The following is a 57,671-nucleotide window of genomic DNA, read 5'->3' as shown; positions in this document are numbered from 1 at the left end:
TTTCGATGCTGCGGGATAATAGAATCCTGAGATTTTCATCTGATCAAAGCTTTTCCATTCGATCAGTTTAGGAACAGACATGTCAGCAGGCTGCATTTCTCCCTGTTCACTTTCCGTCCATCTTTCGATGGTCTGGCTGGCCATATCCATTTTATAGATATCGGATCCGGAATCTGCCGCAGATCTTGAGAAATAAAGTGATTTTCCGTCATTAGAAAATTTCACTCCCCCAATCAACCCAACCGGGATTTGGTTTACAGGAACATATTTTTTAGTAGCGGTATCGAGGATGTATAATTTATTGATTCCACTTTCATTGGTGACAAAAGCAATTTTAGACTGGTCTTTAGAAAGATCGTAATCTTCTACGTTCCAGGGGATCGACGAGGTAAGATATTCTGTCTTTTTGGTTTTTAAATTGAGGATAGCCAGTCTGCTGAATTCATTGTTCCGGTCTGTAACATAGAAAATTTCCTCCGGATTTTTACTGAAAGAAGCAGCACTCTGTACCACGCCTTTCTCTTTTCTATCGGTGATGGGTTCCAGTTTTTTGGATTCCAGGTCATACAGATACAGATAGGAATCGTTGGCAGATACATATTCTGTGATGAGAAGTTTTTTGCCGTCTTCAGACAAATCGGAAATTCCCCAGCCGCCGCCTTTTACTTCAAGAATCAGCTGTGTATCTTCCGGTTTTGAAGGATTCATATAATACACATCCCTGTCACCTCCGTTTCTTTTGGTGGAAGAAAAATAAAATCCTGAACCGTCTTTTTTCCACATCATTCCTCCGTTCTGGGATCTTCCGCCATCGGTAAGAAGTGTGGATTCCATCGTTTTCAGATCTAGCTTAAAAAGCTGCCCGAATTCATTTCCTCCGGTATCTTTGGCGTAGATCAGATACTCTCCTTTTACGGGCTCGTATGAGGCTGTATTGACCGGTTCATCAAAGAAGGTCAGTTGTTTTCTCGCTCCCATGGGTACAGAGATTTTATGTAGCTGATTGGTAGAAGCAAAACGGGTGACTGCAATGATTTCTTTACCATTGGGATGAACGCTTGCTACGCTTGCATTTCTGCTTTCAGAATATTTCTTGATCGCCTGATTCAGATTTTTGGGAATAGGCAGGATATTCTCGGCGATGAGATTTTCATTGGGACTTACCAAATCGTTTTTCGTCTGTGCAGACAGAATGCCGGCCAGCGAAAGAGCGAGAACAATATATTTGTTTTTCATTGTTAAAATTTTGCCTGAATTTACAAAAAAACCACAGACAATTTGTCTGTGGCTGGTATATAAAGACCAGTGGTCTTCTTAATTATTGATATACTTTTCAAAGATGGCCGAAAAGTCTTTCTGATTGTATTTCTCATAATTGCTCTTTGACCAGTTGAAAACATATTCATTCACATGTTGCAACTCCTGGCTTTTAGAAACATTTTCCTGCTTTCCTGCAGCGACTGTGGTAATCGCTTTCTGAAGACTGTCTACAGAGAAACCTAAAACAGACTGATTGTGGTGCACTTCCTGCTGAATCGCCAAAAGGGCTTTATACAGATCTTTTAACTGATCGATCTGTCCTTTACTCACACTGATCATCAAAGGAACATTTCCGATATGAAATGAAATTTCCACATCCAGGTCAATGGTTCCTGCTGTTTGCAGTGCAATATTTGAGAAAGGAAACTGATAATACTCGTATCTTCTCAAAATCCTCTTTTTGTCCAGAGCACTTGCTCCGTCGATATGAATCAAAGCTCTGTTTGTAAAGCAATATTCATCTCTTTTGGATTTGATGAGGAAGAAAATTTTCTCGTTATCTTCTGATAAAATATAGTCATCCGAATCTACTTTATCATAGTCCTGAGAAGGAATGATTTTTCCGATATCACCAAGACCTAATGCTTCTGCAGCAAGTTTTTTAAACATCTTTGAAATAGAGTTATTTATTAAATTTTAGATGTGGATCACTTCACCGTAAGCTGCTGCTGCTGCTTCCATGATCGCTTCAGACACGGTTGGGTGCGGGTGGATTGATTTAATGATCTCATGACCTGTAGTTTCCAGTTTTCTGGCCACTACAGCTTCTGCTACCATATCTGTAACGCCTTCCCCGATCATGTGGCATCCTAACCACTCACCGTATTTCGCATCAAAAATAACTTTGATGAAACCGTCTGTATTTCCGTTAGCAGTCGCTTTACCACTTGCAGAAAGAGGAAATTTACCTACTTTGATCTCGTATCCTTTTTCTTTAGCTTGTTTTTCTGTAAGACCTACAGAAGCTACTTCAGGGTGACAGTAAGTACATCCAGGAATATTGCCATAGTCGATTTTCTCCACGTGCATTCCTTTGATTTTCTCCACACAAGTAATCCCTTCAGCAGAAGCAACGTGTGCTAAAGCCTGAGTAGGAATAATATCACCGATTGCATAGTATCCAGGAACTGAAGTTTCATACCATTCGTTCACTAAAACTCTTCCTTTGTCGGTCTGGATTCCTACTTCTTCCAATCCGATATTTTCGATATTGGCAGCAATACCTACCGCAGAAAGTAAAATATCAGCTTCAATGGTAATCGTTCCGTTGGCTGTTTTTACGGTAGCTTTCACGCCTTCTCCGCTGGTATCAACGCTTTCTACTGATGCATTGGTCATGATCTCGATCCCTGTCTTTTTAAGAGATTTCTCTAAGTGTTTAGAGATTTCCTCGTCTTCTACAGGAACGATGTTTGGCATAAATTCTACAACGGTTACTTTAGTTCCCATTGTATTATAGAAATCAGCAAATTCTACTCCGATCGCTCCAGAACCTACAACGATCATAGATTTTGGCTGCTCAGGAAGAGATAATGCCTGTCTGTATCCGATTACTTTTTTACCATCCTGAGGAAGGTTGGGAAGTTCTCTTGAACGTGCTCCTGTTGCAATAATGATGTTGCTTCCTGCATATTCAGTTACTTTACCATCTTTGTCTGTAACAGAAACTTTTTTACCTTTCTGAACTGTAGCTGTCCCAAGAATCACATCGATCTTGTTCTTCTTCATCAGGAATTCAATTCCTTTGCTCATTTTGCTGGCTACGCCACGGCTTCTCTGGATCACGTTTGGAAATTCAAAGCTGGCTTCCACTTTATTCAGACCATAGTCTTCAGCATGGTTGATATAATGAAAAACCTGAGCAGACTTCAGTAAAGCTTTCGTAGGAATACATCCCCAGTTCAGGCAGATACCTCCTAAGTTTTCTTTCTCGATAATTGCAGTTTTGAAACCTAATTGTGCTGCTCTGATCGCAGTAACATAACCGCCAGGACCGCTTCCGATGACAATGATATCGTAGTTCATTATTTTAAAAATTTTTATGCGAATTTAAGGAAAAATATTGGATGTTCTCTATTCTGACATTTCATATTTCACTGAACACTAAGTTGATTTTACGTGTTCCGGGGAAAGCTAAGAGCCCTGAGCTTCTTTTTTTTATCAAATATTTTAAATCATATTAAAACTTAAACGCATTCTAAAAAATCCCAATAACGGGACTTAAGTGTTAAAAATTAAAATTAATCGATTGTAAATGAGTATTCTATAGGAAATTTTATACTTTTGCATAAATTTTAAAAAAATGAAAATGAAGAATTTTATTCCTGTATTTCTCTTATGCGGATTATCTTTAAGTGCACAAGTTGGCATCAGAACAACCACTCCAAACAGCACTCTGGCTGTGGCCGGTTCTCTGGGCGCTGACTATAAGCAAATCACGGCTACGGCTTATAACATAACAGCCACAGATCATTACATTACCTATGACGGAGCAGCTAATGCAACGTTTACCCTACCTGTTATCGGAACAGGTACTACAAGTTATACAGGAAGAATTTATAAAATAAAAAACATCTCTGCTTCCAGCATTACGCTTCAGGCCTCAAGTGGTAATACTTTAAGAATCGACAATACTCCGGTTTCGTCTTTTGTGATTCCAACAGGAGCCTATGCAGAAGTGGTGAACAACAGCAATACAACTGGTGGAACATGGGATCTGTCTTTTACGGTACTTCCTAAACCGAGCAACGTAGAAATTTATGGTGTACAGCTTTCGATTCCGCCTCATGGGAACGGTTCCCCGGGTGTCAATGACTGGACCGGTCACTCTGTAACTTCTTATGATACAGGAACAGGAACAGATGCCTGGTGGGTGATCAGTAAAGCCTCAACCACCTATGCCCATACAGCGGGCTATTCCAATGCGAGCCGTATGACGATCGTCTATGAATATCAGGGTACTCCATTCAATGTCAACAATATGTATCCTATTTTAACAGCTGGAAACAATTCCAGTTTTCCTGATGTTTTCACGGCTTCATTCGTAAGCCTTGCGAATAATGGAACCTCCGGGAAAACGAGACTTATAGTTTCGGTTTCCCGTATTGACTTTATCGGAACCAACGGATCCAATAATAGTAACTGGACAGGGACTTTTCTTCTGAATTTGTTGCTGGCAAGGAAATTATATTAAAAATATGAAACAGAGGTTGTCCAAATGGATAGCCTTTGTTTTTTCTTTATGATCTTTCAGTCTTCTTTTTTACATGAATTTACACAGCAGCATTTAACTATGGTTTATGGTAAATTTCTCTGTTTCCTGAAGTTCCTTGCCATTATATTTATTATTCTTATAGCTTCCCTGTGCAAAATAAGCATAACCTGTTTTCAGATGATTCATCCCAAAAGGATAGTAATCATTGGCATCCGTGATTTCGAGAGCACCTGCGCTGTTTCTGGCGAAACTTACCCTTACATAGCCTAAATAATCTAAATATTGATAGCAAAACAGCACTGTATTTGCTTCCAACAATATATCTAAAACATCATTCTATTTAAATTTATAGCTATCTGCATTTATTATCGTAAGAACTTATCTTAATATTTTTACAGTCAAAATAAAGACATTGATAATGTGGATCATAACGATTAAAAGTTAGCTTTGAACTCCTTAGAATTTTTATTTTTTTAACAAAATTGGTGTTTATAAAAATTATTTATCTTTCGAAAATTTTCATCACTAAATAAACAGTATGTTTTTCTATTTTAAACCATTTAGCATTCTAGCATTTTAAGATTTTGTTCATAATCTTCTATTTCAATAAAAATATTATAATTTTTTTTACAGATTTTATTCGATTCTTTATTAATTACTATATTCGGATAGAAATAGTCTGTAATTTTTTCTGTTTTATGTTCCTTACAACAAAACAAAATAAGGAAAAGAAAAATCAATTTATTTTTTTCTAAAAGATGTCGTATTATAATATAAAATGTGGTCTATTATCTTTATACCTATAAAAATCCAAGGATTTTATTTTATTGAGCACGTGCTAGCGCAGATAAGATATTTTTACTAAATTGTAATATTACAAGAGAAATTTATTCTAATAATTATTCATTATCTGGAATCTGCCCGTTGTAACAAACAATAGGTGAAACTTTATATTTTTCTAAAAACTTATCTGTAAAATATTTTTCATAATTTGGATCTACTCCTATTCCTAAATATGCTGAATGATCCTTGTTGATAAAAATCATTCCTTTAGGTCTTTTTATGTTACCATTATTTTCAAAATAAAATCTATAACCTCTACCGTTTTTTTCCAAAACAAAAGAGAGCATTTCAGTATAATCTTCTGTTTCATATTCAGTTTCTCCAAAATATGGGGGATACTCAAAACACTCATATTCTGGTTCAAAATCACTTAACCAATTTTTAATAAATTCAAATATATTTTCTTTATTAATTTTATCAAAGTGTATATATAAATCAACTAATTCCATAATTATTTTGTTTTTAACCCTGCACTAATAAATCTACCTCTTAATGTCTCATAATAATAGTAAGTCTTATTATCTTTGACAAATTCAAATGTTCGTGCTTTAACAAGTATATTTGATTTTCCTGAACCTCTTTCACCATATAAAACTTTTTCATAACCTGAAAAACTTCCTTCTTTTCTTATTGTGATGCTAAGTGAAAGTATTTCGTGTATTTGAATCAAACCAGCCTGATAATGGTTCTCTGATATTGTCCTGAACCCAATTAGTAGTTTTCTCTCTGAATCTACTTAAAGCATTACCAGGAGGATCGATTTCAAACTGATTGAAATCAATGCCTGAAAAATAAAGAGGAGTAATGATATTCCTAAGAGCATCTGCTATAGCATTCCCTTCATAAACAGTTCCCTCATCAGTCTGATAAATATTACCCCCACCACCAATCGATGTTTCTAATTGTCCATAGTTACCTCCGCTATTTCCCAAACCTAGCCAGTTTGAATTATTACCTTCTGAGTAGGCATCAGGGCGGGAATCACCAGGCATTGCAAATTGTCTTGGCGCCATCCCATCCGGATCAATAAAACTTACAGGATTATTAAATGCAAAATTATAAGGAGAATATCTTCTCATTTGCTCTGCCAATGGATCTATCACTCCCCATCTGCCCAAATCAGACAGATACATTCTGGCTCCGAAGTCATACATCCCGGTTTTCTGAAGTTCCTTGCCATTGAATTTATAGCTCAGCCAGCTTCCGAAACCTGAATTGTTGATCCCGTTGCCTCCGGTATGGTTTAAACCGAAAGGATAATAATTACTTTTCTCAAGAACTTCTGCGCTACTCTATAATTTTTTGAAATAAATAAGTAAGAGCAGGTTATTCTGCTCTTACTATTTAATTCTAATATTTCATTACATCTGATTTCCAATAAATTAATTATTTAATAACCAAATCATTAGTATATCTTATTTAGATTGTTTACTTCTAAAAATCTTAAAAAGTATTGGAGCTAAGCTAGTCAAAACTAACAAAAAAAATATCATGTTAGAAACTTTTAATTTCTCAGGATATATAATCATTACGGATATCCACAAAAGTAAAATAGAAGCAGTTATATAGCCATATAATTTTGCTTATTTTGTTTCATACCAATTTTGTTTAGCTATTTTATGAATACTTACTTTATTATTTGGGTAAACTTCCCTGTTTTGGTAAACTTCCCTGTTTTTCAGACCAATTAAAATTATTAAATTTAGTTTGTTAAACATTATGAAAAAGAGCAAATTTTCAGAACATCAGATTATCAATATTCTGAAAGAATATGAATCTGGGAAAGCGACAAAAGACATCTGTCGAGAACATGGGATTTCTGCACCTACTTTCTATCAATGGAAGCAAAAGTATGGAGGAATGGATGCGCAGCATCTTAAGGAGCTTAAAGCTCTACAGGAGGAAAACGTACGTCTTAAACGCATGTTTGCAGATCTGAGCCTGGATCATCGTATCTTAAAGGATATCATTGAAAAAAAGCTTTAAAGCTCTGTGAACGAAAAGAACTGGCAGAGGGGGTTATTAGCGAAACAGGAATCAGTGTTCATAGGGCTTGCAAGATCGTCTGCATGAGCCGCAGTATGTATTATTATGGGCATAAAAAAGACGACCAACCCGTTATCTCAAAATTACTGGATTTGGCAGCGAGGTATCCTACAAGGGGATTTGAAACCTATTATGGTAAGATACGTTTGGAAGGTCTGCTTTGGAACAGAAAAAGAGTCCTCCGTGTTTATCGAAATATTAATTTAAAACTAAGAGTTAAGCGCAAACGTCGTATTCCGTGTCGGATTAAAGAGAAGCTGATTGTCCCAGGTGCAGTCAATGAGACATGGTCAATTGACTTCATGAGCGATGCTTTGTCTAATGGACGAAGGTTTAGGGTTCTGAATGTCATTGATGATTATAATAGGGAGTCATTGGTTAATGAAGCATTTTATTCAATTCCAGGTGTCAGATTGGTACAAAGATTAAAAGAATTAATCACATACAGAACTAAGCCCAAGCGCATAAGATCCGACAACGGTCCTGAGTTTTTATCCAAGGTTTTTGTGGACTTCTGTAAAGATAATGACATTGAATTGCAATATATACAACCGGGGAAGCCCGCACAAAATGCATATATTGAACGCTTAAACCGCACATTCAGAGAAGATGTTTTAGATGCATATCTGTTCGGATCTTTAATAGAAGTAAATGCAATTGCTTATGAGTGGCAGATCGATTACAACAGTAATCATCCGCATAAATCGTTAAATGGACTTAGTCCTTGGCTGTATGCTAAAGAAGTTTTAGTGTATTAGAGTGTATTTTATATTTATTAACTGTTTGAAAAAGGGAAAGTCTTCAGGAACTGTTAAAGCTGGTGGATTATACAGCAGGACGGTCTCTTCAAGAATAGTTTGCCCAGCCATCTTCCTTATTTTATCCAGTTGCCGTCTTTTATGGGTAGCATCTCCGGGATTGGAAGGAAATGGGTAGGAGTAGTCAAAGGCATACTCTGCTACTTTACCGTAAAAATTATTCAGACTCACCTTTTTGATGCTGTAAGGGTCATTCATGGTTTTTTCCAGCGCCTGGTCATAGTCATAAGTAAATTCGATATTTCCGGATGCGGTATTGATCTTTTGAAGCTGGCAGCTTTTATAAAGCATAATGGTATTATCCGTATCGTACTTTGTACTTTTCTGATAGGTAAAATTAGCTGTTTCCACACCATCGGCTCCTGTGATACGGGTCAGAAAAAAAGCTGATTTGTATTCAAATCCCCAAAGTCCTTTATCCTCATAAAAGCTGTCGTAAACTGCTGCTGAAGAATAATCATTAAAGTAATAGATACTACCCTGATCATCGGTAATGGTAAAGGAGTCAATAACCAAAGTCGCGGTATTGCTTTGTCGGGTGTAGGCTATTTTAACGTGGTTCAGAGGAGAAAGATCCACAATGCGGAAGGTATTCTGTTCAATATTCCTTTCTATTTTAAATTTACCTGAAAAACCGGGGAGACTGTAATAATATTCATCATCAAATACATTTTTTTCATAGTGCGGGCTTGAAGCATTCTGAAGGGCTTCATCCACCATATTGCCGTTGATCTTTCTGGAAATAACCCCGCCCTTGAACATAGACCAGCCTGCTCCCACTTCGCCTGCCGCATCGTCCGGAGAAACCCCGGTTGGATTATAGCTCAGCTGCAATCCGAAACGTGAACCTCCATATCCTGAAAGGCTTAGTAACGGAACTGAAATTTCCGGAATCCCCAATGCCAATGATGGTGGATTATCTGTAAGGTCAGCAAGGGAAGAAAGCGAAGGAACCGGATTGGGGGTATCTCCAAAATTAACTCCCTGAAACTGGTGCTGTGCCTGCATAGTGTAGTGTAAACTTACCAGGCTTATAAGACCCATGTATATTTTTTTCATCTTTGATTATTTCTTTATGAGTTTAGCATTTGCGGTTTTATTCATATCGGTTTTTATCGTCACGAGATAAGCCCCCTGAATGAGATTCTGGGTATTGATCTTCGTTACTTTATTTTTTGTTTTCACGGTCTGAAGCTGTCTTCCGCCCATGTCATACAGCACTATATCAGCCTCTTTGAAATCGTAGCCTATTTCTACGTAAGCATAATCTGATACCGGATTCGGATAGATCTTAATGTTTTGTTTCTCGATTAACTGATCGATTTGTTTGTCGCCAAGTTTCACGATTTTCCAGTTCTCTTTTCCGAGTTCTTCCGCACTTGTTCCTGCTAAAATGATAGAACCATCCCGGTTGAGCTTTAAGTCTGAAAGTCTTTCTTCTCTCTGTCTCTTGTCTCCTTTCACGTGTTTTCTCCATTGTTCATTTCCGTCCTGATTCAAATACAGCATCCAGAACGTTTCGTCATCGGCTTCAATTCTTCCTTCAGCCTGCGTATAACCGCCTAACAAAATTCCTTTTGAAGATTTATCATCTGCTGAATGAAGTACGCTCATCCCCATAAGGATATCCCTATTTTTGAAATTGAAGGATTTCTGCCATAGCTCATCCCCTCTTTCATTTAAAGAGATCAACCATAGATCTGTTCCTTCTTCAATACCCACGGTTTTATTTCCTGATCTTTCAGATCTTGATTCACCACCGATGATGAAACCAGTCGAGGTTAAGGCCAGCGTTCTCAAATGATCATCTCCTTTGCCTCCAAAATTCTTTTCCCACTCAACCTTTCCTTCCTTGTTAAGTTTGATAATATAGTAATCTCCTTCGCCAAAGTTTTCAGTTTTCTTTGATCCGCCCAAGTTGCTTCTGGAATAGATTCCTAACAAGGCACCTCCATCTTTAGTAGGAATCAACTTCTCTACTTCATCAAGCCCCTTTCCTCCTAAAACAGACTGAGAGAGTTCTTTTCCGTCTTTGTCCAGTTTTACAATCAGAACATCTTTGGAACCGTAACCTTTAGCTGAATTCTGAACATTTCCAGCTACAAAAAAACCAAGGTCTGTTGTCTGAATAACAGATCTTGCTTCTTCATCAGAAGAAGTACCCAAGGTTTTCTGCCAAAGTTCATCTCCAAATTCGTTGATTCTGATCAGCCAGATATCCGATCCGCCTTTGGAATCCTCTTTTTTATCAAGACCTTTTCCGGAGTAGGTGGTGCCTGCAAGTAAATTCCCTCCGTCCTGCGTAGCAACGGTTGCAGAGAGATAATCATGATTTTGTCCTGAGAAATATTTTTCCCAGACCTGTTCGCCCTGCTGATTGAGTTTAATTAAGTGAAAATCATAACCATTATTTTGCTTATTGCCTCCAGCCTGAAGCTTAATGCTTTGAATACTGCTTCCCGTAATCAGATATTGCTGATCAATGGTTGTAGTCACCTGGCTTAGGAAATCCTGGGTAGAAGATTGGATATCTTTCTGCCACAATACTTCCTGGGCAGACAGCCCCAGAATAGTGCATAAGGTATACGCACCAGAGTAGAATTTCTTCATCTATTTGTGTATTTAAGTTAATGTTAGTTTTTATATAATTACAGAGCAAATTTAACAATTATTAACACATCTGCAAGTCGCGGATATAAGGTTTAATATTAATTTTATCACCTTATTGTGTATAAAGGTTTCCATTACTTTCTTACCGCAAATATAGATCCGCACAGCGACAGAAGATGTCGTATTATATTCCACCTGTAAATTTTTTATTGAGGTCAAAAATATAATGATTTACAATATTATCATTACGGAATACCATAACTGCTTTAAATACAAACTGAGGTAACAGAAACTGATCTAAAAATTCAAAAAAAATACCCCCAAATAATTGGAGGTAAGGTATTGAAACGATGCATCTTTTTTACATCACATTTTTTTAAGTAATCTTTTCTGGCTCTGGTATTTTTCATTCAGGGCCTTGAGCTGATCTCTCTTCATTTTTTTAGTGGCAAGCGGATGATTCATAATTAGTCTTTTTTCTGTGTTGTATCTTTTATCCAGCTCACGCGACTTCATGTTAATCATTTCAGTTTTAGACGGAGGTGCAGGCGGTCTTTTTTGCGCTTGAACACTCATTGATAAGCCTATTAGCAGTACTGTTGATATAAAAAAGGTTCTCATAACATTTACTTTTTTTGAATAATTATAAAAGATCAATATTGATCATCCAATTCATTCAGATTTAAAGTAAATATTACATATATCATACCATAATTTCAATTATCCTTTCATTTAATTGATATTGAAATCTTTAAATATTTCTTTTTATACGCTGGGGAAACATGACAACTGACTAATACGGTGATCCGTAAAAAATCATTCTACCTCAATATTCTGCTTTAACGTCAAATTTTTCGAAGAATTTCCAATCATAATCCTGTACGTTCCTTTTTCTACGGTCCACTTCATGTTCTCATCTAAAAACTGAAGCTCTCTTACCGGAACTTCAAGGGTAACATATTTTGATTCCCCGGGATTTACATCCACTTTTTTAAAACTTTTCAGTTCGATGATCGGTCTTGATACGGAGGCCAGAAGATCTTTTACATACAATTGCACAACCTCGCTTCCTGCTGTTGATCCTGTATTTCGGACAAGAACCTTCGCGGTGATTGTTTCATTTTCTGAATACTTTGTTTTATTTAACTGCAGATCTTCGATCTCAAAAGTAGTATAACTGAGTCCAAAACCAAAAGGATACAGAGGCTCTCCACTCAGATCATAGTAATCATTTCCTCTTCCTGTCGGATGATGGTTATAGGTTAAAGGCAACTGTCCTTCTTCAGCCGGAAAAGTGACGGGAAGTTTACCGGATGGATTTTCTGCACCAAACAGTACTTTTGCTACGGCATTTCCACCTTCTTCTCCAGGATACCAGATCTCTAAAATGGCACCTGCATGATCTTTCCAGGGAGTGGTTTTGATAGCAGATCCACCCACGAGTACTACGGTAACCGGCTTATTTAATTTTGAAACTTCCTGAATGAATTTCTCCTGATTACCGGGAAGACTCAGTGAAGAACGGTCCTGAAACTCTCCTTCATGGATTCCTGCCGCAATGATGATATGATCTGCCTTTTCTGCCATTTTCAGAGCATCGTCAAAATCTTTCTGGTGATGATCTATACCATAATTCCAGATCAGTTCGATATTGGCTTCTCCCCTGTTTTCACGGAACTCAATAGCAATATCATATTCCTGATCTTTCACAAAATCTACTGCTGTTATTTTTGTTGAATATCCCAGTTTTTCCCATTGATCTATCATCAGTTTTCCATTTAAGAATAGTCTGAAACCGTCATTTCCCCGCAGTCCCACCTGATATTTTCCATGATCCGGACCTTTCAGTTTTCCTGTCCAGCGGATACTGTAATTATCGGATGGCAGTTTTTCAGGATCTGGCGAATACAGCGTCCATTTGAAATTCACTTCTTCATCCTGTCTTTCAAAAGCGGGACTGCCATTTAAGGTGCTGTTGGAAAAATAATGTCCCTGCAATCCCTTTTTATTTTCAAAAGATAAAAGGTTGGCAGAAACTGTTTTAAACTCTTTGATATCCCACGTAATGCCTTTTGCATAAAGGATTTCAATATTTTTATCCTTGGCGAAGTTTTTCATGCCCTGCAAAATACTCACCTTATTATTACCCGGTCCGGAATAACCTCCCAGTCTTGCATCAGCGGCATCGGTTCCAATCACTACTATTTTTTTTGCCGTGGAAGCTATGGGCAATGTCTTGTTATTATTCTGTAAAAGAACAAAAGACTCCACCGCAGATTTTTCTGCCAATGGCTTGTGACTGATCTTTTTTAATTCGCGGATATCTTTGTCAGAAACATAAGGGTTTTCAAACAATCCCAGTTCAAATTTTGCTCTGAGCACTCTTGTCACGGCATCATCTATCCTTTCCTTTGAAATTCTTCCATCTAAAAACGGAGGGATAAACAAGGTATAGTGTTTGTATTCTGTCTGAAATATCACATCCAGTCCGGCATTGATGGCCTGTGCAGAAGCATCATCATAATTTTTAGCCGTAAAATGCAGCACATTGGCTCCTCCTACAGCACTGGCATCACTGATCACAAATCCTTTGAAGTTCCATTCCTTTTTTAATTTTTCTGTAAGCAGCCAATGATTGGCAGTTGAAGGTCTTCCGTCAAGCAAATTATAGGAAGTCATCACCGATCTGCTTTTTCCTGCTGTAAAAGCTTTTTGAAAAGGAATGAGGTGTGTTTCTTCAAGGTATCTTTTGCTCCAATGGATGGGATAGGAATCTCTTCCGCCCTCTCCTACATTCGCTAAAAAGTGTTTCGGAGTGGTAATGATTCCCTGATCTTCGAAAGAACTCACGAAATTAACGCCCATCACGGAGGTTAAAAAAGGGTCTTCCCCATAGGTTTCCTCTGTTCGTCCCCATCTGACATCACTGGCAAGATTCACCACGGGGGTCAGGATCTGCCTGATTCCTCTGAGTCTGGATTCTTTTGCAATGGCTGAAGATACATCTTTCATCAGATCCGGATTGAATGACGCTGCTAAGCCGATAGCTTGCGGAAAGGCGGTTGCACCCTCGCGCATTAATCCGTGCAAAGCTTCATCAAAAGGGATGATGGGAATTCCCAATCTGGATTCTTCGATGAAATATTTCTGGATGGCATTGATCTTTTTTACCAGTCTTTCAGCATCTTCGCCAGCATTATATTTCAACATCTGCCCTGCTGCACCTCCGCCCTGATTTCCGGCACTCACCTGTAATCCGAAAATCCCGTGTCTGTACTGGTCTTTGGGAACGTTATCCAAATCTCCCGGAATCATAAAACACTGCCAGAATTTTTCTTCAGGAGTCATCCTCTTCAACAGGTCCTGAACCCTGACTTCAATAGGTTGCTTTGGGTCTTTATATAAAGGTTTTTGTGCTTGCGCAGGTATAAATCCTGAACTTAATGACGCTATGATGACCGTGATTTTAATACAGTTCAGTTTCATGATCTGGTCATTTGAATTACAGTGGCATACTTCAGTTTTGTTCTTTCCTCAGGAAGCTTTATTTCTATTGTTTTTCCAATCTGTTTCCACTTTACTTTTGAGGATAACCCAGGAATTCTCATCGATTTCGTTTTGAAATGATCAGGAATTGTGAACCTTAGGACCGATGGAGCCGTATAGTCTGTCTGGTCATCAATATGAAAAACATTCAGCGTTTTACCGTCTTTGGCCTGCGTATAATAAAAATTTCCGTCGTGATAAGGGCTTGCACTTCTCGTTGCAAAGACAGCCGATTGATTTTTTTCCATCCAACCTGAAATTTCTTTTAATCTTTCATAAACCACCGGATCATAGTCACCATTCGGCCCCGGGGCAATATTCATGAGGTAGTTTCCGCCTCTTGAAATAATTTTGATAAGTGTTTCAATGATCTTTTGGGAAGATTTGTAGTTGTCATTGGGAACGTAGGAAAAAGAATCTCCCATGGTGATGCAGCTTTCCCACGGAATCGACAGAGCCTGTTCAGGAACAGCCTGTTCGGGAGTTACATAATTCTCCCATTTCCCGGGCACCGTACGGTCTACCACAATGATTCCGGGCTGATTTTTTCTGGCCATGGTTCCTATCTTATCCATCTCAATATCCTGCTCTACTTTGATGGTTCTCTGCCATTCTACAGAAGGATCGATGGTTTTGAAAGGACGTACCCAGCCTCCATCCAGCCACAGAATATCAATTTTCCCATAATTGGAAGTGATCTCGTTCAGCTGATTAAAAGTGAATTTTTTAAAGTTTTCCCATCTTTCCGGATATTTTTTCGGATCGTAATTAACGTTTCTGTCTTTAGGTGGAAAGTAGGGCCACCAGTAATTTTCAGAATGCCAGTCAGGTTTTGAAAAGTAGGCCCCGATCTTAAATCCGTCTTTTCTGAAGGTATTGAAAATTTCTTTCGTAACATCAGCTTTAGGATTTTTTGAAAAAGGTGTTTTGGGAGAGGTAATTTTATAGTCAGATTCTTTAGTGTCAAACATCGTAAAACCATCATGATGCTTTGTGGTAAACACTACGTACTTCATACCGGCCTTTTTTGCAGCATCTGCCCATTTTTGGGGATTAAAATCTACAGGATTGAAACTGGTCTGAAGGTTTTCATAATTCTTCACATACTCATCGTAAGATTTTCCATGTTCCGGTTTTCTTTGGGTCCAGGATTCATCTTCCGGACAAAGGCTCCAGCTTTCTACAATTCCCCACTGGCTGTAGGTCCCCCAGTGCATAAACAGTCCGAATTTCAGATCCTGCCACTGTTCCAGATTCTGAACGACCAGCGGATCATCGGGCTTTTGATAACCTGCGGACACATTATGCGCCTGCGAAAAAAAGGCTGAGGAAATGAAAAAGGAGGACAGGAAAAGGGTTTTTGTTTTCTGTTTAATGAGCATAGAAGATTAGTTTTGGCTAATTTACTCATCCTTTCTTTAATCAGCAAACCTTAATTTTTCAGCAAAGCACTCAATGCGTTATCCAGATCAGGGTATAAAAACCGGAACCCGTTTTTGATGAGTTTTCCGGGATACACATTTCTGCTTTTAAGTAGGAGTTCAGTTTCTGTATTCAGAAATAATGAAGCTATTTCCAGCTGCCAGACCGGAGCGTTTAATCCAAAAGGAACCTTCAGTTGTTTTCTCATTTTTTTCATGAGATCTTCGTTTGAAACTGGATTTGGAGCCGTTATATTGACTGGTCCTGATATCTTTTCATTGTTGACGATCCATTCAATGGCTTTGCAGAAATCATCAATATGAATCCAGCTTACTTTTTGCTGCCCTTGACCTTGTTTTCCACCTAACCCTAATTTTGTGATCGTTCGGAGTTTCGGGAAAGCACCGCCGTTATTTCCCAAAACGATAGACGTTCTTAAGGCTACTTTTCTGACTTCTTCATTTTTAATTTTAAAAAATTCATTTTCCCAGCTTTTGCAGATATTCATTGAAAAATCGTCGCCAATAATTCCTGATTCTTCCGTATTCAGCTGTGTTTCTGAATGAACATAAATAGTTGCTGAAGCCGCATTCAGCCAGACTTTGGGTTTGACAGAACATTGATCAACCGCCTGCTGAAGAACTTTTGTACTGTCGATTCTTGAAGTATAAATTTCTTTTTTATTGGTTTCATTGTATCGGCAGTCTACAGATTTTCCTGTGAGATTGATCAGAGCATCACATCCTTCAATGGCACTTTTCCATTCTCCCAAGGTACGGGCATCCCAATATATATCATGATCCCGCTTGGGTTTTCTTGTTAAAATATAAACCTGCGCGTCTTTTTGCTTAAAATATTGTTCCAGGCTTTCCCCCAGAAACCCGGTTCCTCCGGCGATTATTATTTTCATTGCGTTGTGCGTTTCGAGTGATGATATTGATTGAGATGATACGGATGAGTCAAAAAACTTTTACATCTTATGTGGTTTCAGAAAAATTACAGAATATATTTTTTGGTTTTCACTTCAATTTCGGAGCCTTCTGCCAGCATTACTGAGACAGGACTTTGCTCATTCAGGAAGGCAAATTCTTTTCCGTAGAGCGCACTGAATTCTATATCCAGCTGATAATGTTTAACCGGATAATACTCCCATTTGGGATGACAGACTTCATATTCTGACGTTTTGTTTTCTCTTTTGGTAAACCCAAAATAATGTTCGGTAATAAATTCAAATTCTGAATCCGTTTCCATTGGCAAAGCAGCAGTATCAGCCGTGATTTGAATCGAATGCCAGCTTTTATCTTTCCATGAATATTTTACGGTCAGTTCGTCATCATTAACATCTAACTGATTATTCATCGGCATTGTTTTATAATTCTCTTTATAAAAGGAGTTGGCGACGAAGCTGAGTGCATATTTTGGAACGATCTCTTTGATGAAAACCACGCCTCTTTTCCATCCATATTTTTCTTTCTTTTTAACGTAAAATCTCAGGTTTACTTCTTCAAAATTCCGGTGAAAAGGAATAGAAACGCCCAATAACCGGGTATTTAAGAACATAAATCCAACGAGGCTTACGTAACACTTTCCCAGGTAAAAATCAAGTTCAGTGCCTTCCGGAAGGTATTTTTCCAGAATATGAGGATCTATTTCATAATTGATGATCGCTAGTTTTCGCCATTCGGCTTTCAGGAAGTTCATTTTTGTTGGGTTTTAGGGTCATTTTCCGGGTTCGTGATGCAGAGTTTGGGTTTATTCCACTTTAATTATGAGCTTCTGCAGTTTCCTTAATTAATTCGTTTCGTTCTAATAAAAACCTTCTCATATAGGATTTAAGAAAAATATGATTAAAAAATCTTCCGAGTATTCCAAGAGGAGATTCAAATTCAAAAATATCAATCATCACGGTGCTGTTATTTTTCTTTTTAAAAATATGCTGATGTTTCATGGTCTTAAAAGCTCCTTTAAGCATGATATCGGTGAATTGAGATGGTCTTTCCATGCTTATGATTTTTGTGGTCAGGGTCTGTTCAACGCCTAAATGTCTGGCTCTCCAGGTGACCGTTTCATTTTTCTCAATAAGGCCCGATGTCCTTCCTGCCACTGCTTTTTCATTCGTTTTCCTTGTTGATTTCTGATGCAGATCGATATCTCTTGCCAGGTCAAAAACTTTATGGATATCTGAGTTGATACGGGTTTCTAAACAAATTGTAGCCATTGTTTCTTGTTTCTTGTTTCTTGTTTCAGATATAGGATGAAGAGTTCAGGCATTTGAAATACGAAGATTTGTTCAGTCCATTCCAGTCTAAAATCTGATGTATTTTCTCTTGTCACTTGTCTCTTGTCTCTTTTATCTTTTATCTTTTATCTTTTATCCTTACTCTTTTATCCTTACTCTTTACTCTCTACTCCTAAATCTCCACAAAAACAATCAGTACGGCTCCTATTTTCAGTTTTTTAAAAACTAAGCCAAATAATAAATGCCAAAGCGGTTATTCTGAAAAGGGTCCATGATAGGGTAGGAAGATAGTTCAATTTTAGGAGTTTACAGCGTCTTATATGTTCCAGAAACATAATCAGCACTACCATTCCGAAATAGATGATATAAAAAACGGGGGTAAAATTCGCTAATAAAGCAGGAATCAGAAGTATTGTTCCGATCAGAGAGACCGTCATCATATTTCCGAGATAGTTCCAGATCTTGTCTTTTAAATAAGCTTTTAGAAATACAACCTGCCAAATAATCTGGCCAATGCATACTGCTAATTCTCTCCAAAAATTATAACTTCCATTAACTCCTAGTTTCCCGGAAAAAACACTTAGCACATAGGCTGATAAAATGACTACCCATGCTATATAAGTGATCCTGTATCTGAGATTAAAATCCGGCACACAAGCTTCTTCCCGATGATCATTTCCTGACGGAATAATTTGTTTTCTGTTGTAGGAAATAAATGAATAAAGCTTCTTAAAAAACCAGTACAAAGGTTGTATTCTGGCTATTTTTTCCAGTAAAGGAAAAGAATTTCCAATGATAAGAAGAAGGCTGTCTAATCCGTACACCACTTTATTTCTGCGATGATCGATCAACGCAATTTCATTCTTTGCACGGGTAGAATCGATGATGGATTTATGGGCTGCAGATATTTCTGTAAAGGCTTCTCTTCCATTGTCATCAAGCATTCCGCATCGGGTAAAAGCTTTTGAATAGATCGTGCACATCGGACATTCATTGTCGTAGATCAGGGTGTGATTTTTCAGGGTTTTCATTTGTAGTTTGTATTAGATTTAACTTTTGATAATCGATATAGCAGATGATATAATATGAGATGGCAAGAACCGGTGTTCCAAATAACCCAAAGCATAAAATACCGTATCTGAAATTGATACTATAATCATTTTTGAGAGGCAATGCGGAAAGAAGAAACAACGACAGCAAACTCAACATAAAAATCATACTGATCCAGTAATAGACCGTAAACCAGATGGTTTTAATGTACTGTTTTGAAAAAAATCTTTTATTTGAGCTGATGATATGATTGAGAGCGATTAAAAAATAGATAACGGCTGATATAAAAGATCCAAAAACCCAAATGTCAAGGACTAAAAAAATAAAGAATAAGGAAAATAATATAGACTGAAGGTTATAATCTGTTTTGATAAAGTTTTTCATAGCGATCTGTTTTAAAGGTTCAGAAAGTCTCCTCTTGTTCTTTTATTCTGATGAAATTTGAATGTAAAGTACATCCAGATTTTAAAGATGATTGTTTTCATTTTCGATGAGTTTTTCTTTATTCATTGCATGTTTACGACCTTTCAGGAAAAGCAGTAAGTTAAAAAGCATCATAATTCCGAGGTAAATGGAAAAGCCGCCGATTTTTTTGCTAAGCGCAACCACCAGTCTCTCTATGGTTTCAATCTGGAAAAATTCAATAATGCATAAAGCGAATCCGATATTCAGGAGGTAAAAACCAATCTTAAAGAGAGAATTCGTTGCCATGGCGATGTCTTTTTTCTGATGAAAAATGTCCATCATAAATGTTTTTGAATTTTTGAACAGAAACTGGGATACCAGCACGGTCATAGCAATGACGATAGGTAAATAAATCATGTACGCTGAAAAATTGTACGTCGTGGTGAGAACTGTTGTGGTCATAGTGGTATTATTTTAATGTTAATTTGTTCCTTAAAATATAAAGGGTGAAAATGTTCATATAATGCAGTACACAGAGAATCAAAGCGATATATCCGATGCGGACCACAGTAACTGCAATGATTTCCTCCATAGAATTGACGCGGTCCCAAAATGCGAGGTTTACCGCAATGTACCCCAGGTTCAGCAGATAGTAGCATCCGAGAAGAATCCTGTTGATGGTAAGACACATCTCCTGATCATGAAGAAGATACTCCAGATAAGACTTTCCGGCCTGAAAGCATCTTCTTCCCACATCGATGGTAATGTAAGAGCTAACGGTAAGAAAAATGATGTATGAAATTATATTAAACATCTTATAAATATTATATTTTCAGTAATTTTTGAAAATTAAATTCAAATAAAAAAGGAATTGAATCCTCTTTTATTTCAGCAGGTTGGTAATCTTTCCTACCAGCCAGTGATCATCGCTCTTAATGGCCAGATCCATAATATTATTGATTTTCCCGGTCACTGAACTGAAATCCTGCATCAGTTTAATGAACTCTTTAGCTTCCTCCGAATCATGATCTTCAATATTTTTCAGTTCTTCCAGAAAAGCAATGACAGGTTCTATTTCTCTTTTTCTGCGTTCTTTTGTGATCTGCTTAAACAGATACCAGACATCTTTTTCGGCAATGAAATATTCTTTTCTATCACCTTTTATAAATTCTTTTTTTACAATGCCCCAATCGATCAGGGCCCGTATATTCATATTGGCATTTCCTCTGGAAATTTCCAGCTGTTCCATCACCTCATCTGTAGAAAGCGGCTTACCACTCGCCAGAAGCAGTGCATGAACCTGCGCCATTGTACGATTAATTCCCCAGTTGGTAGCGAATGTCCCCCATGTCTGGATGTACTTTTCTTTTGCTTCTGAAAGTTTCATTGATTACTCTTTTTTTATTTCTGTAACAAATGTAATTATATTTTTTGAATTTTCAATAATTTTTGAAAATTTATTTTAAATGATATTGATTAGTCTTTTCATGATCTTTCTTTCCTATCGTAAAAACGCTTTTTAATTCCGGTTCTCTGCATCTAATCGTTTATCTATTTCAGTCTTTTTTATGAAAAATAAATTATCCTCTTTTTTTCCTTTATCAAACTTTTTTTACCTTAATAATTAAGCCAATATTTAAAATTGTTAATACAAAAGAATTAATAACTGTATTTGCTGTAATCTCTAAAAATAAGGAAACGAAACCCTATACAATTATGGCATAAAAAATGATGGATTTATCCCCAGTACAATTATTGAAAAAAATGGATGCACAATTAGAACAGCACATTATAGAAGTGTTTCAAAATCAGAAAAAATTCTTTGCAACACATCAAACAAAATCAATTGATTTCAGGATCAAACAACTGGAAAATTTCAAAAAAGTATTTGTCGCGCATACAGATGATCTTTGTGAGGCTTTATTTACGGATTTAGGAAAAAGCAGACAGGAAGCGGAATATGCCGAAATAAAGTTGGTGGTAGATGAATTGGACTACTGTTTATCCCATCTTGAAGATTGGGCAAAACCTGTAGAATTGCCTCCCGTTAAGCATTCTTCCGGAAGTGACATGATCAGTAAAATTACATTTCAACCCTATGGTGTTAATTACATCGTAGGTCCTTTCAATTATCCGGTCCAATTGACGTTCAGCCCTCTTGTGGGAGCCCTGATCGCTGGAAACACAGCGATCATTAAGCCATCGGAAAATACACCTAATGTAGCCCAGGTGATCGAAAAAATTGTACAGGAGGCCTTTCAGCCGGAGTATGTAAACGTTATCCAGGGAGCGATTGAAGAAAACACCCTTTTACTAAGTCTGGATTTCGATTATATTTTCTTCACAGGAAGCCCTAATGTAGGAAAGATTGTGATGAAAGCTGCCGCCGAAAAGCTGATTCCTCTTACCCTGGAATTGGGAGGCAAATCCCCTACGATTGTCCATAAAGATGCAGACCTGGATAAAACAGTACAAAGAATTGCCAGAGGAAAATGGATGAACTGCGGACAGACCTGTGTAGCTCCGGATTATATTTATGTACATGAGTCTGTCAAAGATGAGTTGATTCTACGGTTTAAAGCTTATCTGGATAAGACCTATCCGGATTCTTCGCTGGGCAAGATCGGAAAAATTGTATCTCAGCAGCAGGTTAAACATTTGGCAGGCTATTTAAGTGCTGCGGAAGATAAACTAGTCTACGGAGGAAAATACGATGTGGAAAGCCGTCATTTTGAAGCAACCTTAATGGATCATGTGAACTGGGATGACGCGGTGATGCAGCAGGAAATATTTGGCCCGATTCTTCCTTTTTTGACCTATACAGATATTAATGTTGTTTTGGATGAAATTAATTCGAGACCCAAACCATTAGCTTTATATATATTCTCAGAAGACAGCCGTTTCGCTGAAGATGTATTGAACAGGACGACCAGTGGTGATGCTGAAATCAACAGTACCCTGATTCATGTAGGTGCTCATTTCCTTCCTTTTGGAGGTGTAGGAACATCGGGTATGGGAAAATACCATGGGAAATTCAGTTTTGAAACATTCAGCCATACGAGATCTGTACTGGAATTAAAATAAAAAAGAAATCACTTGAAGAGATACCCCATTCAAATTCTGTCAACAGACAGATCTATTTGAATGGGGTATCTATTTTATAATTAAGAGTAAGCTTTAGTCATTAATTCGGTAGTTTTGGCGGTACAGGTCTCGTTGTTCTTGTACTTAATGTACCCAGAAAAGCTTCCAGCTGTGCAATTTCCTCTTTGGTAAGATCCAGAAGTTTCAGCATTTCTGATTTTTGAGAATGCAGGGTAATACCTTCATGAACGGTGGATCTTTTCTTAGGAGGTTCCGGGTTTCCACTGTTGTAGAAAGTGAGTATATCAGTCAACGTACTAAAGGCTCCATTATGCATCCATGGCCCGGTTCTGGTAATCTCTCTTAAGGACGGAACTCTGAATTTCCCTGCATCTGCCGGATCTTTTGTGACCAGATATCTTCCTAAATCTTCCTGTTTTGATCCTAATAAAGCGGTTCCGTCATTTTCAAACTGATTGTTTGAAAAATATCCGGAATTATGACAATTCATACATTGGGCCTTTGTGCGGAAAAGGTGAAGTCCCATCACTTCATTATCTGTAAAAAGGTCTTTTTGTCCATCGATAAATTTGTCGAATCTGCTGGGTGGACTTACTACTGTTCTCTCAAAAGTGGAGATGGCTTTTGCGATTCTCTCTTTCGTTACCCTGCTGTCACCGAAAGCTTTTTCAAAAAGGATTTCGTAGCCTTTTATTTTTGCAATTTTATCTGTGGCAATATCAATATGCTCGTGCATTTCTTTCTGGTCTTCTATGGGCATTCTCGACTGTTCTTCCAGTGATTCTGCTCTGCCGTCCCAAAATAAAGATTGGGCGTAGGCGATATTCAAGATCGTCATTGCGTTTCTGGATCCCAGCTGGCGATCATGTCCGAACGAAAAAGTTTTATTATCTGTCCATCCCAGCTCAGGGTCATGGCATGACGCACAAGCAATCTGGCTGGAGCCTGACAATCTTGGATCATAAAAAAGGGTTCTGCCAAGCGCTGATTTATCCTCAGAATAAGGATTGTCTGCAGGAAACTCCACTTTTGGCAAATGCCCGATTTCAGTAAAAACAGGTTTTGAAGGATCCAGGACAGGTTTAGGCCAAGATGAAGCATCACCAGATGAATACAGTTGTCTGAGCTGGTCAACAAAAGACTGCTTTTTACTGATCTCCTGGTACGTTTTGCGTTCAAGGCAGTTATTTAATAATGAAATGGTTAAAAATACAACCAAAACCCAGCTTACCGCATTCTTCATTTTCTTGATAATTTTCGGCAAAAATAACCATTCTGAAATGAGATATGGCTGCCCTATTGACTAATTTTGTTTATTCTACTTTAAAACAAAGAAACTTAAAGAGAAACCTGTTATCGTCCAGATCAGGATTTCTCTCTTGAACACATGGACTGCTTTGACATGCCCACTCTTTTATTTTATTTACACCGGTGAAGCTCAAATTTAGTATCCTTCATTTTGCTGCATACCGGTATTCACATTAATGGTTGCCTGTGGAATAGGAACCACAAACTTATTGTTCGGATAAGTGGGACTGCAATTGGTGGAGATACATCCGTTATTTCTTACGATATTTTTATGATTTCGCATCAGGTCAAAGAAGTACTGGTTTTCAAATGGAAACTCTTTTCTTTTCTCTTCCAGCAAAACATCAAGCGTGATGGCAGATAACGAACCTAATCCTGCTCTGTTTCTTATGGTATTCACATCACTTAAAGCCTGAGCGGAATTTCCCAAATGAAGAGCGGCTTCCGCCCTGATGAAATAAAGGAGGCTTAAACGATAGATTAAACTGGTCGTGGTGCCTTTGTACTTTTTGGTAAAGCGATAGGGAAGATTAGATGAGCCTGTAGTAAGATTGGTCTTTATATTTTGTGTTTCAAAAAGGCTTCTCCGGTTATCGCTGGCAGCATACAAATTATAGAGATCATCTGTTGCTACGTAATTCGATCTTTGTGCGTCACTCTTATAACTGTATACAGCATACGCCGGAAATTCATTGGTACTGGTATTCGCTATTTCAAAAATAGACTCAGAAAATGCCCAGTTGCCTGCTACTTCACCGGCAGAAGTAAGGCTAAGTCCTGAGCCGTTAATAGCATCGGTACTGTAATCGTATGCTTTTTGCCAGTCATTTTTCCATAAGGCAATTTCTGCAGCCAATGTTTTTGCAGCCGTTGCATTCATAAAGTTTTTCTTTACTCCGGCAGGAATCGCATGGTTTGGCTGAAAATAAGCAATGGCCTGAGCAATATCATTTTCAAGTAACGCAAAGGTTTCTGCAGACGTTTTCCGGACGGGATAGTCGATGCCTACTTTGAGAGGTGCTGTATTGTAAGCAATTCCTAAATGGGAAGCATCGGAAGTATAGGTATAATTTTGCGCATAATATTTATACAGCTGAAAATGCACAAAAGCCCTTAAGGATAATGCCTCCGCCTTGATTTCACTGATCTCTGAAGCGGTGGCATCAGGAAGCTGATCTGCATACTGAAGAATCAGATTAACATTATTGATGATCTGATAACTGTCGGAGTAAAAAGATTCAAGATCACTGCTCGTTTTCAGATCATCAAAATGATAAATTCCGTCTACCGAAGTTGCAACAGTCACTGCTCCCGATGTTCTGGGTGAAAATTTTAAATTTCCGGATAAAAGATCTCCATAGGTAAAAACGGCTTCCTTAAAGTAATTTGAACGCAACTGATAATAGGCTCCGTTCAGAGATTCAAGAATCCCTTGCTTATTACTTAGCTGATCTTTGATAGAAATAGCTTCTACAGGCTCCTGTACCAGAAAATCACTGCAAGACATTGTAGAAAGTAAATAAATTGATAGCAATACTATTTTTTTCATGAGGGTGAAGATTAAAAATTAGCCTTAAATCCAAAACTGAAAGTTCTCATTTCAGGATACATATACCTGAATTCCCGTATTCCGTTTCTGCCTTCAGGTGATTTTTGTTTATACCAATACAGCACATTGGTACAGTCGATGAAAATACTGGCATTTTTAATGAATCTGTTTCTGATTGTGCTTAATGGCAATTGATAATTCAGGTTAATGTTCTGAAGTTTTACGTACGTATTATCGTAAATAAATTTTGTGCTGTTGGGGATCACCCTGTTATTACTCTTAGGAATATGGTTCACCGCATTGGTGTCTCCGGGGCCCGTCCAGTAGTCAAGGGCATTGACACTCATATTTCGGTTCAGAAGAATTCTATGCTGATCAATGATCTCATCTTCTACGAGAATATCTCCCCCAATTTCAAAATTGATCAGAAATGATAAACTTATATTTTTATAAGTCATCGTATTGCTGAAACCTCCCGTAAGATCCGGCTGAGAATTGCCTATAATGGAATAAGTATCAGCACTTGCCGTAAACTGATTGGCATCTGTAGGCTTTCCGTTTACCATAAAGATATCCTGTCCATTGGCCGGATTAATTCCCAGCCACTCATACCCCCAGATCGCGGAGGTTGAAACGCCCACTTTCTGAGCTCTGGCAATGGAAGCAACAGAGAAATCGTCTCCAAAACCCTGTATTTCAGTTACACGGTTTTTTACACTTGAAATGTTAAATGAGGTGGTCCATCGGAAGTTTTTCCTGTTGAACCAGTTTCCACGCATGGAAAATTCAATCCCCTGATTGTACATGGAAGAACCATTGATCTCTGCTGTGGAATAACCTGTTTCCAAAGGAACTTCCCGGCTCGTAATCATATCAGATATATTGTTTCTGAAAACTTCTACTGTAAAGTCGATTTTTTTAAAAAAACTGAAATCCAGTCCCAGATTCCATTTTTCATTTTTTTCCCAAGATAATCTTGCATTCGGAGGGGAAGAACTGTTTGGATATGAATAATCAAAATCATATATAAAACCGGATTGATAGACATTATAAAGTCCCGAAGAGCGGTAGCTTCCTATTCTGGAATTTCCGGTAACACCCCATGAAGAACGAAGTCTCAGGAAGCTTAACCATGAACTATCTGTTAGTAAATTTTCTTTTGAGATCAGCCATGAAGCGCCAATTCCTCCATTTAATGAAGCATTGGTGTCAGGCCCGAAAGTAGAGCTTTCATCTCTTCTGATGCTGGCAGACAAAAAGTATTTCTTGTTGTAGTCGTAGTTAAACTGCCCAAAAATACTTCTCCCGCTATTGATCTGGGTAAGTGTTTTGTAAGTATAGTTTCCTATACTGTTCCATGGATACTGGTAATTGCTGTAATCCGAAAAGTTATTGCTGTTATGTACTTCTTTAAAATCTTTATTATGTCTCAGTTCCACACCTATCAGAAAATCAGTATGATGTTTCTGCGCAAAATCTTTTTCATACATGGCATGCATGCTCCAGTTCCACTTAAAAGCATCAGAGGTATTCAGCCGGCTTCTTCCCTTAATATTATTTCCCTGACCGCTTTGGTTTAGTCCTGATTTCCAGTCAGTATTTTCCTTCTCAGAAAAATCGATTCCAAAAAGTGTACTTAGTTTTAGGCCTTTTGCCAGGTCATAGCTCGCATTAAGACTGGAAAGCAGTGAATTATTTTTCACATCAACAATGTTCTGATTGGCCGCTGCCAGAGGATTGGGAACCCCATTATTTCCTGATTCAGCATAGTCACCATTGGGGCCATAAATAGCTCTGTCCGGAGCCAGTATAAAATTAAAATAAGTATTAGGCTGCTGTTTATAGAAGTTGTTGTAGGCAGCATACAGACTGATATTCAATTTTTTATAATTAAATCCAATGGTTGCATCAATTCCCTTTTTTTCAAGAGAATTCATTACTTTTGATTCATTATTCTTAGAATAATCCAGTCCAACGCGGTAGGTTAAATATTTCCCCCCTCCACTCACGGTAAAGTTAGTTCTGAAAAAATCACCATTTGAATTCATGACATCAAACCAGTTTACATCGGTACCATTCCAGGGATGCCCCGGACTGGTAGCGATGTTATTTTTCAAATAATCGTTATACAGCTTGGCATACTGCTGTCCATTCAGATATTTTATTTTATTAATGCTTTGGGAAACTCCATACTGAGAGCTTATACTGTAACTGGGCTTCCCTTTTCTTCCTTTTTTAGTCGTAATCAGGATCACGCCATTCGCTGACTCAGCACCATAAAGCGATACGGCCGCGGCATCCTTTAGAATATTAATACTCTCAATATTATCCGAATTAAATCTCGCCAGAGGATTGATGTTCATCTCAGCATTGTTTCCTCCGTCAAAAAAAGCATCCTGAAAAGGATTATCCTCTCTCATGATGATCCCGTCAACCACAATAAGAGGCTGTGTAGAAGTCCCTAAAAATCCACTGATAGGCACCATAGATCCAAGCCCACGAATGTTAATGCTTACAGGCTTCCCCAATTCCGGATTATTCACAATCTGTACTCCGGGAGTAAGCCCAATAATCATCTTATCAATACTTTCATAAGGCTGACTGGTGACGATATCCTTTTCTGTTAGGGTAACAATAGATCCTACCACTTCCTCTTTAAGCTTGTGGGTTCCGTAAGACGAAGTAATAATGACTTCTTCAATCATCTTTGAGTTCAAAGAATCCTGATCTTTCTTTTTTACAATTTGGGCTTTTACAGCAGTTACTCCACAAATAAGCAGTACGCTGGCAACAATTTTCTTCATTTTAACACTAGAAATGTAATCGATTAACTTACGCCTGGTGATCTGTATCAATAGAAAACAGGATTACCATTGGATTCTAAAACAAGCTGCCCATCATCATTTAGCTTATTTTGAATATCCAATCTCTACTCTCGTGTATCACGGCACAGTCAATGGCTGTTTTTAAATTATTTTATTTAGAATTAATAAAATTAAGGCGCAAAAGTAAGTAATTATTATTAAAAGAAACTAGTGCTTCATTCTGAATCAATATGATGTATGTCATGAATTAAGGGGTGATAAGATGAGGAATCAAAATCACATCAATTCTACGACATCACTCCTGCATCTATTTTAATTTCAGGTATTACAGAATGGATTTCATTATTTCACCCCCCAATCCTTCCATTTATATATACTGTGTTTTCGGCAATGATCTACTCTGATCATCGTTATTTTTGTGAATAATAATGAGTAACCTGGAAGCTGCAATGATTCCCATCTGATAGCCATCATTGATCTCATATTCATAAGATTCATCAAGATATTTCGGAAGCTTTCCTTCGCTGATGGCCACGACTTTGATATTGGTATTATTGAGATTTCGCTTAATAAGACAGCTGTGAAGTCCTGCCAGAGTTTCATCACTCATCGCAAAAAAACCGTCAAAACTTTCCTGTTCCAAAATAACCTCCAATTGCTCTTTCACAATTTCCGGCGATTCACAAAATATCGTCTTATATTGAATTTCAGGGGAAGTATTTATTTTTTTTAAGAAGGATGTTTTTCTGGTCTGTGTAATTTCAAGGCTTTCATCTCCAAAAATGGCCAGTATTTTTTGACAACCCTGCTGAATAAGTTTCTCAGCAGATAATTCAGCATTTTTTTCATTGTCAAACACCACGGAATCATAAATATCCTGAGGAATGATTTTATCAAAAATGACCACGGGGATTTCCATTTCATCAATTTTCTGAAAATGCTTAAAATCCTTGGTTTCCTTAGTTAAAGAAATAAGAATTCCGTCCACCCTAGAATTGATACAGGTCTGAATATTTTCCAGTTCCGCTTCATAGGAATCCTCAGAAGATAGAATAAAAAAATGATATCCTTCTTTATTAAGTACTGAAGAAATCCCTTTGATAATAGAAGGTATAAAAAACATGGAGATGGCCGGAACAATGAGCCCGATCACTTTAGAAGATTTCTTTCTGAAATTGATCGCAAAATCATTGGGAACATAATTAAATGTCTCCGCGGCTTCCTTCACCCTGCGTTTTACAGAACTGCTGATATCGGGATGATCTTTCAAAGCTCTTGAAACAGTTGAAGCACTTATATGAAGCATTTCAGCGAGGTCTTTTATGGTCGTTCGTTTCATTTTGGCAAGTGACATAAATTATTGGGAGAAATTATGAATATTTTTGCGTTATTTTTTTGTTAAAGAACGTTAAATAAAAACGGTAAAAAAGTTAACAAAATGTTAAATTTAAAATAACTTACTAACCGCAAACGTTTGCACAATCGTTTGCCATTCACAATCTGTTCACATGCTTATTAAAATCACTTTTTGATAGGGTAAAAAAAATACTTTTAGGCCATAAACAAAAACTCAAAAAATTATGGAAGCAAATGTGATTAAAAAATTGCTCGTTTTCGGAACGATGAATATCGCAGCCTTTATGTTCTCTCAAAGTACCACAACAGATTCTACTTCTGTGAAAGACAAAATGATCGATGAAGTAGTGATTACAGGTAACTCTAATCCAAAAGCTTCCATTAAAACGAGTACTTCTATTTCTACTTTAAAGCCTGCAGATATTATCAATGCCGCTCCAAGGACTACCGCTGAGATTTTCAGAACCATTCCGGGCATCCGTGCAGAATCTTCCGGCGGAGAAGGTAATTCTAATATTACGGTAAGAGGAGTTCCTGTGTCTGCAGGGGGATCAAGATACTTACTCATCCAGGAAGACGGTCTTCCGGTGATGCAATTCGGAGATATTGCTTTCGGTACACAGGATCAGTTTACCAGATTTGACTCTTTTGTTTCGAGAATTGAAGCACTAAGAGGAGGTTCAGCATCTGTTTTTGCTTCTAACTCACCGGCAGGGATTATCAACTTTATTACCAAAACCGGAGAAAAACAAGGAGGAAGTATTACCCAGCAGGTAGGTCTTAATTATAAAAACTTCAGAACTGATGTTGATTACGGAACTCCCCTGGGAAATAATTATTTCATAGGAGTCGGTGGATTCTACAGAGGTGGAGACGGGCCAAGAAAAACAGGATATATATCCAATAACGGAGGTCAGTTCCGACTTTCTTTACTCAAAAAGTTCGAAAAAGGAAGCATCAGAATTTATGGTAAATATCTGGATGACCGTACTGCGGCCTACATGCCAATGCCCATCGCTGTTTCCGGTTCGGATTCTAACCCTGACTACTCTTCTCTGAGCAATTACAATATTTTAACCGGGGCGCTACAGTCTTCGAATTTCAGAAATGATCTTACCATCGGTGGAAACGGACAGGTCTTAAAAAGTGACATCCGCGACGGAATGCATTCTGTATCTAAAACTGTTGGTCTGGAGTTTAATTATGACTTGGGCTCCGGATGGAAACTTGAAGAAAAAGCAAGATATGCTGCGAATGACGGACAGTTTTTGGCTCCGTTTCCAGCTTCAGTAGGAAGTAAAGCTGAAATTCTGGAATCCATTGCAGGGTATGGAAGTGCCGTATATGCAGGAACCAACACCGCAGTAGACAGCAATGCAAAATATATGAAAACGGTTTTGTTCAATACCCAACTGAATAACCTTAACAATTTTTTCAGTGACCTGAATATCTCCAAAAAATGGGATAAGGTAAAACTGAATGCGGGAGTCTATAACAGCAGTCAGAACATCAATCTTTCGTGGAACTGGAATACGTATCTCATGGAAGTCTCTGACAACAACGCCAGATTGGTCGATGTGATCAGCCCTACAGGAACGAAAATTACTGATAACGGACTGCTTCATTACGGAGTGCCGGATTGGGGAGGTGTAAACAGGAACTACGACACCAAATATTCAGTCATTGCTCCTCACGCGCAGGTAGAAATCAATGTTGTTAAAAATCTTACCCTGGATTTAGGGGCAAGGTATGATTTCGGAAAAGTATCCGGAAGTTTCTCGGGCACGCAAAACACGATGCGCACGATAGATGTCAACCAAAACGGAACGATTGAAACTCCTGAACAGTCAGTTGCTGTAGTGGACGGAACTGTACCTGTAAATTATCGGTACGGGATTTTTGGATACTCTTTTGGAGCCAATTATACCATCAACTCTCATAATGCATTTTTTGCAAGAGTCAGTAAGGGAGGAAGCGCTTCTGCAGACAGGATTTTGTTTGCAGGATATAACTACACGAACAATGATGATCCTGCTCTGGATGCTGTAAAAGTAAACAAGGTCAACCAGATTGAAGGGGGATACAAACTAAGATCAGCGAATTGTTTCCTGAATACTACTCTTTTCTATGCTAAAACCATTGAAGCCAACTATGAAGCTACTACTCAGATAAGAACTGAAAACAGATACCAGTCCATGGGGGTAGAATTTGATGGATTTTACAAAATCAACAAATACTTTGATATCAAAGCCGGTCTTACCTATACTCATGCTGAAATTAAAGATGCCATTGATAAAACGATCGTAGGAAATACGCCCAGAAGAACACCAAAATTCATGTACTCTATTAATCCTAATGTGAATATTGATAAGCTTAGCCTTGGTTTCTTTGTGGTAGGATCTACAAAAGCCTATACTCAGGACGTTAACAAACTGGTGATGCCGGGCTATGCTTTGGTAAATCCATACATCGCCTACCGACTCTTGAAAAATCTGACGCTAAATGTAAATGCCAATAATATTTTTAATTCACTGGCTATTACTGAAGCGGAAGAAGGTTCCATGGTGGGAACTAACGGAATTATCAGAGCAAGAACTTTACCGGGAAGAACTTTTGCGGCAAGTGTAAAATTCGATTTTTAAATAAGTAATTTCATTATCGATTTAAAGAAATTTTATTCATGATAATTTGATCTTTCATCAGAATTAACAGAAAGACTCCACTTTATAAAAATGATATGTTAAAGCAACAAGCCTTAGAAGTTATATACCAATCGATCTCTGAACAAGGGATCTTAGCATCATCCGAACAGCGGGACAATTATGCTAGAGTCTGGTCAAGAGATTCTATGATGACCGGAATTGCAGGCATACTGATGCAAAACCAAACCATCATTGATGGTTTAGAAAAGTCTATTCTGACCCTGGCCAAACATCAGGCTGAAAACGGACAGATTCCGTCGAATGTTTATGGTGAAAAAGCAAGTTATGGAACGCTTGTAGGAAGAACAGATGCTACAATCTGGTGGATTATCGGGGCTTGTGAATATATTGAGCATTGTAAAAACGATTCATTAAAAAACACAATACAACATAACATTTACAATGCTCTTTCATGTCTCAAAACCTGGGAGTTTAACCAAAGAGGACTTTTGTACAGCCCATTGGGGGGGAACTGGGCGGATGAATACGTCACTTCCGGATATGTTCTTTATGATAACGTCCTTCGATACTGGGCGCTGAAGAACGCCGCAAAAGTGTATGATGACTCTGATCTGGCCATGCAGGCTGCCGCAACAAAGAAACTCATTGAAAACAATTTCCGGAAAAACAGTTCTCATGAAACAAAATATCATGAGACTGCTTATCAAAAAGCAACGGAAAAGCCTTATTTATGGGCTTCTCTTAATGCAAACGGTTATGATGAACGTTTCGATCTTGCTGGAAATGCCCTTGCGGTTCTCCTTGGTTTTGAGCTTGATATGGATGCTTTTACTCATTTCTTAGAACAATTAAATTCAGAGTTTAAGCACTGGATGCTTCCTGTTTTTTATCCTGTCATTTTTCCTGGAGATTCAGACTGGAAATTATTAGAAAACAATTACAGTTATCAATTTAAAAATGAACCCTACCATTTTCATAATGGTGGATCCTGGCCCATTTATCTTGGCTGGCTTTGTCTTGGTTTGAAAAAAAGAGGATTTGACGAAATTCCCAATAAAATTTTAAGCCAATATGAACAGCTTCTCGAAGAAAAAGGAACCCGTTTTAAAGAGTATTACTCTACGGATCAATTACTGCCTTTAGGGACTGATCAATTATGTTTTTCAGCATCTGGGTACTTACTGATGACGGTTTAAAACACTTCATCACCCTTAATGTTGTCAAAATACCACAAAGAATTAAATTAATGACTAAACGAAAATAAAGATGATTGGAGATGTTATAGAACTGCAGGAAAAGCATTTGCATACAGCGGAAAATATTTATAAAATTATAGAGCAAACACTTGATTTAAATGGTGACTATAAATGGGCTGTCGGGATTTGTGGTGAAAGCGGGAGCGGAAAATCTGTCACTGCTTTTGCGCTGCAGAAGGTAATGGAACAAAATGGAGTCAGCAGTCTGGTACTCCAGATGGATGATTACTTTACACTTCCTCCAAAAAACAATCATGAAAATCGTCAGAAGAGTTTAGACAATGTAGGAACCCAGGAGGTTCAGCTGCACCGTATTCAGGAAAATATGAGGCAGTTTAAGGCAGGAAAAATTAGTATTGAAAAACCTTTGGTTGATTATCAGGCTAATTCTATTGCTACAGAAACTATAAAGACAGATGCTATTCAGGTCCTGATCATTGAAGGAACATATATACTGGATATCGATGATTTTGACTTCAGTATCTTTATTGACCGTAATTATAAAGACACCTATGAAAACAGAATGAAGAGAAACCGTGATGAACAAAGTGATTTCATAGAAAAGGTACTTGATATTGAACATCATATTATCAGCAAATTCAAGGATAAGGCGAACTTAATCCTTGACAAAAACTATCAAATTACAATGCCCTAAACCATGACAAAAAGAATAATTCCCCAACTTAGTTTCTGGCAGATTTGGAATATGAATGTCGGTTTTTTCGGCATTCAGTATAGTTTCGGACTGCAGCAGACTGCTGTAAATCCATTGTATTCTTTTCTGGGAGCCCACGCAGAGCAGTTGCCGATTCTTAATCTGGCAGGACCGGTGACCGGTTTGCTTATTCAGCCTCTGATCGGGGCCATTAGTGATAAAACATGGAGCCCAAAATGGGGACGCAGAAAACCGTTCTTCTTACTGGGAGCTGTATTTTGCAGTCTGGCACTTTTCATTTTTCCTTTCAGCTCTACGATATGGATGGCGGTAGGATTGCTATGGATTTTGGATGCAGCCAACAATACAGCGATGGAACCTTACAGGGCATTTATCGGGGACAAACTTCCTGAGGAACAGCAGACGTATGGTTTTCAGATGCAGAGTCTTTTTGTAGGAGCAGGCATTACGCTGGCGAATTTATCGTTATTCGTTTTTCAGAAGTATTTAGGGGGTACTTCAGAATCGGGAGGAATTCCGAAATGGGTGTATTATTCCTTCTTTCTGGGATCTTTCTGCTCCATCGCTTCCGTGGTTTGGTCGGTGTATAAAACACCTGAAATTCCGCCCACAGATGAAGAACTTGCTCAACTGAAAGCAGAGCGGGAAAACAGCACCGTGTTCACTCCCTTCATCGATATTTTCAAAGCGATTGTGAATATGCCCAAAATACTCTGGCAGCTGGCTTTGGTTTATCTATTTCAATGGTATGCACTCTTCTGTTACTGGCAGTTTGTGACTCCTATGATCAAACAGACGCTTTATGGAGTTTCAGAAAATGATGAAGAAAAGGCGAGCCATATTCTGGAACTCTCAAAAAACGGATCAGCGATTGTGAACAGCGACCTGTCGTGGGCCAAAAATATTGTTCACCTGGCTGAAACAGCGGTAGGACAGACGGGTCTGATGAATGGTTTTTATAACTTCATTACGATGATTTCAGCGCTTATTCTGATTCCATTTGCGGTCAAATTTTCATCAAAAAAAGTATATGCTTTTTGTCTTTTTGCCACCGGATTATCATTGCTGGTATTACCTTTTATCAAAAATGAATTTTTAATATTACTCCCTATGGTTCTGTTTGGAATCGGATGGGCATCTATGATGGGACTGCCCTATTCGATGGTTTCCCCTTCTATCCCTTCGGAGAAAAGAGGTGTTTATATGGGCGTTATCAATATGATGATCGTTGTTCCGATGCTGATACAGACCATTTCGTTTGGTTTTATCTATAAAAACATTCTTCATAACAATCCTTCTTATGCTATTCTTACAGCAGGGATACTATTCTTATTGGCAGCTATATCCGTAACCTACATCAAGATGAAAAAATAGCTGGGTAATTATATACTTCACGGGTAAAAAAACAAATGAATGAACGCTTAGAATTATTTAAATTCAGTGTTATCATTTCATCTGATCTTTGAAGTATATAATTCCTATCCTCCAAACTATTTAATAGTCCTAAGGAACTATTTAAAAACATTCAAAATTTCATTTTTTATTTCTCCTTCTACAATGGATTTAAGTTCTCTCAGATGATAAGACTGTACTACCAGATTATTTTTGCCGTTGTTCCAGACCAATGTGTCATAAGGCTTGGCCGCAATAATGGCAGATCCTTTCTCATTGGTCATTTCATAAATACCACTGCTTTTATTATAAATTTTTAAAAAGTTCTGAGCCTTATCCCTGGGCGTTAAGAAGGTTCCGGAATAATACAGCTGTGAATTCTGTGCGCGCAAAAAGGTGACGGCAAACGGCAGCAGCAGATAAATTTTCTTCATCGTTATTAATATCTTTAAAAATAGAGAAAAAAAGAAATTTCCGGGGAAATTTCTTTTCTTAAAAATACTACTTAGAAATAACTTTATAGCTTTCTACAAGTCTTATAAACTCAGATCTGTAGCCTTCCATATCATTTACTTTTCCCTGTCTGGCAAGGTCTTCAATATCAGAAAGATCTTTTTTTAGGATCAGATCAGATTTTCTGGTAACCAAACCGAACCATGCAACGGATGATGCAAATTTAAAATCAGGACTTGCTGAAGATATCTTCCCGGAAGAGTTTCCAATGATCTGGCTGATCTCTTTACTGGTATTTTCGTCAGGCTTTTTATACCTGAATTTAACTGTCGCGAGTTCACTTCCAAAATCTCCGGAAGATTCTGTACGTGTATATTTCAAACTACCGTCTTCAGGAATAAATTCTGATTGGGTACCTGCCGGAATAATCTCATACAAAGCCGTTACTGTATGACCGCTTCCCAGTTCTCCGGCATCAATTTTATCATTGCTGAAATCTTCATTTCTCAATTTCCTGTTTTCATATCCTATCAAGCGGTAAGAACTTACGTATTTAGGATTAAATTCAATCTGAATCTTGACATCTTTTGCTATCGTATATATGCTTCCTGCAAATTCTTTACCCAGAAATTTATTAGCTTCCTGAAGATTATCAATGTAAGCGTAATTCCCATTTCCTTTATCTGCAAGTGTTTCAAGCATATTATCTTTATAATTCCCCATACCAAAACCTAAACAGGTAAGAAAAACACCAGATTTTCTTTTTTCCTCAATAAGGGTCTGTACATTGGAAGTAGAAGAAGCACCGACATTAAAATCTCCATCTGTTGCAATAACCACACGATTGTTGCCGTTTTTGATAAAATTTTCCTGAGCCAGTTTATAAGCAAGCTCAATACCTGCTCCACCTGCCGTACTTCCTCCCGCCTGAAGATTATCCAGGGCAAGAATTATTTTGTCCTTTTCATGAGCCGAAGTTGGTGGCAAAACCATCCCTGCGCTTCCCGCATACACAACAATGCCAACTTTATCCTGTGGTCTGAGCTGATCGAGCAACACTTTGAAAGATGATTTCAGGAGGGGAAGTTTATCCGGTGAATCCATAGATCCGGAAACATCGATGAGGAATACCAGATTAGATGCTGGGAGATTGTCCATGGGCACCTTCTTTCCCTGAAGTCCAATTTTTAAAAGTTTATGGCCAGGATTCCAGGGCGCATCACTATATTCTGTATTGATTGAGAACGGCTCATTATTTTTAGGTTGAGGATACGTATATTTAAAATAATTAATCATTTCCTCAATCCTTACTGCATTTTTGTCTATGATCTGTCCATTATTGATCATTCTCCTGATATTGGAATAGGCAGCGTTATCTACATCAATTGAAAAAGTTGACTGGGGTTGATTTTTTGTCAGTTCAAAAGGATTTTCTACAAATGCATCATACCCTTCATCATCGGAAACTTGATTTTGTTTATACTGATTGATGGTTTGCTGCATCTTTTCCATTCTTCTTTTTTCCCTTCTCGAAAGTCTTGCGGTCTTCACTACAATCACTCCATTCGCGCCCTGGCTTCCATACAAGGCAGATGCTGTCGCTCCTTTTACCACTTCTACACTTTCAATTTTTTGGGGATTTAATGCTCTGAAGTAAGCTTCCTTCACAACTTTACCGTTGACAACAAATAATGGTTCATTTGTACTTTTTAAAGTGGATAAGCCTCTTATGGCAATTTGACTATTATTTAAATAGCCATTATTCGCTGTATTGACTGTATTTTTAATTTTATCACCCTTCCTACGCATAATTCCAGATGACTGTACCTGAATGCCTGCTACGCTTCCCTGAAGTGCCTGCCCAGTATTATTTGATGCGATATAATTTAATGGTGCACTACTCACAATCGTACTTGATGAAGTTGTTGTTGATATTGCTTTTTTGTAAGTCAAAGGTGTATAAAGAACTACTTCTTCAATATTTTGTGTTTTATTAATATCTTTCTTTTTAATGAAATATTCATCTGTTGAGTAATCCCCACTTCTTGAAGCAAAGATCTCGTCATTTCTGTTAACAACTGTAGCTTTTCCTACCTGATCTGGAATTTGAATGTTCTCATAGGCTAAAGCAGGCGGTTCCTGTGGTGACTTTGAAACTTCAATTTCTTTTTCAATATTAGATTTAACCGTACTGTCTATGGTTTGGATCTGGTTTCTCTGAAGATGATCTTTTGGCTTTTCTGCAATAACAGGATTCCCGGGAGCTGTTGTTTCTTTTTTATCTAAAAAATAAAGTACTCCCAATCCAAGGATCACGCTTGCCGCAATTCCATAAGGAAACCACACCGGCAGTATTCTCTTTTTCTCTTCTTTTTGATCTAATTTTTCTTCAACTTTTCCCCAGACTTTTTCAAAGCCCGGAAAAACAGCCGGCTCTTCTGAAAGCTTAGAAGCTTCATTGAATCTTTTATCTATGTCTTGATTATTTTCCATTGCTCTAAAATTTAAATGTTCTGATTCACCAAAAGTTCCTGTAGTTTTTTCCTTGCAAAATTGAGCTGCGATTTGGAGGTTCCTTCACTTATTGAAAGCATAGAGGCAATTTCTTTATGAGGATAGCCTTCAATCGCAAATAGATTGAATATCGCCCTGCAACCTTCGGGAAGAAAGTTGAGGAGACTCAGAATATCTTTCTCAAACGAAATGCTTTCGGATAAGGTTCCTGATGTTTCTACAAAATCATCGTCCATGGAAACGAACTGCGCTTTCGTGGCTCTGAGTTTCTGAAGGCATTCATTGACGGCAATTTTTTTAGCCCACCCTTCAAAAGTATCCAGATTCTGGAGTTGGGTGATCTTTGTGAATATTTTGTAAAAAGTATCGGCCAATACTTCTTCAATATCTTCATCATTTTTCAGATAGCGTCTGCAGACTGAGTACAGCTTGCCGGCCATTTTCTCGTAAACCTTCCGCTGCGCACTGCGGTTGCTACGTTGGCATTCTATTAGTAATTCTCTTTCCATAGTCAGGCTTTATACTGTTATAGATGCATAAACTTCAGGATGGGTTGGAAACATTTTATTTTTTTAAAGAAAAATCAAAATAATGGATCAACTGATCAATAAATAAACCTATTAATTTTCAGGCAGTTCTCCGTTTTATTCAACTTTTTTCCGTTTCAAATTTAACTTTTCCCTTTGTAACAAATCTTTACTATGAACGACTATTCGTATAAATAATCTTTTTATAGTAATGAAAAATACCAAAATTGCCTCATTACTTTTTGTTTTGTCTGCAGGAAGTATGATGTTTGCCCAAGATGACTTGATCAACAAATTAAAAAACAATCAATCTCAAAATGCTAATTTTCAGTTCACAGCGTTAAAAGACGTAGGAGCTACTTCGGTAAAAAACCAGGGTTCATCGGGAACTTGCTGGAGCTACTCAGGAAATTCTTTCCTTGAATCTGAAATGCAGAGAATGGGTAAAAAACCTGTAGATCTTGCTGAAATTTTTACAGCAAGAAATTCTTACCACGATAAAGCGAAGTTATATGTACTGAACAGCGGAGCGATCAGCTGGGGTGACGGCGGCGAATTGCACGACGTTGTGAATATGTACAAAAAATACGGTGCGGTACCTCAGGATGTGTATACAGGACTGAAATCCGGACAGAGCCTTAACAACTTTAAGGAAATGCAGGGGAAATTAAAGCCCGTACTGGACAGCCTTGTACAGGCAGGTTCAAAAGGAAAACTTACGGATAACTGGATGGATTCAGTAGATTCTATTCTGGATGAATATCTTGGAAAAGTTCCGGCTAATTTTACCTATGAAGGAAAAAATTATACTCCAAAAACATTCGCGAAGGAAGTAGTGGGAATTAATCCTGAAGATTATATCGAAATCTCTTCGTACAAAGATTATCCATACTATCAGAAATTTGTAGTTCCAATTCCTGATAACTGGAGTCATGATTCTGACTGGAATGTTCCTATGAAGGATTTGACAGCCATTATTGATAATGCTGTAACCAAAGGATATTCTGTGGGATGGGCAACAGACGTTTCTGAGCCTTATTTCTCTTATAAGAACGGGGTAGCCTATGTTCCGGATATGGATCTTAACCAGATCACTGCTGAAAACAAGCAGACTTTATTCACAGAGCCTAAGAAAGATAAAACCATCACTGAAGATATGCGTCAGAAAGCGCTTAACAACCTTTCTACAACGGATGATCACGGGATGCACATCGTAGGACTGGCAAAAGACCAAACGGGTAAAGAATATTATATGGTTAAAAACTCATGGGGTGTAACCAATGATTTCGAAGGGTATCTGTATGTAACAAGACCTTATGTTGAGTATAAATCAACGGCTATTCTTGTTCACAAAAATGCAGTTCCAAAAAGCATTCTTAAGCAATTGAAACCGACTAAAAACATTGGCTTATAATCAAAAATCACTATTACCATCACTACGGTAATTTTAGATATTTAAATCTGTTAAAACCGCGCTCCAAAATTTTTGGAGCGCGGTTGTTTTTATTACTTTTGACATTTTTCACCCATAATATTTCGCTATTTAGTGAAAATACTATACTTTTAATCAACAACAAATTATAACATATGAAAAATTTAAAAAAATTAGCAAAAGTAGATTTAAAGAAATTGAATGGCGGAAACGCACCGGATTGTCCTGCGGGAACAACACCATGTCATCACCGTCGTAAAGATGGTTTTCCAAGCTACTGGACTTGCGAATCCAATGGTACGGTATGTCAGGACTAAAAAACAGATCCACTTCATTTTTAGGAGTGTATTTGTCTTTTAATTTGTAGATCACCGAAAATATTAACCCAAAGATTATTACGCATGAAAAATTTAAAGAAATTAATAAGAGCCGATTTAAAGAAACTGAATGGTGGAAATGCACCGCAATGTCCGGAAGGAACAACAGCCTGCTATATCCCGCCTAAAAACGGCTTCCCTTCCCGTTGGAGATGTATTTTGAATACTTTGGAATGTCCGGATTAAAAACCAATAAAACCCGCTTCAGGAAAATTCCTGAAGCGGGTTTCTTTAAAAAATAATTAGGTAGAAAATTAAATATAAATAAGTGAACTGTCAATTCATTTACAATGCCGGTTATCCGGCATCAAAGTGCATCTGCAATTCATAATGGTCTTTTAATAAAGTACGGCTAAACTTTCAGCTGAAAAGTTTAAAAGCTCATCGGTATTCCCTTCTTTTACTTTTTTCACCCATTGAGGGTCTTGTAACAGGGCTCTTCCTACCGCAACAAGATCGAAATCTCCTCTTTCCAGTCTTCTGATCAATTCAGATAAGTCTGCTTTTTCAGTTCCCTGTCCTGCAAATGCAGCCATGAAATCACCTTCAAGACCTACAGAACCTACCGTAATAGTCGGTTGTCCGGTAATTTTCTTTGCCCATCCTGCAAAATTCAGATCAGAGCCTTCAAATTCCGGTTCCCAGAAACGACGTTGTGAACAGTGGAAAATATCAACTCCTGCTTCTTTTAAAGGTAACAACCACTCTTCCATTTCGGAAGGTGTAGCCGCTAATCTGGATTTATAATCCTGTTGCTTCCACTGAGAAAGACGGATAATAATGGTGAAATCCTCACCAACGGCAGCTCTGATCGCTTTTACGATATCAACAGCAAATCTGCTTCTTTCTTTTAATGTTTTACCACCGTATTCATCAGTTCTGGTATTGGTGACTTCCCAAAAAAACTGGTCGATCAGGTATCCATGGGCTCCGTGAATTTCAAAAACATCAAAACCTAAGTCTTTTGCTGATTTCGCAGAAGCTGCAAACTGAGCAATGGTATCCTGAATATCCTCCAGAGTCATGGTAGAAGCTTTCTCCATTTCAACTAATGGATAGTCTTCAGAACTTCTGGTATCCCCAACGTGCCAGATCTGAGGTCCCATTTTTCCACCGTTTTCATGAACAGCATCGATTACTTTTTTCCAGCCGTTTAATGCTTCTGTTCCATAAAAGTCAGGAATGTTTTGAATGTTTTTTGAAGCGGGTCTGTTGATCACTGTTCCTTCGGAAAGGATCAAACCTACTTCTGAAGCCGCTCTTCTTGCGTAATAATCTACGATTTGCTGAGTGGGTACTCCGTTGTCCGATTGAGCTCTTGTCATGGGAGCCATCACCACTCTATTTTTAAGTTGAAGATTTTTATAACTAAATGGACTAAATAATGCGTCTATACTCATTTTGCAATTATTTTATATTTAACATTTTTAAATTGTTACACAAAGTAACTAATAATAGTTCGTATTTGTATCTTATAAAGAAAAAAAGTGGTAACTTCGCAGTAACTTACATTAGTAACTTAAAAGTAACGCATGGTAAAGAATGAATTGATGAAATACAGCTGCCCTTTAGGAAAGGCGATGTCTGCCCTGGGAAGCAAATGGAAACCGATCATTGTATTGGTGATCAAAGACCGTAAACTTCGTTTCGGAGAGCTTGCCGTACGAATTAATGTGATCTCCAGAAAAGTACTGACCGATCAGTTAAGAGAAATGCAAACCGACGGACTGATCATCAGGGAAGAGTTCAAAGAACTTCCTCCAAGAGTTGAATATTCGTTGACAGAAAAAGGATTGGCTTTGCTGCCGATTTTGTATTTGCTGGAAGAATGGGAGGCGAAGTTTGCTACGGAAGATTATGGTTCTGAAAAAAGCTGTGGTTTGCTGGATAAGAAAGTGACAAAGGATGTCAAAGTCTGATTATTCTTTATTTCAGTTATTTTAGAATTAACATATTGGCAAAAGGAGTAATTTTTTGAATAGAAATTATTTGCAAGCCTGCGCTGGAAATGGCTTTCTTCCATTGCTTCTGACTCAGAAAATGAAATGCTCCGATATTAAAGAAAACAAAATTGGTTGTATCTCTAAATTGCTCCGAAACAATTATTACCCCATCATTTTTCAATATTCTTTTCGCTTCTTTAAAAAACAGAACTCTCTGTTCATGATCTAAAATTTCATGCAGTGATGTGAGTGCAAGAATGACATCCTGGGATTTATCCTCAAAAGGTAATTTCTCCGGAGAAATTTTTATTTCTTTCGAGTTAGGTGGAAATATTTTTTTTGAAGTTTCAATTCCTTTTTCATGTTCGTGTCTGTTTCCATAAATATCACAAACTGTTAAATTTAAGTTTGGATATTTTTCTTCTAATCTTTTGGACAAAGGGTCAAAACTGGCATGAACAAGAATTGCACTTTTCGTCTTTCCAAAATCTACAGTTCCTTTTAAGCTTTTTAGTTCATATAGATCAGAATTATCATAAAGAATATAAGAAGCAACAAGTGAAGCCATAATATTTAAAATAATAAGAGCTCCTAAAATTCTCAATGCTAAAACAAACATACCTGAGTTGATATAAAATGATAATCCGAAAAGAAGAGCTGAAACAATAAGTCCAAATAATATTTTTTGATAATTGAACAGAATGACAAGTCTGGTGATTTTCATATTTATTGATTTTTCATATTTAGCTTATGATCCAAATTTATAAATTTTACAATGAAAAAACCGCTTCCCAAAGAAAGCGGTTTCAAATTTATCTAAAAGCCCCAATTAAAATATCGCTGGATATTTCTGAGGATTTGTTTCATTGAACATCGCGTAGATTTTTTCAACCATATCATCTGAAGATGGCTTGCTGAAGTAATCCCCGTCACTTGCATACGCAGGTCTGTGGTCGTTGGCAGCGATCGTTAACGGATCTGAATCCAGATATCTGAATGCTTTCTGCTTCTCAAGGATCTGTTGTAAAATGAACGCTGAAGTTCCACCTTCCACATCTTCGTCGATTACTACCAATCTGTTGGTTCTCTTCACGCTTTCAGCAATTTCATTCGTTAGATCAAAAGGAATTAAAGACTGAACATCAATAACTTCTGCAGAAATTCCTAATTTTTCCAATTCATCGGCTGCATCCATTACGACTCTCCAGGTTGAACCGTACGTTACCAAGGTAACATCTTTCCCTTCTTTAGTGACTTCAATCTGACCGACAGGAACTGTGAACTCCCCTAAGTTATCCGGTTGTTTTTCTTTTAATCTGTATCCGTTCAGACATTCAACAATCACAGCTGGATCATCACTCTGAAGCATCGTATTATAAAATCCGGCCGCTTTCGTTAAGTTTCTTGGGACCAATACCAGAATTCCTTTTGAAAGATTCAGAATCCCCGCCATTGGAGAACCTGAATGCCAAACTCCTTCCAGTCTGTGCCCTCTTGTTCTGATGATCACGGGAGCTTTCTGACCGCCTTTGGTTCTGTACTGAACCGTCGCCAGATCATCACTCATTCCCTGTAAACAGTATAAAATATAATCCAGGTACTGGATTTCAGCGATTGGTCTCAAACCTCTCATGGCCATCCCGATCCCTTGACCAAGAATGGTCGCTTCACGGATTCCGGTATCTGCTACACGTACTTCGCCATATTTTTCCTGCATTCCTTCCAATCCCTGGTTAACGTCACCGATATTTCCGGCATCCTCACCAAATACTAAAGTTTCAGGATATTTTTCAAAAATTTTATCAAAGTTATTTCTTACCACTACTCTTCCGTCAACATCTTCAGAACTGTCAGAATAAACTGGTTTTACTTCCTTCACATTTTCAGCTTTCCACTGGGACTGAGAATATAAGTGAGAAGAATAGTTGTCTTTTTCTATTTCAAAAACTTCATTGTACTTCTGCATCAACTGCGTTCTTTCCGCAGAAGAGGTTCCTCTTGTTGCCAGTAAAGCTTTTCTTGTTAAATGGAAAATGTCTTTTTTAGCTTTAGAAACCAATTTATTGAACTGGCCAATATAGCCTTCAATTTCAGAATTCTGTCCTTTCAGGTTCTCCACCAATGGAAGAACAGACTTAATTAAATCTGTAATCGTCTTCTGATAGTTTTCCCAGGCATTTTTCTGACCTGCTTTTACTATTTTCTTTGCTTCATCATCTATGGCATCCAATTCTTCAACAGAAGCGATGATTTCTTCTTTTCCTTCAATCTCGATGGAATAATTTAAAACCCATTCTCTGAATTTCACCAATCCGTCAAATTGAGATTCCCATGAAAGGCGCTCTTCATTTTTATATCTTTCGTGAGATCCGGAAGTTGAGTGACCTTGTGGCTGAGTGACCTCAATCACATGAACCACTACAGGAACACTTTCTACTCTTGCAAACTGCTCTGCTCTTGCATAAGCGTCCAATAATGCAGGATAATCCCAGGCTTTTACCTGAATAATCTCGCATCCCTGGTTTTCCCCTTCTTTTCTTTGGAAACCGCTTAACATTTCTGCAATGTCAGCCTTTGCTCTCTGATTTTTTGTAGGAACTGAAATTCCGTACCCGTCATCCCAGATAGAAACAATCATAGGAACCTGAAGCGCACAAGCAGCATTCAATGTTTCCCAGAAATGTCCTTCTGCAGTAGAAGCATCGCCAATGGTTCCGAAAGCAATCTCGTTTCCTTCGTTGGAGAACTTTTCAGAACCTTCAAATTTTACACTTTTATAAATTTTAGAAGCCTGAGCCAATCCTAACAGTCTTGGCATCTGACCTGCCGTAGGAGAAATATCTGAAGAGATATTTTTCTGTGCGGTAAGATCTTTCCAGCTTCCGTCTTCATTTAAACTTCTGGTCGCAAAGTGACCGTTCATTTGTCTCCCTGCGGATGCCGGTTCTCTTTCAACACTTGTATCTGCATAAAGCTGTGCGAAAAAGCTTTCAACCGTTAAAGCATCTACCGCTAATGCAAAAGTCTGATCCCTGTAATATCCTGAACGGAAATCTCCATTTCTGAAAACTTTCGCCATGGCCAGCTGAGGAAGCTCTTTACCATCCCCAAAAATTCCGAATTTAGCTTTTCCTGTAAGCACTTCTCTTCTTCCAAGATAAGACATCTCGCGCGATATCCTTCCTAACCTGTAATCTTCAAGTATCTGGTTTTTAAAATCCTGGAAAGAAATTTGCTGTGTTTCAATATAGGTTGTCTGCATAGCTAGATATAAAAGTTTTTTTATTCTTCAAGTATGGCGCTAATATACAATTTTTAAATTAATTTTAATTTTCAATAATCTTTTTTAAAAATTTGATAATAAAAAAATTGTGTTTTATATTGTAAAAAATTGTAAATGATGGAAAAAAAGTCACCTCACATCCTTAATGCCTCCAGCAATCTTTTAGGTTTTTCTTTAATTATCATCACTTCACTGAAAATTACTAAAATGAGTGAGCATACTCATTTGGATGAGTTTGCGGGTGTTGCGTGTATTCTTTTTGCGTGCAGCTGTTTTTTTTCTTTTCTGGCGATCAGGACCGAAAATGAAAAGCGGGAAACCAGATATGAGACTATTGCGGATTATTTATTTTTAATCGCTTTATTTTGCGTCGTCTTAGCGGTTATTATTGTAACCATAAAGGTATTGTAGTGCAATTTTTTATGTATTAATGCTTGTCTTGGTTAAAATGAAAAACAAATCTCTATCATAAAACAACTTGCCAACTTGGCATCATTCAGGATAAAATGTAAACTTATTTAAATGAAAAGGATGACTGCTTCCGGCAATCATCCCTATTCTATTTCTTTTAAAATTTTCTTTCAATCACGTAATCCAGCATACTGTTCAAAGATTTTTTTGCTTCAGAATCCGGAAATTCGTTGAGAATATCTTTCGCTTTCTGTTGGAAATCTTTCATGATCTTAATGGCGTAATCCATGCCTCCGGAGTTCTTGACAAAGTCTATAAGCTCTTTCACGCGTTTGGGATCGTTGTTGTAGCGTTTGATCGTATTGAAAAAATATTTACGATCTTTTTCTGCGGCTGTTTTTAAAGTATGAATCAGGGGAAGCGTCATTTTCTGCTCCTTAATATCGATTCCTACAGGTTTTCCGATAACATTTGAACTTAAATAGTCAAATAGGTCATCCTTAATCTGAAAAGCCATTCCGGTGTAGGTTCCGAAGTCCATCATTTTTTTGGCAAGTACTTCATCTGCATTGTTGGACAGGACCCCTATTTCACAGCATGCAGCAATTAATGTCGCTGTTTTCTGACGAATAATCTCATAGTACACCTCTTCGGTGATATCCAGCTTTCTGGCTTTTTCAAGCTGCAAAAGCTCACCTTCGGACATTTCACGAATTGTCCTTGAAATGACAGCCAGCAGGTCGTAATCTTTATGATCAGTAGATAATAAAACTGATTTTGATAAAAGATAATCCCCTACCAAAACTGCAATTTTATTCTTCCACAACGCATTAATAGAGAAAAAATTACGTCTTTTAAAGCTTTCATCTACCACATCATCATGAACCAGGGTTGCGGTATGGATCAGTTCGATCATTGAAGCTCCGCGATATGTCTTTTCATTGACCTCCCCGATTAACTTTGCACAAAGAAATACAAACATAGGACGCATTTGTTTTCCTTTAGTAGTAACGATAAACCGGGTTACTTTATCTAATAAAGGGACTTTACTCTGCATAGACTCATAAAACTTCTGCTCGAAAAGTTTCATTTCCTCGTTGATCGGTTGTTTGATTTCTTCTACGATGTTTGCCAAAATCTGTGGATGATTGGTATATAATTATTAATTATCACAAAGATAATTTTTTTCACGCAATTTTAAGATAAAATTAATCTTTGAGTTGTTCTTTGGGAATAAAATACAGGGAGGGCTGCGCCGTTCCCAATCTCGATTTGAACTTTTCCCCCGAAATATAGATTCCGGTCTCATTCACGGCAACACCTTCGATCTGGCCTATTGCAAGGGCACTTCCGAGATAATAATGTTTCGGGGTCTCTTTAAAAAAGATTCCCGGTTCATTTTCCTTAAAAACATTCAAAAAGACTTCTGTTTTCTTCGTATACCCTACCAGATATAATTTTTTATCAAAATACGCAGCATCAGTGACTACAAAATTGGTTTTGTAAGATTCTATTTTTTCTGCTTTCTGCTTTTCAGAGGTTGCAGGGTCAATGATATAATGAGCGCTGGATTTTGATTTCCATTCCTTCGTAAAGAGGTGCAGCTTTCCATTAAGATAAATCATCGCTTCAGCATCAAAATCATTATTGGTATATTGGGGAATGAATTCTGTCTGTTCCGGATAATAGAAAGAAATCTTCTTAATAGAATCATTCTGCGGTTCATTGTTATGAAAAGGAAGTTGATAGATTTCAAGATCTCTTCTTGTTCCTCCGTTATTCCCGAAATCACCAATATAGAAATTCTTCCCGTCATTCGTCATCGCTTCCCAGTCTTTGTTTTTTGCATTAATGGTGAAGGTATTTCTGATGCTACCGGAAGTTTCATCCAGTTCAAAAATTTCCGGGGCATTCCCACTGTCATTGAAAGTGTACAGTTTTCCATTCAGAATACTTAACCCTGACGTTTCCTGAATTTTATCATCCAGGTAAGCAACCCTGAATTTTCTTATTTTCAGGAAATCGGTCTGCTGTGAAAATGAGAATTGAAAAATGATTAGGGCAGCAAGAAAGAAAAGTTTTTTCATGAAGCAAAAATAAGGGTTTAAGGGGGAATGAGGAAAAGATTGGAGATGTTTTGTTTTTTGGAACCACCCCGTCAAAAATTCCTTGAATTTTCGACACCCCTTAAGAAGATGGGAATTGTCAATCATTCAATGGTCATTATCATGAAAATATTTTTCACCAGAGATTGCAAAGATTTCTCCGATAATTCAATATAAAAAGCTTTTGTCTTTTGTGGTTCAATAAAAAAACAAGATGATAAATATATCAGATCAGGCAGATTTCATTTTTTGCTTTTGCTCCTGTCTTTTGTCCTGTTTCTTTAAATAGTCTTTCTGGTATTGCCTTACTGTTTTACCGGTTCCATCATGTCTCCACCCAGGTGAATTGAAAATATAATTAATCCTGTCTGAGATTTTCAGCCCAGGCTGTCTGATATCTTTCCAGATTTTTCTCCATTCATAAAGAAGAACAGTATCTGGTTTGTTGTCCGGCATTTTCGGGTAAATTCCATACTTGACAGGCACATTGGGATCTTCTTTTTCGAAGGTTCCGAAGATTTTATCCCAGATAATCAGACACATTCCCATGTTTCTGTCCAGATACTTGATATTGCATGCATGATGTACTCTGTGGTGTGAAGGCGTTACCAGAATATATTCCAGGACTCCCATACTTTTCACGGTCTGTGTATGCACCCAGGTTCCATACACCTGCCCAATGGCGTAAACAACCATGATATGCCAGGGATTAAAGCCTAAAAAGGCCAGTGGAGAAAAGTAGAGATATCTGTAAAGAGGCTGCAGTACAGGACTTCTGAAACCCGTTGTCAGGTTGAAATATTCTGAATTGTGATGGGTAATATGAACTGCCCAGAATGCTCTGGAATGATGATCTACATAATGCAGTACATAATAAGCAAAGTCTGTAATGATAAAGCAGATCAGCCAATACCAGACGGTAAAATTCCAGGTGAAAAGTTGATGATTGTAAAAGAAAAACATGACTCCCATGGCAAAAGCCTTCATGACAAGATCCAGGCCGAAGTTCATCAATGCAAGATAAACACTCGTTGCCACGTCCTTTCCATTATACAGCTTAGCCTCAGAAATATGGCTGTAGATCATTTCTGCTAAAATTACGGTAGCATGAAGCGGAATTGACCATGCATAGACATTTTCAAGCCCATCTTCGCCAGTAAAGAAATCCAACATCCCTTATTAGTTTATGTAAAGGTAGGATTTTAGGAAATTTTTAAGAAAAGTTTTTAATCTTTTAAGGAAATTTTAATCCGTTGTTTTGTTGGCAAGCTGTCCACAGGCTGCATCGATGTCGCCACCGCGGCTTTTTCTGATCATCACTGTGATTCCTGCATTTTCCAGCTGACGTACATAGTTGTCTTCTGCCTGTTTATTACACTGGTCATATTTTCCGTCACCAATAGGATTATACTGGATCAGATTCACTTTGGAGGGTACCTGTCTGCAATATCTGATCAGTGCTTTGATGTCTTCATCTCCGTCATTGATTCCTTTCCATACACAGTATTCAAAGGTAATAACAGAACCTGTTTTCTGATACCAGTACTGAAGCGCATCCATGATATCGGTTAGTGGAAATTTATCAGAGAAAGGCATGATTTCATTACGCTTGACCTCTATAGCAGAGTGAAGGGAAAGTGCCAGTTTTACGCGGAGCTCATCATCTGCAAGCATTTTGATCATCTTCGGAATTCCGGATGTAGAAACGGTAATTCTTCTTGGAGACATGCCCAAACCTTCAGGCTGGGTAATTTTTTTGATGGCCTCTACAACGTTTTTATAATTCATCATTGGCTCTCCCATTCCCATAAAAACGATATTGGAAAGCGGTCTGTTAAAGTACATTTTGCTTTGGCTGTCGATCAGGGCAACCTGGTCTACAATTTCAGCGACTTCAAGGTTTCTCATTCTTTTCAGCCTTGCCGTTGCACAAAATTCGCAGTTCAGTGAACATCCTACCTGTGAGGAAACACAAGCGGTAGTTCTTGTTTCCGTAGGAATAAGAACAGATTCCACCAGCAGTCCGTCGTGAAGCTTCACCCCGTTTTTGATGGTTCCGTCTGAACTTCTCTGCAGTTGGTCTACAGAAACCGGATTGATGGTATACTCTTCGGAAATTCTTTCACGAAGCGTTTTCGAAAGATTCGTCATTTCATCAATCGAATGGAGATTTTTACTCCATAACCAGTCGTAAACCTGTTTCGCACGAAACGGTTTTTCCCCTAAAGTCAAAAAATAGTCTTTAAGCTGGTCTAGTGATAAAACTCGGATATCTTTCATTATTGTAAAAAGTGTGATGTATGATGTACAATGTACAAAGTAATAATCTTATGTATTATCTTAAGTTTTAAACCCCTAAAAAACACATTATACTTTGTACATTATACATTAATACATAATTTATAGGATTAACATTGCGTCACCGTAAGAATAGAATTTATACTTTTCTTTTACGGCTTCTTCATAAGCATGCATAATAAAATCTTTTCCTGCAAACGCAGCAATCATCATCAATAATGTTGATTTCGGTGTGTGGAAATTGGTGATCATTGAATTCGCTACCCCAAAATCGTGAGGCGGGTAAATGAATTTGTTCGTCCAACCGTTGAATGCAGAGATTTTTTTGTTTGAAGAAACAGAAGTTTCCAATGCTCTCATCGTTGTAGTCCCTACTGCACAAACTCTTCTGTGAGCATCTACCGCTTTATTGATGATGTCAGCATTTTTCTCATCGATGATGATTTCTTCAGACTCCATTTTGTGCTTGGAAAGATCTTCCACCTCAATAGGGTTAAAAGTTCCTAAACCTACGTGAAGTGTCACCTCAGCAAAATCGATTCCTTTGATCTCTAATTTCTTCATCAGATGCTTAGAGAAGTGAAGACCTGCTGTAGGTGCAGCCACCGCTCCTTCAATTTTTGCATAGATCGTCTGATATCTTTCTGCATCTTCCGGCTCTACTGCTCTTTTGATATATTTTGGAAGTGGAGTTTCTCCCAATTCCTTCAGTTTTGTTCTGAATTCGTCATAAGATCCATCGAAAAGGAATCTTAAAGTTCTTCCTCTTGAAGTGGTATTGTCAATCACTTCTGCTACTAAAGATTCATCTTCAGTAAAGAACAGTTTGTTACCAATTCTGATCTTTCTTGCAGGATCTACAAGAACGTCCCATACTCTGGTTTCTTTGTCAAGTTCTCTTAAAAGGAAAACTTCAATTTTAGCGCCTGTTTTTTCTTTATTTCCATAAAGACGTGCAGGGAAAACTTTAGTATTGTTGAAAATGAAAAGATCTTTCTCATCGAAATAATCTACAACATCTTTAAACAACTTATGTTCAATAGTTTGAGTTTTTCTATTAAGAACCATTAGTTTGGCTTCATCTCTGTGTTCAGATGGGTGTTCTGCCAATAATTCTTCAGGAAGATCAAAATTAAAATCTGATGTTTTCATTTTTTTAAATTACGGTTTAAAAATTATTCAAATTACAAGTGTAATTTTCGGTGTGCAAATATACGACATTGAATACCCCTTTGTCAAGTAATATTTAAAATCAAATATAAAACCGTGATTCTACGGTGATTTATGAAGTAAAAAAAGGTTATTTTTGGAAATATTTAAAACTTTTAACCTTTATGAGCAAATATTCATTAGAAGCTTTTGTCAACGAGACTAAAGAAAATCCACAGCAAAGAGACTATTTTGAGCTTGAAACGCCCCACCTTTTAGAAATCAACCTAAATAATCAGGCGGTATGGACCAAAAGAGGAAGCATGGTAGGCTATGTGGGAGGCATCAATTTCGAAAGACAGGGAATGCTGGCCGGAGGTATTGGTAATCTTTTAAAGAAAGCGATCAGTGGTGAAGGAACAAAACTGATGAAAGCAGAAGGGAACGGTAAGTTGTATGTCGCAGATTCTGGTAAGAAAGTCCGTATCCTTTATTTGAATAATGAATCCGTATGTGTCAATGGAAATGATGTTCTGGCCCATGAGCAAAGTGTAAAAAGCGATATTACCATGCTTAAAAGTGTGGCTGGTATGATGGCTGGTGGTCTTTTTCAGGTAAAGCTTTCCGGAACCGGACATATTGCCATAACTACCCACGGTGAACCCTTGACATTGATGGTTACTCCTGACAATCCTGTTTTCACAGATCCTAATGCTACGGTAGCATGGTCCGGAAACTTAAGTCCTGATCTGAAAACAAATGTTTCTTTCAAAAGCCTTATCGGAAGAGGAAGCGGCGAAGAATTTCAGATGAAGTTCTCAGGAAACGGATGGGTACTGATCCAACCTTATGAAGAAGTATATTTCACGGAGAAATAATATATTAAAAATTGATGATTCTAAAAGTGGCTGTTCCTTCAAACCGGGCAGCCGTTTTTAGTTTTCAACAACACCATTCTCATCCCGAACCCAGACTCTACTTAACCCGAATCTCGCAACTTGTAACCCGAAACTTATAACCCGCATCCCACAACTTTTTAATATATTTAGAAAAAAATTTTGATGGACAACACCTCTTCACGCAGAACCTTCATTAAGACTGCAGCCCTGGCTAGCTTTGGCGCTTTGGTTTTACCCAATTCTTTATTTGCCTACTCCAATGATTTTAAAACAGATAAAAAAGTCCGTGTCGGATTTATCGGCGTGGGACTTCGCGGACAGGAACATGTAAAACTGCTGGCGAAACGCGATGACGTGGAGATTGTGGCTTTTGCTGATCCGGATAAAAGAATGCTTGCCGCATCTCAGAAAATACTGAAAGACCATCATAAATCTGCCGCCCAGGAATTTTCAAACGGCGAATATGATTACCGGAATCTTTTGAAATTAAAAACGATAGACGCTGTAGTGATTGCCACTCCGTGGGAATGGCATCTTCCGCAGGGTACAGAAGCCATGCGCGCCAGAAAAATTGTAGGGATGGAGGTGTCCGGAGCTATAAAGCTTCAGGACTGCTGGGAATTTGTGAAAGTCTATGAGGAAACTAAGGTGCCTATTTTCATGATGGAAAATGTATGTTACCGCAGGGATATCATGGCCATTATGAATATGGTTCGAAAAGGAATGTTTGGAGAATTGGTTCATGGAAGAGGCGGCTACCAGCATGATTTGAGAGGCGTTCTTTTCAATGATGGAGTGACTCCTTACAATTCGGGTGCTGAATTTGGTGAAAAAGGGTTCAGTGAAGCGCATTGGAGAACGGAGCATTATGTAAAACGCAACGGAGAGCTTTATCCTACACATGGATTGGGTCCTGTGGCAGTGATGATGGATATCAACCGAGGAAACCGTCTGACCAGACTTTCGTCATTCTCTTCAAAGTCTGTGGGACTCCATAAATACATTGTGGAACATCCAAAAGGCGGAGAAAATCATCCTAATGCCAAAGCAAAATTCAATCAGGGAGATATCGTGACCACACAAATTGCCTGCGCGAATGGCGAGACGATTCTTTTAACCCATGACACCAGCTTACAGAGACCTTATGATCTGGGATTCAGAGTTCAGGGAACAGAAGGTTTGTGGCAGGATTTCGGATGGGGAGATTTCGATCAGGGACATCTTTATTTTGAAAAAACAATGAATCACAGCCATCGATGGGAAAATACGGAAAAATGGATGAAGGAATTTGACCATCCTATCTGGAAAAAATTCGAAAGTACGGCTGCAGGTGCAGGCCATGGAGGAATGGACTTTTTTGTAATGAATACTTTTATAGAATGTATCAAGCGAAATATAGAATTCCCGATGGATGTGTATGATCTTGCTTTATGGTATTCAATCACCCCGTTGAGCGAAGAGTCCATTGCTAAAGGAGGTCAGGCGATAGATATTCCTGATTTTACCAACGGAAAATGGAAAACCCGTCAACCTGTATTTGGAATGACCGATGACTTCTAGAAAAACATTACTCATCCTGGCCGGAGGTTTAGGAAGCCGCTACAAGGGTTTGAAACAGGTAGATGGAATTCTTGAAAATGGTTCTCCTATCCTTGAATATTCCATTTATGATGCGCTGGAAGCAGGTTTTAGTAAAGTGGTCATTATTGTGAACAGGCTGATTCCTCAAAGTTATATTGATAGATTAAATACAATATCCAAAGTCAAAAACTTTGAACTTCACTGGATCTGCCAGGAAAAAGAAAGTTTTCTTCCTAAAGGTTTTAACTTAACAAAAAGAGAAAAGCCCTGGGGAACCGGCCATGCTGTTCTTTGTGCAAAAAATGCGGTACAGGAAACTTTTGTGATGATCAACGCTGATGATTTTTATGGTAAAGAAGCCTATCAGCTGGCTTCTGAAGAAATTGATTTTCACATCTCAGGATCACAGTTTGGAATGGCAGCCTATCCCTTAGGGTCTACTTTGAGTGGAAACGGATCTGTAGCCAGAGGAATATGTACCTTAGATGAGGAGGATAATCTGATAAAAATAGAGGAGCAGACTTCGATCCGCAGAAATGGAGATTCAATTGTGTATACTGAGAATGGAAATGATATTGAACTCACATCCGATGCGCTGGTCTCTATGAATTTCTTCATTTTTCATCCGGATATTTTTAATGCTCTTGACATGTATTTTAATGATTTTATACAATCAGATCCTGAGCCATCGCAAGAGTTTTACATCCCTTCTGCCGTACAGAGAATGATTGATGAGAAAAAAGCGAAAGTACGGGTGAAGGCTTCTCCTTCGCAATGGATGGGAGTTACCTATGCCGATGATAAAAGCAGTATTAAAGATTTTCTGAGATCAGAAATCGAAAAAAACAGATATCCAGAAGATTTATGGAATTAAAACAGATTGTTACCGGATTTACCGGAACTGAAAATTGTACCATCACTCCTATTACAAACGGACTGATCAACACAACGTATTTGGTGGAAGATCATGATTCTGACGAAAAATGGATCCTTCAAAAGATCAATACTCAGGTTTTTCCCTTTCCTGAAATCATCAGCCAAAATCATCTCCTGATCAACGGGATGCTGGAAGAGGGAAATTATCCGCTGGAAATCGTCAAACCAAAAGCAAGTTTATCAGGACATTTCATTCTGAATGATGACAACGGAGGATCATGGAGAATGCTCAGTTTTCTCGAAGATACCCGAACCTTTTTTAAAATTCCGGATCTAAAAACAGCCTATGAATCGGCAAAAGCAGTAGGATGTTTTTTAAATACAATAAATCCTGAACACCTTCCTGACCTTAAAGTTCCGATTCCTGATTTTATTAATTTTGAAAAAAGGATGCAGGATTACCAAACGTCGTTACAAAATGCAAGCGAAGATCTGTTAGAAAATGCTGCTCCGGAAATCGAAATGATGAATGAGCTGATGTCTCTTCCTCAAAAATGGATCGAAATGGAAAGGGATCATCTTCTTCCCAAAAGAATTATCCATGGAGATCCTAATGTGAGAAATATTCTTTTTGATTCAACATCAAAACCTCTTGCTGTTATTGATCTGGACACGGTAACCGTTTCCACCATCCTGTATGACTTTGGTGATATGGCAAGATCATATACCAATACTTTGGATGAGGATCTCAAAACTGCTGAAAACAACTTCAACCCACATATGTACAGAACCGTAAAAGATGGATTTTTACTGTATTTAAAGAAAAAACTGAGTTTTGATGAACTTGAAAATCTGGATTATGCTGCACAAACTGTGATCTATATTCAGGCGATCCGTTTTCTGACTGATTATTTGAACGGAAGCACGTACTACTCTACTAAGTATGCTGAACACAATCTTGACAGAACGAGAAATCAGTTGCAGCTGCTGAAAGGTTTGAGAAAATACCTGCGTGTTGATTAGATTTTATCCCACGGATCTCGAAGAAAGTCGGAGATCTTTTCGTTGGTGCAATTTTAAGTTTAAATCTTAGGTTAAAACAAACTACTCTGTTGAAATTCTAAAATTCTTTCAGGAGATTGCTTCGCCCTGCTCGCAATGACTGAGGAAAGTTTTCGGAGCGGGAAGCTTTGCTTCCCGCTCCGAAAACTACATTTAAGCTGTCAAAAATCTCTGATTTTCTAATGACTTGAACTTATAATTTTTAAGGTTATAAACTTTTCAAATTTAATGAAGTTAAAAAAGTTTAAGCTAAGAACTCAAGGATTTTCCTCCACTCTTGCAATTTACTATCAAAAGACACGGTATGAAGTGGGCTCGTAGAGGGAAGCTGAATAATAGGTAACTTATAATTTTTGCCTAAAAGTTTCTGCAGATTTTTATACGATTTACCTCCGTTGCAGAAAATTGCTTTGATATGGGCATGTTCTTCCAAAAGTTCATCAATCCGGTTGGCTTCTTCATTTTTAATCTCAGAATCGAGGCTTCCTTTTCTTTCGCAGGAATCGATAACATCCCAGACTGCGAGGTGATGTTTCTTTAGGATATTTTTTCTCTCGTTATAATCTTCAGTAAATTCTTCGTTGAACAGGTGAAAAATAATGGTCCAGAATTTATTTTGCGGATGACCGTAGTATTGCTGCTTTTCCAGTGATTTGACACCAGGAATTGAACCTAAAATTAAGATTTCAGACTGATCATCAATAAGTGGTGGAAAAGAGGAAATTCTGTTTTGCATATTCAAATATATAAAATCTGGTTAAAGGCGTTTCATTATCCCATAAAAAAACGGGCCAAAGCCCGTTTCTATTGATATTTTCAGGAATAATTAAAAGCCATTCGATTCACTTTCAGTTATTCGTTTTTCATTATAAAGTTTCCTTCAGCCAGTCGAAGAATTCTCTTTGCCATACCAATCCGTTTTGCGGATGAAGTACCCAGTGATTTTCATTAGGGAAATAAACCAGTTTAGATTTCAATCCTCTTAATTGAGCTGCCTGGAAAGCTTCCTGTCCCTGCTCGTAAGGTACACGGAAATCAATTCCTCCCTGGAAGATCATAATCGGCTTGTTCCATTTTTCAACAAAATTGCTTGGGTTGAATTCTGTATAGGCTTTTGG

Annotated in this window: 51 protein-coding genes and 1 pseudogene (2 of these 52 only partly in view); 17 read left to right on the top strand and 35 right to left on the bottom strand. The window is 37.9% G+C overall.

All coding sequences use genetic code 11. The features are described from left to right. From EG346_RS14575 to lpdA, 3 genes are all read right to left on the bottom strand, one after another. Positions 1-1,236: the 5' portion of a S9 family peptidase gene (locus tag EG346_RS14575; protein WP_123879518.1), read on the bottom strand. Its footprint begins 705 nt before the window's first position; only the first 1,236 of its 1,941 coding nucleotides appear in the window; the start codon lies at positions 1,234-1,236; its stop codon lies beyond the left edge, outside the window. 78 nt (positions 1,237-1,314) lie between these two features. Then, entirely contained in the window at positions 1,315-1,929 is a 615-nt protein-coding gene (locus EG346_RS14570) for a PH domain-containing protein (RefSeq protein ID WP_073335993.1), read from the bottom strand. Between the two features lie 27 nt (positions 1,930-1,956). Beyond that, positions 1,957-3,345, bottom strand: a complete 1,389-nt coding sequence (gene lpdA / locus EG346_RS14565; protein ID WP_123879516.1) for a dihydrolipoyl dehydrogenase — start codon at positions 3,343-3,345, stop codon at positions 1,957-1,959. Between the two features lie 283 nt (positions 3,346-3,628). Between lpdA and EG346_RS14560 the strand changes: the two genes are divergently transcribed. Beyond that, positions 3,629-4,513: a hypothetical protein gene (locus EG346_RS14560; RefSeq protein ID WP_123879514.1), complete on the top strand. Its 885-nt coding sequence runs from the start codon at positions 3,629-3,631 to the stop codon at positions 4,511-4,513. Positions 4,514-4,606: 93 nt separating this feature from the next. On the opposite strand, the gene EG346_RS14555 is transcribed toward EG346_RS14560, so the two are convergent. From EG346_RS14555 to EG346_RS14545, 3 genes and pseudogenes are all read right to left on the bottom strand, one after another. Next, on the bottom strand, positions 4,607-4,849 hold the full coding sequence (locus tag EG346_RS14555; RefSeq protein WP_123879512.1) for a hypothetical protein: 243 nt from the start codon (positions 4,847-4,849) through the stop codon (positions 4,607-4,609). A 584-nt stretch (positions 4,850-5,433) separates the two neighbouring features. Then, on the bottom strand, positions 5,434-5,826 hold the full coding sequence (locus EG346_RS14550) for a hypothetical protein (protein WP_123879510.1): 393 nt from the start codon (positions 5,824-5,826) through the stop codon (positions 5,434-5,436). Positions 5,827-6,015: 189 nt separating this feature from the next. Next, positions 6,016-6,627 (bottom strand): annotated as a pseudogene (locus EG346_RS14545) (RHS repeat domain-containing protein); the annotation flags it as partial. 469 nt (positions 6,628-7,096) lie between these two features. On the opposite strand from EG346_RS14545, the gene EG346_RS25130 reads away from it, so the two are divergent. Further along, positions 7,097-7,363, top strand: coding sequence for a transposase (locus EG346_RS25130; RefSeq protein WP_073337027.1), 267 nt, complete (start codon positions 7,097-7,099; stop codon positions 7,361-7,363). An 83-nt stretch (positions 7,364-7,446) separates the two neighbouring features. Then, positions 7,447-8,181 (top strand): integrase core domain-containing protein, encoded by a 735-nt coding sequence (locus EG346_RS14540; RefSeq protein WP_262511541.1) that lies wholly within the window; start codon positions 7,447-7,449, stop codon positions 8,179-8,181. Here EG346_RS14540 and EG346_RS14535 read toward each other — a convergent pair. From EG346_RS14535 to EG346_RS14480, 12 genes are all read right to left on the bottom strand, one after another. Continuing rightward, a complete protein-coding gene (locus tag EG346_RS14535) occupies positions 8,170-9,300 on the bottom strand; it encodes a hypothetical protein (RefSeq protein ID WP_123879506.1) in 1,131 nt (376 codons plus the stop codon). The two genes, EG346_RS14540 and EG346_RS14535, sit on opposite strands and share 12 nt — an antisense overlap. A gap of 6 nt (positions 9,301-9,306) precedes the next feature. Next, positions 9,307-10,851: a T9SS type A sorting domain-containing protein gene (locus tag EG346_RS14530; protein ID WP_123879504.1), complete on the bottom strand. Its 1,545-nt coding sequence runs from the start codon at positions 10,849-10,851 to the stop codon at positions 9,307-9,309. Positions 10,852-11,217: 366 nt separating this feature from the next. Beyond that, positions 11,218-11,472: a hypothetical protein gene (locus EG346_RS14525; RefSeq protein ID WP_073334786.1), complete on the bottom strand. Its 255-nt coding sequence runs from the start codon at positions 11,470-11,472 to the stop codon at positions 11,218-11,220. Between the two features lie 195 nt (positions 11,473-11,667). Continuing rightward, on the bottom strand, positions 11,668-14,337 hold the full coding sequence (locus EG346_RS14520; protein WP_123879502.1) for a beta-glucosidase: 2,670 nt from the start codon (positions 14,335-14,337) through the stop codon (positions 11,668-11,670). Next, the gene (locus tag EG346_RS14515) at positions 14,334-15,779 is read right to left on the bottom strand and encodes an alpha-L-fucosidase (protein WP_123879500.1); all 1,446 of its coding nucleotides are present in this window, start codon (positions 15,777-15,779) and stop codon (positions 14,334-14,336) included. Before EG346_RS14515 ends, EG346_RS14520 begins: the two co-directional genes overlap by 4 nt. Before the next feature lie 50 nt (positions 15,780-15,829). Further along, complete coding sequence (locus tag EG346_RS14510) at positions 15,830-16,729, bottom strand: TIGR01777 family oxidoreductase (protein ID WP_123879498.1); 900 nt, start codon at positions 16,727-16,729, stop codon at positions 15,830-15,832. Positions 16,730-16,815: 86 nt separating this feature from the next. Then, positions 16,816-17,520, bottom strand: a complete 705-nt coding sequence (locus EG346_RS14505; protein ID WP_123879496.1) for a YqjF family protein — start codon at positions 17,518-17,520, stop codon at positions 16,816-16,818. A 61-nt stretch (positions 17,521-17,581) separates the two neighbouring features. Beyond that, positions 17,582-18,037, bottom strand: coding sequence for an SRPBCC family protein (locus tag EG346_RS14500; RefSeq protein ID WP_123879494.1), 456 nt, complete (start codon positions 18,035-18,037; stop codon positions 17,582-17,584). Positions 18,038-18,276: 239 nt separating this feature from the next. After that, the gene (locus EG346_RS14495; RefSeq protein WP_123879492.1) at positions 18,277-19,089 is read right to left on the bottom strand and encodes a DCC1-like thiol-disulfide oxidoreductase family protein; all 813 of its coding nucleotides are present in this window, start codon (positions 19,087-19,089) and stop codon (positions 18,277-18,279) included. A gap of 484 nt (positions 19,090-19,573) precedes the next feature. Further along, on the bottom strand, positions 19,574-19,975 hold the full coding sequence (locus EG346_RS14490) for a hypothetical protein (protein WP_123879490.1): 402 nt from the start codon (positions 19,973-19,975) through the stop codon (positions 19,574-19,576). Between the two features lie 7 nt (positions 19,976-19,982). Beyond that, positions 19,983-20,327, bottom strand: coding sequence for a hypothetical protein (locus EG346_RS14485; protein WP_123879488.1), 345 nt, complete (start codon positions 20,325-20,327; stop codon positions 19,983-19,985). 69 nt (positions 20,328-20,396) lie between these two features. Beyond that, entirely contained in the window at positions 20,397-20,900 is a 504-nt protein-coding gene (locus tag EG346_RS14480; RefSeq protein ID WP_073334764.1) for a GbsR/MarR family transcriptional regulator, read from the bottom strand. A gap of 377 nt (positions 20,901-21,277) precedes the next feature. On the opposite strand from EG346_RS14480, the gene mdlD reads away from it, so the two are divergent. Further along, positions 21,278-22,597, top strand: a complete 1,320-nt coding sequence (gene mdlD, locus EG346_RS14475) for an NAD(P)-dependent benzaldehyde dehydrogenase MdlD (RefSeq protein WP_123879486.1) — start codon at positions 21,278-21,280, stop codon at positions 22,595-22,597. Between the two features lie 100 nt (positions 22,598-22,697). On the opposite strand, the gene EG346_RS14470 is transcribed toward mdlD, so the two are convergent. The 4 genes from EG346_RS14470 to EG346_RS14455 all read right to left on the bottom strand — a co-directional run bounded on the left by EG346_RS14470 (position 22,698) and on the right by EG346_RS14455 (position 29,654). Beyond that, positions 22,698-23,861, bottom strand: coding sequence for a cytochrome-c peroxidase (locus EG346_RS14470; RefSeq protein ID WP_123879484.1), 1,164 nt, complete (start codon positions 23,859-23,861; stop codon positions 22,698-22,700). A gap of 201 nt (positions 23,862-24,062) precedes the next feature. Further along, entirely contained in the window at positions 24,063-25,475 is a 1,413-nt protein-coding gene (locus EG346_RS14465; protein WP_123879482.1) for a RagB/SusD family nutrient uptake outer membrane protein, read from the bottom strand. Positions 25,476-25,486: 11 nt separating this feature from the next. After that, positions 25,487-28,279 (bottom strand): SusC/RagA family TonB-linked outer membrane protein, encoded by a 2,793-nt coding sequence (locus tag EG346_RS14460; protein ID WP_123879480.1) that lies wholly within the window; start codon positions 28,277-28,279, stop codon positions 25,487-25,489. Positions 28,280-28,667: 388 nt separating this feature from the next. After that, positions 28,668-29,654, bottom strand: coding sequence for a LacI family DNA-binding transcriptional regulator (locus tag EG346_RS14455; RefSeq protein WP_123879478.1), 987 nt, complete (start codon positions 29,652-29,654; stop codon positions 28,668-28,670). A 226-nt stretch (positions 29,655-29,880) separates the two neighbouring features. Between EG346_RS14455 and EG346_RS14450 the strand changes: the two genes are divergently transcribed. The 4 genes from EG346_RS14450 (at position 29,881) to EG346_RS14435 (ending at position 35,625) form a co-directional block, all read left to right on the top strand. Next, positions 29,881-32,298 (top strand): TonB-dependent receptor domain-containing protein, encoded by a 2,418-nt coding sequence (locus EG346_RS14450; protein WP_123879476.1) that lies wholly within the window; start codon positions 29,881-29,883, stop codon positions 32,296-32,298. Positions 32,299-32,393: 95 nt separating this feature from the next. Beyond that, positions 32,394-33,515 (top strand): glycoside hydrolase 100 family protein, encoded by a 1,122-nt coding sequence (locus EG346_RS14445; RefSeq protein WP_123879474.1) that lies wholly within the window; start codon positions 32,394-32,396, stop codon positions 33,513-33,515. A 70-nt stretch (positions 33,516-33,585) separates the two neighbouring features. Further along, a complete protein-coding gene (locus EG346_RS14440; RefSeq protein WP_123879473.1) occupies positions 33,586-34,230 on the top strand; it encodes a uridine kinase family protein in 645 nt (214 codons plus the stop codon). Between the two features lie 3 nt (positions 34,231-34,233). Then, a complete protein-coding gene (locus EG346_RS14435; protein WP_073334756.1) occupies positions 34,234-35,625 on the top strand; it encodes an MFS transporter in 1,392 nt (463 codons plus the stop codon). 137 nt (positions 35,626-35,762) lie between these two features. Here the strand turns inward: EG346_RS14435 and EG346_RS14430 are convergent, their stop codons facing one another. The 3 genes from EG346_RS14430 to EG346_RS14420 all read right to left on the bottom strand — a co-directional run bounded on the left by EG346_RS14430 (position 35,763) and on the right by EG346_RS14420 (position 39,119). Continuing rightward, positions 35,763-36,077 carry a hypothetical protein gene (locus EG346_RS14430; RefSeq protein ID WP_123879471.1) on the bottom strand — a complete coding sequence of 105 codons (315 nt, stop codon included), beginning with the start codon at positions 36,075-36,077 and terminating at the stop codon, positions 35,763-35,765. Positions 36,078-36,144: 67 nt separating this feature from the next. Then, positions 36,145-38,589 carry a vWA domain-containing protein gene (locus tag EG346_RS14425; protein ID WP_123879469.1) on the bottom strand — a complete coding sequence of 815 codons (2,445 nt, stop codon included), beginning with the start codon at positions 38,587-38,589 and terminating at the stop codon, positions 36,145-36,147. A gap of 11 nt (positions 38,590-38,600) precedes the next feature. Next, complete coding sequence (locus tag EG346_RS14420) at positions 38,601-39,119, bottom strand: RNA polymerase sigma factor (RefSeq protein WP_123879467.1); 519 nt, start codon at positions 39,117-39,119, stop codon at positions 38,601-38,603. A gap of 229 nt (positions 39,120-39,348) precedes the next feature. Here EG346_RS14420 and EG346_RS14415 point away from each other — a divergent pair, with 229 nt between their 5' ends. From EG346_RS14415 to EG346_RS24825, 3 genes are all read left to right on the top strand, one after another. After that, positions 39,349-40,551: a C1 family peptidase gene (locus tag EG346_RS14415; RefSeq protein WP_123879464.1), complete on the top strand. Its 1,203-nt coding sequence runs from the start codon at positions 39,349-39,351 to the stop codon at positions 40,549-40,551. 173 nt (positions 40,552-40,724) lie between these two features. Next, complete coding sequence (locus EG346_RS24830) at positions 40,725-40,886, top strand: bacteriocin-like protein (RefSeq protein WP_164466147.1); 162 nt, start codon at positions 40,725-40,727, stop codon at positions 40,884-40,886. An 84-nt stretch (positions 40,887-40,970) separates the two neighbouring features. After that, positions 40,971-41,132: a bacteriocin-like protein gene (locus EG346_RS24825; protein WP_164466145.1), complete on the top strand. Its 162-nt coding sequence runs from the start codon at positions 40,971-40,973 to the stop codon at positions 41,130-41,132. A gap of 152 nt (positions 41,133-41,284) precedes the next feature. Here EG346_RS24825 and EG346_RS14410 read toward each other — a convergent pair whose 3' ends face one another. Continuing rightward, positions 41,285-42,346, bottom strand: a complete 1,062-nt coding sequence (locus EG346_RS14410) for an NADH:flavin oxidoreductase (protein ID WP_123879462.1) — start codon at positions 42,344-42,346, stop codon at positions 41,285-41,287. A 132-nt stretch (positions 42,347-42,478) separates the two neighbouring features. On the opposite strand from EG346_RS14410, the gene EG346_RS14405 reads away from it, so the two are divergent. Then, a complete protein-coding gene (locus EG346_RS14405) occupies positions 42,479-42,865 on the top strand; it encodes a winged helix-turn-helix transcriptional regulator (RefSeq protein ID WP_073334749.1) in 387 nt (128 codons plus the stop codon). A gap of 16 nt (positions 42,866-42,881) precedes the next feature. Here EG346_RS14405 and EG346_RS14400 read toward each other — a convergent pair whose 3' ends face one another. Then, positions 42,882-43,613 carry a methyltransferase domain-containing protein gene (locus EG346_RS14400; RefSeq protein ID WP_123879460.1) on the bottom strand — a complete coding sequence of 244 codons (732 nt, stop codon included), beginning with the start codon at positions 43,611-43,613 and terminating at the stop codon, positions 42,882-42,884. Between the two features lie 105 nt (positions 43,614-43,718). Further along, entirely contained in the window at positions 43,719-46,151 is a 2,433-nt protein-coding gene (locus tag EG346_RS14395; protein WP_073334747.1) for an alpha-ketoacid dehydrogenase subunit alpha/beta, read from the bottom strand. 135 nt (positions 46,152-46,286) lie between these two features. On the opposite strand from EG346_RS14395, the gene EG346_RS14390 reads away from it, so the two are divergent. Beyond that, positions 46,287-46,583: a hypothetical protein gene (locus tag EG346_RS14390; protein WP_228423759.1), complete on the top strand. Its 297-nt coding sequence runs from the start codon at positions 46,287-46,289 to the stop codon at positions 46,581-46,583. A 157-nt stretch (positions 46,584-46,740) separates the two neighbouring features. Here the strand turns inward: EG346_RS14390 and EG346_RS14385 are convergent, their stop codons facing one another. From EG346_RS14385 to queA, 5 genes are all read right to left on the bottom strand, one after another. Then, the gene (locus EG346_RS14385; protein ID WP_123879458.1) at positions 46,741-47,718 is read right to left on the bottom strand and encodes a polyprenyl synthetase family protein; all 978 of its coding nucleotides are present in this window, start codon (positions 47,716-47,718) and stop codon (positions 46,741-46,743) included. A gap of 73 nt (positions 47,719-47,791) precedes the next feature. Further along, positions 47,792-48,670 (bottom strand): YjiK family protein, encoded by an 879-nt coding sequence (locus tag EG346_RS14380; RefSeq protein ID WP_123879456.1) that lies wholly within the window; start codon positions 48,668-48,670, stop codon positions 47,792-47,794. 249 nt (positions 48,671-48,919) lie between these two features. Continuing rightward, positions 48,920-49,861 (bottom strand): sterol desaturase family protein, encoded by a 942-nt coding sequence (locus EG346_RS14375; RefSeq protein ID WP_123879454.1) that lies wholly within the window; start codon positions 49,859-49,861, stop codon positions 48,920-48,922. 72 nt (positions 49,862-49,933) lie between these two features. Beyond that, entirely contained in the window at positions 49,934-50,968 is a 1,035-nt protein-coding gene (gene rlmN / locus EG346_RS14370; RefSeq protein WP_073334743.1) for a dual-specificity RNA methyltransferase RlmN, read from the bottom strand. Between the two features lie 120 nt (positions 50,969-51,088). Then, positions 51,089-52,138, bottom strand: coding sequence for a tRNA preQ1(34) S-adenosylmethionine ribosyltransferase-isomerase QueA (queA, locus tag EG346_RS14365; protein ID WP_073334742.1), 1,050 nt, complete (start codon positions 52,136-52,138; stop codon positions 51,089-51,091). A 182-nt stretch (positions 52,139-52,320) separates the two neighbouring features. Between queA and EG346_RS14360 the strand changes: the two genes are divergently transcribed. The 4 genes from EG346_RS14360 to EG346_RS14345 all read left to right on the top strand — a co-directional run bounded on the left by EG346_RS14360 (position 52,321) and on the right by EG346_RS14345 (position 56,514). Next, positions 52,321-53,013, top strand: coding sequence for an AIM24 family protein (locus EG346_RS14360; protein WP_073334783.1), 693 nt, complete (start codon positions 52,321-52,323; stop codon positions 53,011-53,013). A 183-nt stretch (positions 53,014-53,196) separates the two neighbouring features. Next, complete coding sequence (locus EG346_RS14355) at positions 53,197-54,594, top strand: Gfo/Idh/MocA family protein (protein WP_123879452.1); 1,398 nt, start codon at positions 53,197-53,199, stop codon at positions 54,592-54,594. Further along, the gene (locus EG346_RS14350; protein ID WP_123879450.1) at positions 54,584-55,489 is read left to right on the top strand and encodes a nucleotidyltransferase family protein; all 906 of its coding nucleotides are present in this window, start codon (positions 54,584-54,586) and stop codon (positions 55,487-55,489) included. The genes EG346_RS14355 and EG346_RS14350 overlap by 11 nt, the downstream gene beginning before the upstream one ends. After that, positions 55,480-56,514, top strand: coding sequence for a phosphotransferase enzyme family protein (locus tag EG346_RS14345; protein WP_123879448.1), 1,035 nt, complete (start codon positions 55,480-55,482; stop codon positions 56,512-56,514). Before EG346_RS14350 ends, EG346_RS14345 begins: the two co-directional genes overlap by 10 nt. A gap of 283 nt (positions 56,515-56,797) precedes the next feature. Here the strand turns inward: EG346_RS14345 and EG346_RS14340 are convergent, their stop codons facing one another. Together EG346_RS14340 and EG346_RS14335 are read right to left on the bottom strand one after the other, a co-directional pair. Beyond that, positions 56,798-57,289 (bottom strand): DNA-deoxyinosine glycosylase, encoded by a 492-nt coding sequence (locus EG346_RS14340; protein ID WP_123879446.1) that lies wholly within the window; start codon positions 57,287-57,289, stop codon positions 56,798-56,800. Between the two features lie 130 nt (positions 57,290-57,419). Further along, positions 57,420-57,671: the final stretch of a S9 family peptidase gene (locus EG346_RS14335; RefSeq protein ID WP_123879444.1), read on the bottom strand. 1,743 nt of this gene lie beyond the right edge of the window; 252 of the gene's 1,995 nt are visible here — the last part of the coding sequence; its start codon lies beyond the right edge, outside the window; its stop codon occupies positions 57,420-57,422.

Source organism: Chryseobacterium carnipullorum, from assembly GCF_003815695.1.
GTDB classification, from domain to species: domain Bacteria; phylum Bacteroidota; class Bacteroidia; order Flavobacteriales; family Weeksellaceae; genus Chryseobacterium; species Chryseobacterium carnipullorum.
Note: the sequence above shows the minus strand (reverse complement) of the source record. Positions and strands in the feature narration are given on the sequence as shown.

Excerpts from the sequence above, each read along its gene's own strand:
- EG346_RS14570 (WP_073335993.1), bottom strand. The coding sequence starts at position 1,929 with ATGTTTAAAAAACTTGCTGCAGAAGCATTAGGTCTTGGTGATATCGGA.
- lpdA (WP_123879516.1), bottom strand. The coding sequence starts at position 3,345 with ATGAACTACGATATCATTGTCATCGGAAGCGGTCCTGGCGGTTATGTT.
- EG346_RS14560 (WP_123879514.1), top strand. The coding sequence starts at position 3,629 with ATGAAGAATTTTATTCCTGTATTTCTCTTATGCGGATTATCTTTAAGT.
- EG346_RS14550 (WP_123879510.1), bottom strand. The coding sequence starts at position 5,826 with ATGGAATTAGTTGATTTATATATACACTTTGATAAAATTAATAAAGAA.
- EG346_RS25130 (WP_073337027.1), top strand. The coding sequence starts at position 7,097 with ATGAAAAAGAGCAAATTTTCAGAACATCAGATTATCAATATTCTGAAA.
- EG346_RS14540 (WP_262511541.1), top strand. The coding sequence starts at position 7,447 with ATGAGCCGCAGTATGTATTATTATGGGCATAAAAAAGACGACCAACCC.
- EG346_RS14535 (WP_123879506.1), bottom strand. The coding sequence starts at position 9,300 with ATGAAAAAAATATACATGGGTCTTATAAGCCTGGTAAGTTTACACTAC.
- EG346_RS14530 (WP_123879504.1), bottom strand. The coding sequence starts at position 10,851 with ATGAAGAAATTCTACTCTGGTGCGTATACCTTATGCACTATTCTGGGG.
- EG346_RS14525 (WP_073334786.1), bottom strand. The coding sequence starts at position 11,472 with ATGAGAACCTTTTTTATATCAACAGTACTGCTAATAGGCTTATCAATG.
- EG346_RS14520 (WP_123879502.1), bottom strand. The coding sequence starts at position 14,337 with ATGAAACTGAACTGTATTAAAATCACGGTCATCATAGCGTCATTAAGT.
- EG346_RS14515 (WP_123879500.1), bottom strand. The coding sequence starts at position 15,779 with ATGCTCATTAAACAGAAAACAAAAACCCTTTTCCTGTCCTCCTTTTTC.
- EG346_RS14510 (WP_123879498.1), bottom strand. The coding sequence starts at position 16,729 with ATGAAAATAATAATCGCCGGAGGAACCGGGTTTCTGGGGGAAAGCCTG.
- EG346_RS14505 (WP_123879496.1), bottom strand. The coding sequence starts at position 17,520 with ATGAACTTCCTGAAAGCCGAATGGCGAAAACTAGCGATCATCAATTAT.
- EG346_RS14500 (WP_123879494.1), bottom strand. The coding sequence starts at position 18,037 with ATGGCTACAATTTGTTTAGAAACCCGTATCAACTCAGATATCCATAAA.
- EG346_RS14495 (WP_123879492.1), bottom strand. The coding sequence starts at position 19,089 with ATGAAAACCCTGAAAAATCACACCCTGATCTACGACAATGAATGTCCG.
- EG346_RS14490 (WP_123879490.1), bottom strand. The coding sequence starts at position 19,975 with ATGACCACAACAGTTCTCACCACGACGTACAATTTTTCAGCGTACATG.
- EG346_RS14485 (WP_123879488.1), bottom strand. The coding sequence starts at position 20,327 with ATGTTTAATATAATTTCATACATCATTTTTCTTACCGTTAGCTCTTAC.
- EG346_RS14480 (WP_073334764.1), bottom strand. The coding sequence starts at position 20,900 with ATGAAACTTTCAGAAGCAAAAGAAAAGTACATCCAGACATGGGGGACA.
- mdlD (WP_123879486.1), top strand. The coding sequence starts at position 21,278 with ATGGATGCACAATTAGAACAGCACATTATAGAAGTGTTTCAAAATCAG.
- EG346_RS14470 (WP_123879484.1), bottom strand. The coding sequence starts at position 23,861 with ATGAAGAATGCGGTAAGCTGGGTTTTGGTTGTATTTTTAACCATTTCA.
- EG346_RS14465 (WP_123879482.1), bottom strand. The coding sequence starts at position 25,475 with ATGAAAAAAATAGTATTGCTATCAATTTATTTACTTTCTACAATGTCT.
- EG346_RS14460 (WP_123879480.1), bottom strand. The coding sequence starts at position 28,279 with ATGAAGAAAATTGTTGCCAGCGTACTGCTTATTTGTGGAGTAACTGCT.
- EG346_RS14455 (WP_123879478.1), bottom strand. The coding sequence starts at position 29,654 with ATGTCACTTGCCAAAATGAAACGAACGACCATAAAAGACCTCGCTGAA.
- EG346_RS14450 (WP_123879476.1), top strand. The coding sequence starts at position 29,881 with ATGGAAGCAAATGTGATTAAAAAATTGCTCGTTTTCGGAACGATGAAT.
- EG346_RS14445 (WP_123879474.1), top strand. The coding sequence starts at position 32,394 with ATGTTAAAGCAACAAGCCTTAGAAGTTATATACCAATCGATCTCTGAA.
- EG346_RS14440 (WP_123879473.1), top strand. The coding sequence starts at position 33,586 with ATGATTGGAGATGTTATAGAACTGCAGGAAAAGCATTTGCATACAGCG.
- EG346_RS14435 (WP_073334756.1), top strand. The coding sequence starts at position 34,234 with ATGACAAAAAGAATAATTCCCCAACTTAGTTTCTGGCAGATTTGGAAT.
- EG346_RS14430 (WP_123879471.1), bottom strand. The coding sequence starts at position 36,077 with ATGAAGAAAATTTATCTGCTGCTGCCGTTTGCCGTCACCTTTTTGCGC.
- EG346_RS14425 (WP_123879469.1), bottom strand. The coding sequence starts at position 38,589 with ATGGAAAATAATCAAGACATAGATAAAAGATTCAATGAAGCTTCTAAG.
- EG346_RS14420 (WP_123879467.1), bottom strand. The coding sequence starts at position 39,119 with ATGGAAAGAGAATTACTAATAGAATGCCAACGTAGCAACCGCAGTGCG.
- EG346_RS14415 (WP_123879464.1), top strand. The coding sequence starts at position 39,349 with ATGAAAAATACCAAAATTGCCTCATTACTTTTTGTTTTGTCTGCAGGA.
- EG346_RS24830 (WP_164466147.1), top strand. The coding sequence starts at position 40,725 with ATGAAAAATTTAAAAAAATTAGCAAAAGTAGATTTAAAGAAATTGAAT.
- EG346_RS24825 (WP_164466145.1), top strand. The coding sequence starts at position 40,971 with ATGAAAAATTTAAAGAAATTAATAAGAGCCGATTTAAAGAAACTGAAT.
- EG346_RS14410 (WP_123879462.1), bottom strand. The coding sequence starts at position 42,346 with ATGAGTATAGACGCATTATTTAGTCCATTTAGTTATAAAAATCTTCAA.
- EG346_RS14405 (WP_073334749.1), top strand. The coding sequence starts at position 42,479 with ATGGTAAAGAATGAATTGATGAAATACAGCTGCCCTTTAGGAAAGGCG.
- EG346_RS14400 (WP_123879460.1), bottom strand. The coding sequence starts at position 43,613 with ATGAAAATCACCAGACTTGTCATTCTGTTCAATTATCAAAAAATATTA.
- EG346_RS14395 (WP_073334747.1), bottom strand. The coding sequence starts at position 46,151 with ATGCAGACAACCTATATTGAAACACAGCAAATTTCTTTCCAGGATTTT.
- EG346_RS14390 (WP_228423759.1), top strand. The coding sequence starts at position 46,287 with ATGATGGAAAAAAAGTCACCTCACATCCTTAATGCCTCCAGCAATCTT.
- EG346_RS14380 (WP_123879456.1), bottom strand. The coding sequence starts at position 48,670 with ATGAAAAAACTTTTCTTTCTTGCTGCCCTAATCATTTTTCAATTCTCA.
- EG346_RS14375 (WP_123879454.1), bottom strand. The coding sequence starts at position 49,861 with ATGTTGGATTTCTTTACTGGCGAAGATGGGCTTGAAAATGTCTATGCA.
- rlmN (WP_073334743.1), bottom strand. The coding sequence starts at position 50,968 with ATGAAAGATATCCGAGTTTTATCACTAGACCAGCTTAAAGACTATTTT.
- queA (WP_073334742.1), bottom strand. The coding sequence starts at position 52,138 with ATGAAAACATCAGATTTTAATTTTGATCTTCCTGAAGAATTATTGGCA.
- EG346_RS14360 (WP_073334783.1), top strand. The coding sequence starts at position 52,321 with ATGAGCAAATATTCATTAGAAGCTTTTGTCAACGAGACTAAAGAAAAT.
- EG346_RS14355 (WP_123879452.1), top strand. The coding sequence starts at position 53,197 with ATGGACAACACCTCTTCACGCAGAACCTTCATTAAGACTGCAGCCCTG.
- EG346_RS14350 (WP_123879450.1), top strand. The coding sequence starts at position 54,584 with ATGACTTCTAGAAAAACATTACTCATCCTGGCCGGAGGTTTAGGAAGC.
- EG346_RS14345 (WP_123879448.1), top strand. The coding sequence starts at position 55,480 with ATGGAATTAAAACAGATTGTTACCGGATTTACCGGAACTGAAAATTGT.
- EG346_RS14340 (WP_123879446.1), bottom strand. The coding sequence starts at position 57,289 with ATGCAAAACAGAATTTCCTCTTTTCCACCACTTATTGATGATCAGTCT.